This is a genomic window from Roseibium litorale (assembly GCF_014842915.1).
GTDB classification, from domain to species: Bacteria; Pseudomonadota; Alphaproteobacteria; order Rhizobiales; family Stappiaceae; genus Roseibium; species Roseibium litorale.
The window spans coordinates 113,513-170,152 of record NZ_JACYXI010000006.1; the positions used below are offsets into that span (position 1 = coordinate 113,513).

Sequence of the window (56,640 nt, forward strand, 5' to 3'; positions counted from 1 at the left end):
TCGTCCTGCGCAAGGGCAATATCGAGCAGGTAGGCACACCGCTGGAGCTCTATAACAGGCCCGCGAACCGCTTCGTCGCAGGCTTCATCGGTGCGCCGAGCATGAATTTCCTGCCCGGCAGCATCCTCGCGGTCAATCTGGTGGACACGGTGGTGACCGTGCTCGGCGAGGAAACCCTCGCTGTTCCCCGGCCGGCAGAAACCGCAGAGGCCGGCGAGAAGATCACGGTGGGCGTCAGGCCGCAGCATATCCGGCTGGCAGGTCCAGGTGAGGACTGCATCGGGGCAAAGGTAACGCTGGTCGAAGCGCTCGGTGCTGAAACCGTGGTGCATGCCCGCGTCTCCACAGGCGAACTTCTGCTTGCGGTTCTCGCAGGCCAGCATGCGTTGTCAGCCGGTGAGGACATCCGGCTGACCTTCGATGCAAAGGACCTGCATCTTTTCGGCGGTGACGGACTGCGCATCGCCGGCACATGACCGGCAATGGTTATCAAGAGGAGAAATGGCGGCCGGTCCGCTGGAATTGCCATTTCTCAAATCAGGTGACCTCGGAAAAGCCCTGTCAGCCAGTCCGGCCCAGCGCCGCACTGAGGGATGTGTCGCTGCGCGGCTTCTCGCGAAGGTCGAGGCCGGAGTGCAAGTCGATGATATGGCTCTTCTGAATGCTTTCGGCCATCGCCGCATCCCTTAGCTCGAAAGCTTTCATCAGCGCGTGATGGGAGTGGCTTTCGCAGGCCGTGTCCGCCCGTTTCCAGTAGAGCGCGATGATCAGGGACGAGCGCGAGATCAGCGAGCGGACCATGCTGGTGAAGACCCGGTGATCTGCGATTTCCGCAATGGCCGTGTGAAACCCGCCGGAATGGAACAGCGCCCGGCCCATATCTTCCTTGTGCAGAGCCACGTGCTCCGCTTCCAGATGCGCCTTGAGCCCGGCAAGCTGCTTATCAGTCATGGCCAATGCCGCCAGCCGGGCGACAGCCGGTTCAATCAGCGCCCGCGCCTGAAACACCTCATGCGCCTCCCGGATGGTCGGCTCGGACACGAAGGCCCCGCGATTTTTCTTGATCGTTACGAGGTTCGAATGTGCCAGGGCCTGAAGCGCGGCTCGAACCACCGTCCGGCTGACGCCGTAAATCTCGCCAACCTCATCCTCCGACAGCTTCACCCCAGGCGCGAGCTTGTGCTCCAGAAGAGCCGTCTGAATGTTCAGGCAGATGTCGAGCGCCCGGCCCGGCGGCAGGGCGAACACGGCATGGAGGTTATTGCTCGATTCGGGATCGGCTGTGGTCACTGGCTTTGTCGTTTTCTGGTGGCGCGCCGGACTGCGGCGGGAGAGTTTCAAGGTACGCCCGACCCTTCCGCTTTGCAATTCAAGATCGTATACAATCTTTGAGCAAAACGTATCCTTATCGATCAATTATTGTGCACTTTAGCCATCTGGAAATTTGGCAAAGCGGGCATAAATCCGAAAATACCAATGAAATCAGACCGTTTCCTTCTTGGCACAGCGCTTGCGTCATCTGCCGCAACGATGGGTATCTGAAGGAGACGACCAGCCATGGCGCGATCCCTGGAGCTGGAACTGGCGGCCACCACCAAGAAGTATGGGGACACCATCGCGGTAAACGCGATCAACCACCGCTTTGCCGCGGGGTCCTATTCCTGCCTGCTCGGTCCTTCGGGCTGCGGAAAATCCTCGACCTTGAGAATGATTGCCGGTCACGAAACCGTTTCGGCCGGCGACATCGTTCTGGGCGGCACCAACATCACCGACCTGCCCCCCGCCCGGCGCGGCACCGCGATGATGTTCCAGAGCTACGCCCTCTTCCCCCACCTCTCCGTCACCGACAATGTCGCCTTCTCCCAGAAGATGAAGGGCGTAGACAAGGCCGTCCGCCAGAAGAAGGCGCTTGAGCTGCTCGATCTGGTGGACATGAGCGCCTATGCCGCCCGCATGCCCTCGCAGCTGTCTGGCGGTCAACAGCAGCGCGTCGCCCTGGCCCGCGCCCTGATCACCGAACCTTCCGTTCTGCTGCTCGACGAGCCGCTCTCAGCGCTCGATCCGTTCCTGCGTATCAAGATGCGGCTGGAGCTGAAGCGCCTGCAGCGGGAACTCGGCATTTCCTTCATTCACGTCACCCACAGCCAGGATGAAGCCCTGGCGCTGGCCGACGACATCATCGTCATGAACAACGGCCGCATCGAGCAAGCCGGCATGCCGCGCGACATTTTCAATGCGCCGGCAACCGAGTTCGTGGCGAAGTTCATCGGCGGCCACAACGTCCTGGAACAGGCAGGCAAGCGTGTCGCGCTCAGGGCTGACCGGCTGCTCGTCAGCAAGGCGCAGGACAGCGCCAGCAGCCTTCTCGGCGCAACGGTCCGGGACGTCGAGTATCTCGGCTCGACCGTGAAGCTGGCGCTTGACGCAGGCGCAACGGGCGATCTGACGGCCTCTCTTTCCGATGAGGTCTTCTTTCAGGACCCGATCGATATCGGCACCGCCGTCTTCCTGACCTGGAAGCCGGAAGATGCCCACACGCTCGCGGCCTGAGGGCCGCCATGCAAGGCCGGATCCAGCGGCCAGATAAAACTCCAAAGGGGAACAGGAGCAGTAAATGACAGAGACAGTTGACAAGAAGGGCGTGAGCCGCCGCAGCCTCCTCAAGGGCGGAGCGGCCCTCACCGGTGCCGCTCTCGGTTCCGGCGCCATCACCGGCTTTCCGACCATCTGGGCACAGAACATCAAGAACGTGACCCTGCGCCAGTTCGGCACGGGCGTGTCCAACCTCAACGAAGTTGGCCAGAAGGTGAAGGAAGACCTCGGCTTCAACCTGGAAATGACCGCACTCGACAGTGACGCCGTCACCCAGCGCGCCGCAACCCAGCCGGACAGCTTCGACATTGCCGACATCGAGTACTGGATCTGCAAGAAGGTCTGGCCGACCGGCAACCTGCAGGCCATGGATACGTCCAAGATCAAGAATTACGACAAGATCGTCGGCATCTTCAAAAGCGGCAAGCTGACGCCAGAATCCGTCATTGCCCAGGGCACCGCTCCGCACACGGTCGGCTTTGTCGACGGTCCGGACGGCAAGGCCTTTGCCAAGGAACAGACCGGCTGGATGACCCTCATCCCGACCATCTACAATGCCGACACGCTCGGCATCCGCCCGGACCTGATCGGCCGTCCGATCGAGAGCTGGACCGAGTTGCTCAACCCGGAATTCAAGGGCAAGGCCTCGATCCTCGACATTTCCTCCATCGGCATCATGGATGCGGCCATGGTTTGCGAAGCCATGGGCGAAATCAAGTATGGCGACAAGGGCAACATGACCCGCGAAGAGATCGACAAGACCATGGCGATCTTCACGGAAGCCAAGAAGAACGGCCAGTTCCGCGCCTTCTGGAAGACCTTCGACGAGAGCGTCAACCTGATGGCCTCCGGCGAAGTCGTGATCCAGTCCATGTGGTCTCCGGCAATCACCGCCGTGAAGTCCCGCGGCATCGACTGCGTCTACCAGCCGCTGAAGGAAGGCTACCGCTCCTGGGGCGGCGGCATCGGCCTGTCAAAGAGCCTGAGCGGCCTGGAGCTGGATGCAGCCTATGAATACATCAACTGGTATCTCGACGGCTGGGTCGGTGGCTTCCTGATGCGTCAGGGCTACTACTCCGCAGTTCCGGAAACCTCCAAGCTGCACATGAGCGAAAACGAGTGGGGCTACTGGTTCGAAGGCAAGGCGGCCACCGGCGACATCACCAACCCGTTCGGCGATGTGCTGGCCAAGGCCGGCGACACCCGCGACGGCGGCTCCTTCTACGAGCGCATGGGCGCTGTTGCCTGCTGGAACTCCGTCATGGACGAGAACCAGTACATGGTCCGCAAGTGGAACGAGTTCATCGCAGCCTGAGGCTGACCTGACCAACTGCGTCCGGGGCTTCAACGCCCCGGACGATCTCCAGGACACAACCGGACCCTGACTTCATGACGGATCAGACGCCCTCCCTGCCACAAGCGGCCCCGGCCCGCCCCGCACGCACTGGACGCGGCTTCAGCCTCAGCCGTTTGCCTGACGCAGTTACCGGCTGGCTTTTGTCTTTGCCGCTGGTGCTCGTGCTGGCGTTCTTTCTGGTGCTGCCGATTGCCATGATCGTCGTGGTTAGTTTCTGGGGCGCGACGGAATTCTCGATCTATCCGGCATTCCAGTTCGACAATTACGAATTCCTGCTGACCTCACCGGTCACCTATCAGGTCTTCTTCAACACCATCAAATATGCGGTGATCACCTGGGCCATCACTCTGGTTCTCGGCTTCACCATCGCTCATTTCCTGGCCTTCCATGTCCGCACCCAGACCTGGCAGATCGTGCTGTTCCTGCTGTGCACGATCCCGTTCTGGACCTCGAACATTATCCGGATGATCTCCTGGATCCCGTTTCTGGGCCGTAACGGCATCGCCAACTCGGCGCTGATCTCCATGGGCGTCATCGACGAGCCGCTGGAATGGCTGCTGTTCTCCGATTTTTCGGTGATCCTCGCCTTCGTCCATCTCTACACGCTGTTCATGGTGGTCCCGATCTTCAACACCATGATGCGCATCGACAAATCCCTGATCGAGGCTGCCTATGACAATGGCGCCACCGGCTTCCAGACCCTGACCAACGTGATCATTCCCCTGACCAAACCCGGCATCATGATCGGCTCGATCTTCGTCGTGACGCTGGTCATGGGCGACTTCATCACCGTGCGCTTCATGTCCGGCAGCCAGAAGGCCAACGTCGGACGGCTGATCTCCAACGACGTGGCCCTGCTGCAATATCCGTCGGCCGCTGCCACTGCTGTCATCCTCCTGATCACGGTGCTGCTGGTGATTTCCATCCTCTTGCGGTTCGTCGACATCCGGAAGGAGCTTTGATCATGGACAAGCGCAGCCGGTCCTTCTACGTCCTCGCCTGTTTCTTCGCCCTGTTCCTGGTGTTTCTCTATGGACCGACGATCACCATCGCGATCCTGAGCTTCCAGGGCCCGCAAGGCGGCCTGACCTTCCCCATGCGCGGCGTCTCGCTGCACTGGTTCCAAGATCTCTTCGAACAACAGGCCGTCGGCGACATCTGGGGCAGCTTCAGCCGCTCGCTCCTTCTCGGCCTTATGGTCATGGCGACGACTGTCGTGGTCTCCGTCATGGGCGGCCTTGCCTTCCGCAAGCGCTTCCCCGGCTCCGGCGTGATCTTCTATCTGATCGTCACCTCGCTGGTGATCCCGTCGATCCTGATTTCGCTCGGCGTCGGGCTGATCTTCTCCCAGTCCGGCCTGCCGGTGCATTGGGCGACGTCCGGCTTCGGCTCCCAGCTCACCTGGACGCTGCCTTTCGGCCTGCTGATCATGTTCGCCGTCTTCAACCGCTTCGACAAATCCTACGAGGAAGCCGCCCGCGATCAGGGCGCAACCGCCTGGCAGACGATCCGGCACGTGATCCTGCCGATCATTGCGCCGATGCTGCTCGGCGTGGCGCTTTTCGGCTTCACCCTCTCCTATGACGAATTCGCGCGGACCCTGCTCACCGCAGGCAGCTACAACACACTGCCGCTCGAAATCTACGGCATGACCACCAATGTCACGACACCGGTGATCTTCGCCCTCGGCACGCTGACGACCGGGTTTTCCTTCCTGATCATAGGTCTGTTCCTCGCCGTGGTCGTGACCCTCAACCGGCGCCGTTCGCGGCTCGGTTCCGATGCCGGACAGGGGCTGGTTTGAGTCCCGGACACCCCATGCAAAACACCCATATCCTTTTCATCAATCCCAACAGCACGGCCTCCATGACCGTAAAAGTAGGGGAGGCAGCCCGTGCCGTTGCAAGCCCTGGCACAAGAATCACGGCCATCAACCCGTCGACGGGCCCCGCCGCCATTCAGGGGCCGGAGGACGGGGAAGCCGCCCTTCCGGGCCTCTTCGCGCTGTTCGATGCGTCGCTCGATGCTGATCCGAGCATCACGGCAGTGGTGATCGCCTGCTTTGATGACACCGGACTTTGGGAGCTCAGGGCCCGCAAACGCGTTCCGGTGCTGGGTATCGGCGAGGTCGCCTATCACGTCGCCTCGATTGCCGCCGAAAAATTCTCCGTGGTGACAACGCTACCCATTTCCGTGCCGGTCTTAGAGGACAATATTGCCCGCACCGGCCTATCCGGACGCTGCGCCAGGGTCCGTGCCGCCAATGTGCCTGTTCTGGACCTTGAGATCCCCGGCAGCGATGCACGGCTGCGGGTCGAGCGGGAAATTGAAGCGGCTCTTGCGGCAGATCAGATCGGCGCCATCGCCCTTGGCTGCGCCGGCATGGCGGACCTGGCCTCCGGCCTTTCGGCCAAATTCCAGATCCCGGTGATCGATGGCGTCGCCTCCTCGGTGAAACTGGCGGAAGCGGTGGCACGGCGCGCCTGATTGGCTTAGTCTGACAGGCAGAGCATGACCGCCTGCAACCGGCCGATGCCATTTCCAGGGGGAGAGATCGCATTGAAACATGTATTTTCGCCTGCCCTTTTTCTCGGCCTTGCCGCAGGGATGATTGCCGCTCCCTTGTCCGGCACAGCCGCCGCCGCTGACGCCCAATCGGGCAAGGCCTTGTCCCTGACATGGTGCTCCGCCTGCCATCTGGTCTCCAACGATCAGGCTCAGGCGAGCGATGCCCAGGCCCCCAGCTTCTACAAAATCGCTCAGGCGCCCGGCCTGACAGAGGACCAGCTGATCGCCTTTCTGGCCGATCCACATCCGAAAATGCCCGGAATGCCGCTCAGCAATACGGAAATCGGCGACATCACGCGCTACATCTCCACTCTCAAGCCATAGAGTGCGGAACCCTGAGCACCCCTCCGGTCAAAGATCGAACTCGGCGCAAACCGCCGCATGAAACGATCCGTCCGCCGCAGCCGTTCCCGATTGAATGACTTCGTCCGGAAGATCCCGGTTGAACACCTGAATGGTCCGGAAGCGCTGTCTCAGCGCCTGACTTGCAAGAATATGGTCCAGAGCCTGTCCGCGCCCATTGTGCAGCACTGTCTGGCGCTCAGCAGGCGGCAGCATGGCGTCCAGCTGGACAAGTTGCCGCCCGGCGAGAGCCGGATTGCCCGTGTCTTCCGTCTCCGCTCTCAAAAGCCGCAGAGCACTTGCGTCACCGGTGGCGTTGAAATCGCCTGAAACGGCGATCAGTACATCCGGATCCTGATCCAGCAGGGCATCCACCGCCAGTCGCAAGTCCAGCGCCTGGGCGGTCCGTTTCATCGAGGCAATGAAATAGCCTTCGGCCCAGGCCTCTGAAGTTTTCCAGCTCCCTGCACTCAATTTCGCGCCGGGCAAAGGCACGGCGATGGGCGCGCGCAAATGCACTGTGAAGACATGAAGCGGCCTCGCTCCCCCAACATCAAGGCGCACCTTGAGGATTGGCCGGTCGAACAGCACTGGCTCCGGCACGTCTCCCCCTTCAGCGCCCGCCGCCGGTTGCCAGAGCGGGGGAGAAACCCGCGCATGATGCAGGCACTGCACTTCCATGACCGGATACCGGGACAAGACCAGAAGATTGTGCCGGTCCCCCGGCGCCCTTTGCCCCGGCTTTGAGCAGAAGGCCCGGTGATACCCGCCATAGGGCGTTCCCTCCAGCAAGTGTTCCAAAGCCGCGAAGGTCCGGATAGTTTCGCGTGGCGGCTTTTGCCCGTTCACCTCCTGCAGGCAGAGCACATCCGCCCTCAGTTCGTTCAACCTCGGCCGCAGAGCCGCAAGCCGGGGCGCGAGCCGTTCCGGCTGAAACCGGTCATCTCCAAAGGACTCCAGATTAAAAGTCGCAAGACGCATGACCGGCTATCCACCTCCACAGAACCTTGCCCGAACGCCTGAAGGCAAGCATAGCCCCGGCGGCAACCCGGTGATAGGAAAAGCGGTGTTGAACCTGAACACGAAGACACCGCGAATGACCATGGATGCCGCACACGCCTCACACGCCCCCTGCCCGTGCGGATCGGGCGAGCCCATCGGAACTTGCTGCGGTCCCTATCTGTCCGGCGAGACAGTTGCACCGACAGCCGAGGCGCTGATGCGCTCACGCTACAGCGCCTATGTCTGCCAGAAGATCAGCTATCTGAAGGACACGCTCTGGCCGAAATATCAGCCGGGTTTTGACGAAGCCGCAACCGCCGCTTGGGCCTCTGAAAGCCGCTGGACCGGTTTAAAGGTGCTCAGCACGTCCGGCGGCCAGACGGCAGACCGGGATGGCACGGTGCTGTTTGAAGCCAGGTATCTCTCAGGGGCAAAACTCACCACCCACCGGGAACTGAGCCGCTTCCGCAAGAAAGCCGGACGCTGGTACTACGTCGAGGCTCTGGAAGAGAAATAACCGGTGACCGGCAACGGAAAGCCGCGCATTCACCGTGGCGCGCGCTTTCTATTGCACTGCAGCACCGCTCTGGATAGGGTGTCTAGCTCATTTTTCGGCAACGGACCTTTCCATGCTCCAGCCAGCCAGCTCCATCGCAGTGCTTCGCAATCAGTTCACCTGGCAGATCCCGTCAGTCTACAACATCGCCGCCAGCGTTTCCGACCGTTGGGCGCAGGAACGGCCGCAGTCTCTCGCGATCCGCCATGTGGAAGAAGACGGCAGCCATCAGGACTGGAGCCATCTGGAGCTCTCGCGTGCCTCCAGCAGGCTGGCCAATGCGCTGACGGGCCTCGGCCTGAAGCAAGGCGACCGGGTTGCCATCCTGCTCCCCCAGGGTCCGGCAACGGCTATTACCCATCTTGCCGCCTACAAGACTGGCGCAGTCGCCGTCCCCCTCGCTGCCCTGTTCGGCCCGGAGGCCCTGACCTACCGGCTGACCGATTCGGGTGCGAAATATCTCGTCACCGATGCCGCAGGCCTTGAAAAAGTCGATGCGCTGCGGGACAAAATCCCCTCGCTTGAAACGATCATCAGCGTTTCCGGTTCCAGCGATCTTGCCCTCGGTTTTGACGCCTTGCTGGGGAAGGCTTCGGACCGTTTCGAGACGCTTGCGACCAGCCCGGACGATCCGGCTCTGATGATCTACACCTCGGGCACCACGGGACAGCCCAAGGGCGTGCTCCACGGGCACCGCGTTCTTCCGGGCCATCTGCCGGGCATCCAGATGTCCCAGGACTTCATGCCTCAGCCCGGTGATCTGCTTTGGACGCCGTCCGACTGGGCCTGGGCGGGCGGTCTTCTGAACGCCCTGTTCCCGGCCCTGCATTTCGGCGTGCCGGTGATTTCCTTCGCCCCGCGCAAGTTCGATCCGGAGCGGGCCTTCAGGCTGATGGCCGATGAGGGCGTGCGCAATGCCTTCATTCCTCCAACCGCGCTGAAGATGCTACGGGCGGTGGACAATCCCTCCTCGCGCTTTGACCTGAAGCTGCGCAGCGTCGGGTCCGCAGGCGAAATGCTCGGACGGGAAACCTATGACTGGTTCGAGGCCGAGTTCGGCTTCCCGGTCAATGAATTCTACGGTCAGACCGAATGCAATGCCGTGCTCGGCTCCTGCCACAGCGCAGGGGTCAGCCGGTCCGGCTCCGCCGGCATGGCCGTTCCGGGCCATGACGTGGCCATCATCGACGCGGAAGGCAATGAGCTTGCGCCCGGTTCTCTCGGTCAGATCGCCATCCGCCGCCCGGATCCTGTGATGTTCCTGCACTATTGGAACAAGCCGGACGCGACGGTCGAGAAATTCATCGGCGACTGGCTGATCACCGGCGACCAGGGCACGCAGGACGAGGACGGCTATATCCATTTCGTCGGCCGGGACGATGATGTCATCACCTCGGCAAGCTATCGCATCGGTCCCGGCGAGATCGAGGACTGCCTGCTGACCCATCCGGCCGTGGCGCTCTCGGCGGCCATCGGCAAACCGGACAAGCTGCGCACGGAAATCGTCAAGGCCTATGTGGTGCTGAAGCCCGGCCAGACGGCAACCGCCGAGCTGGAAGCCTCCATCCGGGTCCATGTCCGCGAGCGTCTGTCAGCCCATGAATATCCGCGCGAAATCGAGTTCGTTCCGGATCTCCCCCTGACGACGACCGGCAAGGTGATCCGCCGGATCCTGCGGGACAAGGCTGCGGCAGAAGCCGCAGACGGCAGCGCTGTCACGCCAGCTAACGCCTGAGCAGCTTCCGGGCCACCCGGCGCAGGCCCTGCTCGGCGGCAAGGTCCAGCCTGCCAAGCCCGCACATCAGGGTGCCTGCGGGACCAACCGCGCAAAGCAGCGTGCCATAGCTCATCCGTCCGCGCCAAAGCGGCTCGATCATCTTGTGGCCGGGCACAGCCAGGGAGTCACCGCCCGTGATCGACGGGTCTGCCAGACTGCGTTCCAGGGCAAACAGCGTTGCCTGCGCTCCGGGCGAATAGCGGGCATAGGCCTCGTCATAGGCGATCTTCCAGGAAAACGCCCGCCCGCCTTCTATGAGCAGGACCAGCATCGCGATCGGCTCCCCGGCCAGGAACACCCCATCGATCCGGACACCGCCGCGTTCAGCCCGCGAGGCAATCATTGTACGGGCAAAGCGAGCCGTTTCCGGATGGCTCAGCAGTGCGGAGCCCCGCGCGCCTTTCCATCCAGAGGCTTCAAGCTGAAGAAACTGCTCGAACACAGGAAGAGCCTCCGCTCCCGAAAGGCTGCGGAATTCAAGACGTCCCTTGTCCTCAAGCCGCCGGATCAGGCGGGCGAATTCCTTCCGGCGCCGGACCGTATAGGCACCGGCGAATTGCGCCGCGCCAAGCTCGCCCCCGTCATGGGACGCGCGAACCGCTTCATGGGCGATCCGGACACCCGGTACACCTTCCATGATACGCCCGGCTGACAGGCTGTTCAAAGGCAGATAGGGAAACGCGACCAGAGGCAAACCGGTCAGGCGGGCAACGTGACCGGTAAAAAGACCGCAGGTTTCAGCTGGCGCCTCCGGGGCAATCAGGGGCACGCCAAGCGGGCCGTATTCCGTGGCCCAGAGCGAGGCAGCCTTGAGCACAAAGCCCAGTTCGCGGCGGCCAACGGGGGCCGCCATCAGCCAGCGGCCGGTCTGGCTGTCACGGATCACCGCAAGCCGAACGCCCTTGCGGCCCGTGTCCTCCAGAAACGGCATCAGGAAGTCCGGCCCGAAGAAGGGATTGGGGTCCAGAGACCTGTCCGCAAGCTCCCGCCAGTGACCGAGATCACCGCCTGGAAGGCACGGATCGCAGACCCAGGTTTCGAGGACCGCAAGAGGATCCTCAAGGTGGTTCCGTGTGCCCTGCGCCTGTTCCCCGGTCACCGGTTCCCGCTCCCGGTTGCGGGCGCGGACGTGAAAATGAAGATCGACAGGCCCAGTTTGCGCCGGGCAGCAAGGGCGAGGCTTCCTGCTTCGACGACCACAGCCAGCGCGGTGGCAAGGGCGGCCCCGGGAAGTCCGAAAAGCGGAATGAAGACACAGTTCAGCGCCACATTGCTCATGAAGGCCGCTGCATAGATGGCGGCACAGCTCTTTTGATGTCCCGTCATGGTCAAAAGAGCATCCGCAGGGCCAACAGATGCCCGGATGAGAACACCGATCGTCAGGATTGCGAGAACCGGGTAGCCGTCCGCAAAATCCTTGCCGAACAGCGACAGCAGCAGAGGGGCAGCCAGGAGCAGAAGACCTCCTGCTGCCACGGACGGCCAGAATGTCCAGCGGGTCGTCCGGCGCACATAGTCTTTCAACCCGGCCATGTCCTGCGCATGAATGAAGCTCGAAAACCGGTGGGCTGACGCCGCCCGCACCGCAAAATAGACGAAATGCACCAGCGCCAGTGTCTTGGAAGCCGCGAAATACACAGCCACATCATCAGGCGCATGCCAGAAGCTGACCATGATCACATCCGCGCTGGTCACCAGCTGCATGAAGCCTTCGACCAGAAGCATCGGCAAGGAAACCGACAGCCAAACCGGAAGGTCACCCTGACGCGGCACCTTCGGCACCGACCGGGACAAACGGGTATTCAGGCGCCACATCTGCCAGATCGCGACCAGCACGGTCGCGACGACGGCGCCTGCGGCTGCCGTTGCCGCCGAAGCAGGCTCTCCGGTCAGGATTAGCGCCACGATCAGCGCCAGCATCAAGAGTGGCCGCCAGATATAGGTCGGCAGCATGGCGAGTGACGGCCAGTCATAGCTGCGGGCAATGCCATCCTGGACGCCGCCCAGCGCAAAGACCGGCAAGGCCAGAAGCACAAGCGAGGCAGGCAGGATGTAATAGCTCTGGATATAGCCATCCAGAAGCTGGATCAGCCCAATGCCGAGAAGGGCGATCGCTGTGCCGGTTGCCAGTGCAATCAGCCGGCTGGACGTCAGAAACCCGCGCAGACGGCCAAAATCCTCCGCCTTGCGATACTCCGGAATGAACCGGTTGGGCGATGAGGAAAAGCCGGCACAGGCCGCGATCCCCAGAACGATGACCCAGGTCCAGGCCAGGGAATAGATCCCGTATTCATGGGCGCCCATCAGCCGGGCGAGGATGATCTGGGACAGATAGGCAAGCGCTGCCCCGCCAACACGGATGGCGAAGGTGGCAAGAGCCATCCGGCTGGCACCGCCCGCCGAACCACGCTTCAGCCCTGCCAGTTCGAAGAGCTGCTGCAAGGCCTGCCTGCTTTGCAGACGCTGTGTCCATGATGCCGCTGAGAGGCGCAATCCAAGATCCCCGAAATCCAAACACCGGCATTTATGACATGAGGGACTTAAGAAGTTGTGGCCAATGCGTGAAAACACGCAAGCGTGTCCGCCGGGCTGGAAACGCCGTCAAACCCCTTAGCACTGAGGAAGGTTCACCGGCACCCGCATCACCACCTGCAGGCAAATGATGGGCTCCAGAGCGATTTTTCCTTCCCTTTTTGGCCAATCTTGCTAGAAGCGCCGCACCTGCCTTCGGGCAGAAACCGGTCGCAGCCTACCCGGTTCTAGCGAAAACAAGGGTCAAAAACTTGAAAACACTCGTCATCTGCTCGGGCGGACTGGATTCCGTCACGCTTGCGCATAAGGTCGCGCAGGAAAACGAGCTCATCGGTCTGGTCTCCTTCGACTATGGCCAGCGGCACAAGAAGGAACTGGCTTATGCCAAGGCCTGTGCCGACGCACTCAACACCGAACACACGCTGATCGACATTTCCAATGTCGGCCGCCTGCTGTCCGGATCCGCGCTCACCGGAAATGTGGATGTGCCCGACGGCCATTATGCCGAAGAGAGCATGCGCATCACCGTGGTGCCGAACCGCAACGCGATCATGCTGGCCATTGCCTTTGGCGTTGCCTCCTCCAAGGGGGCCGAGGCTGTCGCCGCGGCAGTCCATGGCGGCGATCACTTCATCTATCCGGACTGCCGCCCGGGCTTTGTCGACGCCTTCGACACCATGCAACGCCACGCCTTGGAAGGCATGGGAGAGATCCGGCTCTACACGCCCTTCGTTCACAAGACCAAGGGTGACATTGCCGCCGAAGCCGTGCGCCTTGGCGTCGATGTGACCGGTACATGGTCCTGCTACAAGGGCGGCGAGCACCATTGCGGCCGCTGCGGCACCTGCGTGGAACGGCGCGAAGCCTTCCATCTGGCCGGAGCTGAAGACCCGACGGTCTATAAGGACCCGGAATTCTGGAAGACCGCCTGCCATGTTTAGGATCTTCAAGGAGTTTCACTTCTCCGCCTCGCACCAGCTTCATGGTCTGGCGGAGGATCACCCCTGCGCGCGCCTTCACGGCCACAATTATGTGGTCGAGGTGGAGCTACAGTCCGAAACGCTGGACAGCACCGGTTTTGTCCGGGACTACCGCGAGCTTGCCCCCTTCAAGGCCTATGTGGACGATCAGCTTGACCACCGGCATCTGAATGACGTGCTCGGTGACGACTGCGTCACCGCCGAGCGCATGGCCCGGCATTTCTACACCTGGTGCAAGGCGCGCTGGCCGGAGGTGTCTGCCGTCCGCGTCAAGGAAACACCGAAGACCTGCGCGGAGTACCGGCCATGACAGCGCTCGTCCTGCCCGCAATGCATCCGGTGACCCTTGATGCCTGCACAATCCGCATCAGCGAGATCTTCGGTCCGACGATCCAGGGAGAAGGCGCCCTGATCGGCAAGCCGACGGTCTTCGTGCGCACCGGCGGCTGCGACTACCGCTGCATCTGGTGCGACACCCTGCATGCGGTCGACAGTGCCTACCGGCACGACTGGACGCCGATGACCCCCGAGGCCATCATGATGCAGGTGGAAATCCTGTCCGGCGGCCAGCCGATCACGATTTCCCTGTCCGGCGGCAATCCGGCCATCCAGCCCCTTGGCGGCCTGATCGCCCTCGGACGGCAGATGGGCTACCGCTTTGCCCTGGAAACCCAGGGCAGCATCGCCAAGGACTGGTTCGCGGATCTCGATATCCTGACCCTGAGCCCCAAGCCACCCTCCAGCGGCATGGAAACGGATCTTGAGGCCCTGGACGCCTGCATTGCCGCTGCCGGCATCAACGCCCGGAGCGTGCTGAAATTCGTGGTCTTCAACGATGAAGACTATGCCTACGCCCGCTTCATCGCGGATCGTTACAGCGATCTGGAAGTCTATCTCCAGCCGGGCAATCACACCCCGCCGCCGCCAAGCGAGAACGATGCCCTGATCGATATGGACGGCATCATGACCCGCATGCGGTGGCTGATCGACAAGGTGGGCGCGGACCGCTGGTTTTCCGCGACCGTCCTGCCGCAACTTCACACCCTGATCTGGGGCAACCTGCGCGGAGTCTGACATGTCTGACAAGAGCATCTACGAAAACCTGACCCAGCTCGGCACCAGCACGGCCCTGCCGCAGACGCCGGAAGAAGCCGTCCTGGAAAAGGTGCCGAACCCTCAGGCAGGCACCGGCTATATGGTCCGCTTCGTCGCGCCGGAATTCACCTCCCTTTGCCCGATCACCGGCGCGCCGGATTTCGCCCATCTGGTGATCGACTATGTGCCGGACAGCTTTCTGGTCGAAAGCAAATCGCTGAAGCTGTTCCTCGGCTCCTTCCGCAACCATGGCGCCTTCCATGAGGACTGCACGGTCTCCATCGGCAAGCGCCTGGTCGATCTCCTGAACCCGCAGTGGCTCCGGATTGGCGGTTACTGGTATCCGCGCGGCGGCATTCCGATCGACGTCTTCTACCAGACCGGCCCAGCCCCCGAAGGCGTCTGGATCCCCGACCAGGGCGTCCCCCCCTACCGCGGCCGGGGATAATTACAAGAATATGCGGCCGGGACATGCGCCCGGCCATTGTCTCAAGTGCGTAAACGCGCGCGATCACGCCTCATTGGCGGCAGCGCCAGAAGAAGCCCGGAAGGGGCGCGAAGAGGGCACGTAGGCCATCGCCTTCTCCTTCAGATCGGTGAATTTGTCCGAGAGGCTTTCAAGACGCTCGTCCCATGCCGGGTCCAGAGCCTGACCGTCCGTGACCTTGAAGAAGGCCTGCAGCATGCAGGCAATCGCCAGAGGCTCAAGCACCGCAGCCTTGACCGCCCAGGCAAAGAGCAGCGCAAAGACAACGCCGCCTGCGCTCCAGCCGCCCGGAATGAGATAGGCCACCGCTGCGGCAGGCGCGAGCATCACCAGAAACACCAGGAAGGCGAAACCGTAGACGAAGAGGGCGACAAAAGCCGCGTTCTTCATCATCCGCCTGTGGTTCTGGCCATAGAGCACCAGCGCTTCACGCGCCGCGCCCCAGGGATTGTCAGACCTTGTGCGGATGGCATGGGCGAGGATCACCTCATCGACAAACCCGACGGCCACATTGAGAAAGGCGCGCAGGATCTTCGCGATATTGTCCAGTCCCGGAATGGGGATCAGGTCGAGCACGAATTCCATCAGGCCCGTGATCGCGTGAATGACGCCCTTGATAAGCTGATCAATGCCGAACAGGACGCCAGCCTCCACGAACCGCTCTTTCACAGCGGACGCGCCGTAAGTGATCTGGCCTTTTCCTTCCGGCAGCGGCCGGCCGTCGATCATCTCGACCATGACCGCGATGTGGCCTGCCTTGACGTTGTAGAGAATGTATTCCCGCAGGAAATAAAGCACGCCAGCCGTCAGCCCGAAGCCAATCGCGCCGCCCCAGAAGGCATAGCCGAGCTGATCGTCCGGGCCGGAAAATCCGCCGATGCCGTAGCCGATCCCAGCGCCCGTGCCGGTCACCAGCACATAGGCAACGGCGATCGCGAAATACGTCGCCGCCCTGAAGACAACATAGGGCGCGGTGCGCACCATGAGCCCGATGGCTTTCGAAAAGTCAAAATCATACATACCGGTCTCCAAGCAAATCCGCGGACGCGCCGCCATGACCGGTTGCAGATTGGCAAGCTTCACGCGGGAGAACTGTGCCGCACATCACGCCGGTGCATTTCCCGTCGGTCTCCGCTTGAGAGCCAGCCTCACCCCTCTTCCCGGAGGATTGTGCGAAGCCCCGATTCCCTTGCGTCTGCATCTCCTGCTATTGTCCGGCCAACCGATTTTCCGGAGAGAGTTCGATGCGCCGATTCCTGATTGCGTTTGCCGGTTCCCTTGCCCTGATGAGCGCCCCGGGCTGGGCTGCCAAATGCAGCAATTCCTCTGCCGGCTTTGACGCCTGGAAGCAGAGCTTCATTGCCGAGGCCCCTTCACACGGGCTAAAGCCCCAGGTGGTTGAGGCCGCGCTGCGGAACGTCAGCTACAGCCCGAAGGTGATCAAGCTGGACCGGGGCCAGCATTCCTTCAAGCTCAGCTTCGAGCAGTTTTATAAAAAACGCGTCAACGGCGCCATGATCCGCCGCGGCCAGCAGATGGGCCAGATCCATGCCCGCATCCTCGGCAAGATCGAGAAGCAATACGGCGTTCCGGCGCCAATCCTGCTGGCCATCTGGGGACTGGAGACCAATTACGGCGGCTATTCGGGCAACATGCCGGTGATCCAGTCGCTGGCCACCCTCTCCCATGACTGCCGCCGCTCGGCATTCTTCACCAACGAGCTGGTCGCCGCCCTGACCATCGTCCAGCGGCGGGACATGAAGCCGGAGGAGCTGCGCGGCGCCTGGGCAGGCGAAATCGGCCAGACCCAGTTCCTGTCCTCGTCCTATGTCAAATATGCCGTCGATTATGACCGGGACGGCCGCCGGGACCTGATCCGCTCCGTTCCCGACGTTCTGGCCTCAACCGCCAATTATCTGGCCCAGAAAGGCTGGCGCGCCGGTCAGGGCTGGGGGCCGGGCACCGCGAATTACGAGGTGCTGAAACAGTGGAACAAGGCCAGCGTCTATGTTCAGACCATCTCGGTGATGGCAGAGAAGATCGGCGGCAAATAAGAGGCGGAAAACGCCTCAAACTGCTGACAAAGCTGCCACTTCTTCACCGTCATCCTCGGCCTTGAGCCGAGGACCTGCACAAGTCAATGGCTTGCAGATGGTCGGGTCAAGCCCGACCATGACGAACAAGAAGGAGGCTCCCTTTGTCATCAACCTCAGGCGGAAAACGCCTCCTTTTCCACGACACGTCTCAGGCAGCGTCCTCAATCTGAATGACGAGGCGCTTGCCAAGGGCCTTCAAGGTTTCCTCAAGGGCGGGAAGCTTGGTCTTGTGGTTCGGGTCCAGACGGCGCCGGACCTCTTTTTGATCAATGTCCAGCCTGCGGGCAAGTTCGCTCTGGTTCATCGCGCCGTCAGCTGCGCAGGCCGCGCGGAAGGCTTCGATCAAGGCGATCTTGGCCGCAAAGCGTGCCCGCACCGAAACCGGAACCAGCTGCGCGCCTCGGGCAACGCTTACTGGCAGCTCTGCCCCATCCTCCAGACGTCCGAGCAGGGCAACCGCGAGAGCGTCTGCCGCCATGTCCAGCGCTTCCGCGCGGGTCTCCCCGCCTGTGACAGCCTCGGGCACGTCGGGAAAGGTCACGACGAACCCGCCATCGGGATCCGGGATCAATTCTGCATGAAAGGTGGTGCTCATGGTCCTTCCCATCGCCAGCTCAATCGAGACCGAGCTGTTTGCGGATGATTTTGGCCATCAACGGCGTGATCTTTTCAGGCACGGTTGTCGTCCTGCTGCCAACGGTCACTCTGTAATGGCTGCCTTTGCCCTTCCTGGTGTCCACGAGAACATCGCGCCCAAGAAGAGCAGCCTCCTTGCGGAGGTCGCGAAAAAACTGCATTCGAGTTGGCATTCATGATCCTAGACCGGTAGAACCGCGTTCTACCCTCAAGACGTCCGCCTCATGGATACCACTTGCAGCAGCAACCTCTTCAAGATGAAGGGTAGGGCAAAAATGCCCTATCCGCAATAGAAACCAAAGCACTCCTGGGGCCGCAAAGCCCTTTAGCCCAGCACCACCACCTTGGCGCCAAGTTCGACACGGCCGTAAAGGTCGATGATGTCCTGCTGCCACATGCGGATGCAGCCGCTGGAGGCGTTTGTGCCGATGCTTTCGGGGTGGTTGGTGCCGTGAATGCGGTAGAGCGTGTCCTTGCCGTTCTGCCACAGATAGAGGCCACGGGCGCCGATCGGGTTGGTCGGGCCGCCGTCCTGGCCATCCTTGTATTTGGCCAGCTTCGTGTCGCGTTCGATCATTTCCTTCGGCGGAAACCACTTCGGCCATTCGCGCTTGAAGCCGATGACCGCCTCGCCGTTCCAGGCAAAGCCGGCCCGCCCGACACCGATGCCATAGCGGATGGCGCGGCCACCCGGACGGATCAGATAGAGAAACTTGTTCTGCGGGTCGACGACAATGGTGCCCACCGGCTGGCTGGTCGGATAAAACACCGGCTGGCGCAGGAACTTCGGATCGAATTTCTGGTACTGGATCGCCGGAACCTTGAAGCCGCTGTCTTCGGTGGCGGCATAAGCGGTCGCATAATCGGGCGTGCCGTCGGACAGAACAGAGAGCCCGGCCTGGATCGGCGAGGCCATCTTGGTCTGGCAGGCCGCCAGAAGCAGGGGAAGGCCGGCGGCAAAACTGCGGCGGCTGAGTTTCAGAACCATTTTCGCGTAAACCTTGCTTCGGCCCGTCTTGAAGCCGTATCGGACTGTTCCATCAAAGGCGCAAAGCCCCCGCAACCCCACCATATTTATGGTAAATGCAAGGTTAACTTCTGCCTTAGCGGAACGTGGTCAGCTCATATACTTGGGCAAGCGGGAGGTCCATTCCCGCATCACCTGCTCTGCCGGTTCCCGTGACGATTTTGCCGGGGCTGCGTCTATTGCGCCGCAGTGTGGCCAAGCCTTCAGAGCGGACACGCGGCCCCTGACCCGGTCCGCCAGCACAAAAGGCGCCGCGAGCAAAGACTCCGGCGGTCTGGCCTCTCGTGTCTCCCTGGCGCCTGAAGCCCAACGGGAGTGGCGGGGCGCGGAAGGCATCCGCCTTGCGCGACTTGTTGTAAGTGATCTTCGGCAGAGGTCTTCCGTCCCCGCCCGGGCTGTTTCTCATGACAGCGCCCGGGTCCGCCTGCTGGACAGACGCTTGGGCATAGAAGCCCTCGCACCGCGCCCTCCGCAGCCGCACCACGCCCCCGGCTATGCGATCCACCGGGTTCACTGCCACCGGACCTGCCAAGACGGTTCCGTTACCTCCGTCTCCCAGCCCCGCCCGGCCCGCCCCTCCCCGCTGGTCGGTCCAGCAGGGGCCCGTTAGGCGGACACGGGAAGAAGCATACGGCAGGTTTTAAAGGGGGAGGATAAGGTTTCTTTGAGCGCGAAAAGGGTGTCCGGTCAAAGGGCATGGATTTCGGGGAGAGGGATAAGTTTTGACGCTGAGGGGTTTGGTGGGATGCAGGGAAAAATTGACCTTTTGCAGCAGCGTGCTTTGTGACCATCCGTTCAGGCAGACGTTGCTGGTTTATTCGTCGCGTTCGGCAGGCTCCGGTCTCCCCTCTTGCGGGGAGATGCCTCCGAATGGGGGCAGAGGGGGGCAGCCCCTGAGATGAATGACAGGCCCTCAATGCGTCTTCCCGAACGCAGCGAAGCGGAGATCCGGGACCGGTGAGCCAAGGTATTCCGACAGCCAACTGTTTGAAACCGATAATTTTTTGGCTCTCCGGCGCCGGCTCGCGCTTTGCTTGGCCGGGAGGACGATCGAGAGGCCAATCGCTTTGTCAGCGGTCTGAGTGGGAGCATCAGCCCCTCGGAGTATTGCCGCTCTTCTTGAATATGCGGAAGCCTTACCCCCCTGTCAGCTGAAGCTGACATCTCCCCCGCAAGGAAGGAGACAGGCGTATGCCGCACGTCCCAGCCTTCGAAACACCCTCTCCGTCATTGCAGCATTCGATGCTGCAATCCAAACCGTTCCGTCTCCTCAAACCGAAGTGGTTCCTTGAGGACAGGTCACGGCATGATGCCATGGTCAAGCCATGGCAGGACGGAGGAGAGATAATTTCACTCACACGAGAGCAGCTGAGTCTACTAGACGATCAGCAAAGGCATAAACCTCTCGATGGTCACTCTGGCAAGCGAGACACAACCCAGGACCGATGAACAGAAATCAGAATCCCCTCATTAAATCAAACGCCCCCGAAGATGCAAAGGTTAACAAACACATTACGTCTGACGCAATCCATCTTGAATTACGTCAAACACACTTGACGTACCGTACTGATTCAGTATTTATGGTACGCATGAGCAATGCGGCTATTAATATTCTGAAAGATGAGAAGGCTAGGCTTGTATCTGAGCTTGATGCCCATAAAGAAGCTGTGCGTGATCTAAATAGGAAGGTAAAGGAGATCGATGCAGCGATTTTTCATCTAATCGGCGACGGAGACGTTCCAGTTACGGAATCTGCGCGACAGCCACGTGGCTCAGGCCCACGCCTTGCTAATTTGGTTGCGCAAGCTCTGCCCAGAGATGGCGCCGGAACAACTGCACTTGAAATCTCCAAGCAGCTGACTGATGCCGGACGCGAAACTACAAATACGACAGTAAGTTCAATCCTATCTAGAATGCGTAAGGATGGGACTGCGGTTAAGAAAAATGGATTTTGGTATCTCGCTACCGATGAAAAAGGCCCGGATGAAACATCCGAGCCTTTTTCATCCAGTGGGGATGGTGACGGTTCACAGGGACGGGCTTCCCATCCTTCCCCTGCGGGTTCGACCCCCGTCGTCTCCACCGTACTTCACCGCGAAAGAGAGAAATTCCTCGGACAGTCTTCTCTCTCTTCCGCTCAACCAACCATCAAACTGCCCGGATTGGGCAATACGAAAGGAGGTTAGCTGTGTGGCAAGCAGCCCGGTTATTATCAGCGTTAGAGCGTAAGCTCTAACTCGATTACACAAACTAAGCTTCCCACGTGGGTCTTAACCCACGTGGGATTTTTCCCATAAATTGGCTGCCGAATCAAGTGGAATCACATTAAGCATTTGATTCCGTGTCAGCATTTTAGAAACATCTTATCTAAGAATCGGTTAGCTTAGTTTAATGGCAAGCAAGAGCTCGCTGGTTTTGCCCCTGTCGATTAACCAGCATTTGACGCACCAGGTCAAAACTGCAGTTAAACAATGCCAATCAAAAGATGAAACATCACGCTTCACATCGTTGAGCGTCTCAGCCAGAAGCCAATTGACACTGTTACGGCTCCGAACGCTTAGTCCCTGATGGATATGCATTGAGGTTGCTATCCTCTCCCGCGATACGCGAAGCCAATGGCTGCGGCTCTACCCTGCTAGTTCGTAACTAACACTTGGATTGGGTAAATCCGCAGGATAGACGTTGTCCGGACGTCCATAAAATCGCTTGTTGGTACAGATTGGCGTGACACAACACAGAAGCAGGCAATTGCATTGCGAGCTTTCATATCGTGAAATACGCCTTCAATATTGCACTTACGGATAACGTGACGCACCCACTGACGCACCCTCCCATAACACCCCCTTGGAAAATCGGCGCTATCTGGAAAAACGTAGAGAAAAACAATGAACTGTAAGCTCTGCGGACATGAGACGTCTTCTCTGCCGTCAATATGGTAGGCCCACGTGCATTCCTCGAACGAAAAATCAAAGAAGATAGGTTAACCTGGGATCTCCGCTTCGCTACGTTCTGGAAGGCGAGATGATGGGACTTGTCAGCAGTCTGCGCCCCCCGAAGCGCCCGTAAGATTAATCCAAAAGCAGGCTTCTTCTCATTCGTCATGGCCGGGCCTGTCCCGGCCATCTGCAAGCCATTGACTTGGATAGATCCTCGGCACAAGGCCGAGGATGACGGTGGAGAGGCCGCCCCCCACCTCCGTCATCCCTGCGAAGGCAGGGATCCAGTAAGCTGTTGAAGTAACTGTCTTTTCTAACAAGAAGCCCCACGGAATACTGGATCCCGGTCTTGGTGCGGAGCACACAACCGGGATGACACGCCGAAGGGGTCAGGCCTTCGCCAGCGCTCTGAACAGGCCCCGGAGGGCCCGTTCTCATGTTGCAGAAGCGCGGAGTGTTTGGCTCACCCCTTCACAAGGTTGCGCAGCACGTAGTGGAGGATGCCGCCTGCCTTGATGTATTCGAGCTCGTCCAGCGTATCGACCCGGCAGAGGCACTCGATGGTCTTCACCGTGCCGTCCTCGTAGGTCACTTCCACATCCATCATCTGGCGCGGGGTGATGTCCGCGATGCCCTTGATGGTGACGCGTTCCTTGCCGGTGATGTTGTGGGACTGCCAGCTTTCGCCCTCCTTGAAGGTGAGCGGGATGACGCCCATGCCAACCAGGTTGGACCGGTGGATGCGCTCGAAGGACTGGGCGATAACGGCGCGGACGCCAAGGAGCTTGGTGCCCTTGGCCGCCCAGTCACGGGAGGAGCCGGTGCCGTATTCCTTGCCCGCGAAGACCACCAGCGGGATGCCCGCTTCCTGATATTCCATGCAAGCGTCGTAGATCCACTTCTGCTTGCCGTCCTTCATGGTGACGCCGCCTTCGACACCCGGCACCATCTGGTTCTTGATGCGGATGTTGGCGAAGGTGCCGCGCATCATGACATTGTGGTTGCCGCGGCGCGCGCCGTAGGAGTTGAAGTCCTTCACCGCGACCTGATGCTCGGCGAGATATTCACCCGCCGGGCTGTTGGCCTTGATGTTGCCGGCCGGGGAAATGTGGTCGGTGGTGATGGAATCCAGGAACAGGCCCATGACCGCCGCGCCCTCAATATCCTCGAGCGGCTTCGGGTCCATGGTCATGCCTTCGAAGTAAGGCGGGTTGGCCACATAGGTGGAACCGGACGGCCACTTGTAGGTGAGGCCGCCCTCGACCTTGATCGCCTGCCAGTGTTTGTCGCCCTTGAAGACGTCGCCGTAGCGCTCGCGGAACATCTGCTCGGTAATCGACGAGCGGATGAGATCGGTGATCTCTTCGGTCGTCGGCCAGATATCCTTCAGATAGACCGGGTTGCCGTCCTGGTCTTCGCCCAGCGGGTCGGAGGTCAGGTTGACACTGAGATTGCCCGCGATGGCATAGGCAACGACCAGCGGCGGAGAGGCCAGATAGTTGGCGCGCACATCCGGGTTCACACGGCCTTCGAAGTTGCGGTTGCCCGACAGAACCGAGCAGGCAATCAGGTCATTGTCGTTGATGGCCTTGGAAATGGCCGGGTCCAGCGGGCCGGAATTGCCGATACACGTGGTGCAGCCATAGCCGGCAAGGGTGAAGCCCAGCGCATCCAGATCGTCCTGAACACCGGCCTTGTTCAGATAGTCGGTCACCACCTGGGAGCCGGGGGCAAGCGACGTCTTCACCCAGGGCTTGACCTTGAGGCCCTTCTTCAGGGCGTTGCGGGCAACGAGACCTGCTCCGATCAGCACGCTCGGGTTCGAGGTGTTGGTGCAGGAGGTGATGGCGGCGATGACCACATCGCCATTGCCGATGTCGAAGGACTTGCCCTCGACGGCAACGCGCTTGGACAGTTCGCCGGCCTTCTTGAACTCGTCTTCCATGGTCCTGGCAAAACCGCTGGCCGCATCGGTAAGATTGATGCGGTCCTGCGGGCGCTTGGGTCCGGAGACCGCCGGGACGACGGTGGAAATGTCGAGCTCAAGCGTGTCGGTGAAGACCGGCTCTTCGCTACCTGAGCGGAACATGCCCTGCGCCTTGGCATAGGCCTCGACCAGGGCAATGCGGTCGGCCTCACGGCCGGTGGACTTCAGATAGCCGAGCGTGTCGGAATCGATCGGGAAGAAGCCGCAGGTTGCGCCATATTCCGGCGCCATGTTGGCGATGGTGGCCGCGTCTTCGATGCTGAGATTGTCGAGACCCGGACCATAGAATTCAACGAACTTGCCGACCACGCCCTTCTTGCGCAGCATCTCGACGACGCGCAGCACAAGGTCGGTGGCGGTGATGCCTTCGTTCAGCTTGCCGGTCAGCTTGAAGCCGACGACTTCCGGGATCAGCATGGAGATCGGCTGGCCGAGCATGGCCGCTTCCGCCTCGATGCCGCCAACGCCCCAGCCAAGGACCGCAAGGCCATTGACCATGGTGGTGTGGCTGTCCGTGCCGACCAGCGTGTCCGGATAGGCGATGGTTTCGCCGTCTTCTTCCTTGGTCCAGACGGTCTGGGCGAGATATTCCAGGTTCACCTGGTGGCAAATGCCGGTGCCCGGCGGCACCGCGCGAAAATTGTCGAAGGCCGACTGGCCCCAGCGCAGGAACTCGTAACGCTCGCCGTTGCGCTCATATTCCAGCTCGACGTTCTGGCGGAACGCATCCTTGGTGCCGAAATAGTCGATCATGACCGAGTGGTCGATGACCAGATCGACAGGCACCAGGGGATTGACCTTCTCCGGATCTCCGCCGAGCTTCACCGCAGCATCGCGCATGGCGGCAAGATCGACGACAGCCGGAACGCCAGTGAAGTCCTGCATGAGGACACGGGCTGGCCGGTAGGAGATCTCGTGATCGGAGGTGCGGGTGGAGAGCCAATTGGCCACGGCGCGGATGTCATCCGCCTTGACCGTGCTGCCATCCTCGAAGCGCAGCAGGTTTTCCAGAACCACCTTCAGCGACACGGGCAGCTTGGAAATGCCTTTAAGGCCATTCTTCTCCGCATCGGGAAGCGAGAAATAGGTGTAGGTCTTGCCACCAACAGAAAGCGACTTCTTGCACTTGAAGCTATCGAGGGACTGGGTCACGGCGGGCGATCTCCTTGCGGTCCGGTTTGGCCGCCTCTTTCCATCAAGAGAAAAAGGCAGGCCCTGGGGTCTCAAAATCTCTGGTCACGGCGGGAGGGCCGCCGTCTTTGGCCTCTAGCGGGCCTTGTATCTTGCAGATCGTAGCGGGAGGGCGGTGTTTCAACCCGTCTCCCGGATTGCATCTAACGCTTGGACATTCCTATACAAAAGTTCACGTTCCTCCTCCAGCCGGAGCCGCGTTTCCTTGTCCCGGTGGTAGCGGCAAGGGACCGGCAGGCGGCGCGGCGGATAGAGACAAACCTCTCTCTGTGAGCTAGTCTGGCTGCGCTGGAAGTCAAGAAGCCGTGCGGCTTGCGCCTGAAGCCCCGCCGTAGCGGAAACGAAGGCGGGAAAGCCGTCGCGAAACATATTGCATACCATTGTATACTGAACTATGTAGTGGCCAGCAAGCTTGACCCGGCTAGCCTTCCAATCCCGCTGCCCGGCGCTCAAGCTTCCATCCATTCCAGGACGCCGGGGTTACCATGAGCTTGTATGCAGATTACCTGAAAGAGATCGAAGCGCGCAAAACCGAGGGCCTGCACCCAAAGCCCATCGATGACGGCGCCTTGCTCAGCGAGATCGTCGCCCAGATCAAGGACACCGGCAACGAACACCGGGCCGATTCCCTCAAGTACTTCATCTACAACACCCTGCCCGGCACCACGAGCGCCGCTGGCGTGAAGGCGAAGTTCCTGAAGGAAATCATCCTCGGCGAGGAAACGGTAGCGGAAATCACCCCGGCCTTCGCATTTGAACTCCTGTCCCACATGAAGGGCGGCCCGTCCATCGAGGTCCTGCTTGACCTGGCCCTGGGTGATGACGCGGACACCGCCAAGCAGGCAGCCGAAGTTCTGAAGACCCAGGTCTTCCTCTATGCGGCCGACACAGACCGTTTGCAGGAAGCCTTCAAGGCCGGCAACCCGGTCGCAAAGGACATTCTGGAGAGCTACTCCAAGGCCGAGTTCTTCACCAAGCTGCCGTATATCGAAGAAGAGATCCACGTCGTCACCTACATCGCCGCGGAAGGCGATATCTCGACCGACCTTCTGTCCCCCGGCAATCAGGCGCACTCCCGCTCCGACCGCGAGCTGCATGGCAAGTGCATGATTTCCGAAGCGGCGCAGAAGGAAATCGAGGCCCTGAAGATTCAGCACCCGGGCAAGCGCGTCATGCTGATCGCCGAAAAGGGCACCATGGGCGTCGGCTCTTCCCGTATGTCCGGCGTCAACAACGTGGCGCTGTGGACCGGCAAGCAGGCCAGCCCCTATGTTCCCTTCGTGAACATCGCCCCGGTCGTCGCAGGCACCAACGGCATCTCCCCGATCTTCCTGACCACCGTTGGCGTCACCGGCGGCATCGGCATCGACCTGAAGAACTGGGTCAAGAAGCTGGACGCGGACGGCAACCCTATCCTGAACAATGACGGCAACCCGGTTCTTGAGCAGAAATACTCGGTCGAAACCGGCACCGTGCTCAAGATCAATACCAAGACCAAGAAGCTGTGCAGCGAAGACGGCAGCGAAGAGCTTGCTGATCTGTCCTCGTCCTTCACCCCGCAGAAGGTCGAATTCATGAAGGCTGGCGGCTCCTATGCCGTGGTCTTCGGCAAGAAACTGCAGAGCCTGGCCTGCGACATCCTCGGCGTCGAATACAAGTCTGCCTTCGCACCGTCCAAGGAAGTCTCCCACGAGGGTCAGGGCCTGACCGCAGTTGAGAAGATCTTCAACGCCAACGCTGTCGGCACCACACCGGGCAAGGTTCTTCATGCCGGTTCGGATGTCCGTGTCCGGGTCAACATCGTCGGCTCCCAGGACACCACCGGCCTGATGACGGCCCAGGAACTGGAAGCCATGGCGGCGACGGTCATTTCGCCGACTGTCGACGGCGCCTACCAGTCCGGCTGCCACACCGCGTCTGTCTGGGACCTGAAGGCACAGGCCAACACGCCGAAGCTGATGGCCTTCATGCACAAGTTCGGCCTGATCACGGGCCGCGACCCCAAGGGCGTCTATCACTCCATGACAGACGTGATCCACAAGGTGCTGAATGACCTGACCGTGGACGACTGGGACATCATCATCGGCGGCGACAGCCACACCCGCATGTCCAAGGGCGTTGCCTTCGGCGCTGACTCGGGCACCGTGGCGCTGGCTCTGGCCACCGGCGAAGCCACCATGCCGATCCCGGAATCCGTCAAGGTGACCTTCAAGGGCGCCATGAAGGACTACATGGACTTCCGTGACGTGGTGCACGCCACCCAGGCCCAGATGCTGAAGCAGCATGGCGACAACGTCTTCCAGGGCCGCGTCATCGAAGTGCACATCGGCACCCTGCTGGCCGACCAGGCCTTCACCTTCACCGACTGGACAGCAGAAATGAAGGCCAAGGCCTCCATCTGCATCTCCAACGACGAGACCCTGATCGGCTCGCTCGAGCTGGCCAAGGCCCGCATCCAGGTTATGATCGACAAAGGCATGGACAATGATGCCAAGGTTCTTCAGGGCCTGATTGACAAGGCGGACAAGCGCATTGCCCAGATCCGCTCTGGCGAGAAGCCGGCCCTCACCCCGGATGAAAATGCCAAGTACTTCGCAGAAGTCGTCGTGGATCTGGATCAGATCGACGAGCCGATGATCGCCGACCCGGACGTCAACAACGCGGATGTTTCCAAGCGCTACACCCACGACACGATCCGTCCGGTTTCCTATTACGGCGGCGAGAAGAAGGTCGACCTCGGTTTCGTCGGGTCCTGCATGGTACACAAGGGCGACATCAAGATCGTGGCCCAGATGCTGAAGAACCTGGAGAAGGCAAACGGCAAGGTCGAATTCAAGGCCCCGCTCGTCGTCGCAGCTCCGACCTACAACATCATTGATGAGCTGAAGGCGGAAGGTGACTGGGAAACGCTCGAGAAATATTCGGGCTTCGAGTTCGACGACAAGGCGCCGAAGACCACGGCCCGTACCGAATACGAGAACATTCTGTATCTCGAGCGCCCGGGCTGTAACCTTTGCATGGGCAACCAGGAAAAGGCCGCCAAGGGCGACACAGTGCTTGCCACTTCGACCCGCCTGTTCCAGGGCCGCGTCGTCGCCGACAGCGCGACCAAGAAGGGGGAATCCCTGCTGGCCTCGACCCCGGTCGTGGTTCTCTCCGCAATCCTCGGCCGCACCCCGACCGTCGAGGAGTACAAGGAAGCAGTCGAAGGCATCGATCTGACGAAGTTCGCGCCGCCGCTTGAAAAGTCTGCAACGGCCCGGTCGGTTCACTTCTAAGAACCTGACCCGGCGATAGCTGCCATGAGCGGCCGCTGACCGCCTGCCTGTTCCGCCAAAACGCGGTCAGGCGGACGGTTGGCGGCCGTTTTTTTTTGCCAGGCCGCCTCATCTGGCAAGCGAAGACTGCAAGCCAACTAAATAAGAAGCACGCATAAATTGCATTTATTGCAAGAATATCCATTCTGGAGAAAATAGATAATTCTGACAATGCCGTTGATGTATAAAAAATATAGATCATCACAGCTGCGGAAGGAGGACGTTAACTCTAAGACGCTATTGAAGAGCTCAGTACATATCCCGTAGGTGAGCCGGAGCTCATAAAATGCTGAAAAACGTCACCATCGTTCACAAGATTCTCGCCGTGGTTGCGGTCATGGGGATTGCTGCCGTCGGCATCGCCGGCGTCGCGTTCACAGAGCTGAATTCGCTGAACCGGACGTTCACGGAAATCGGCCGGTCGGAAGAAGCCGCCCGTGAAGCGATGGACCTGCGCATCGATATCGTCGCCATCAGCCGCATGACCTATCAGTTCGCAACCAGCGCCGACAAGGCAGCCGACTACAAGGCCGAAGCCAAGCGCCGCGCCGATGAGATGCTGGGCCGCCTGCCGAAACTGGAAGCGGTGGCAAATGCGGAAGAAAAGAAGCAGCTGACCGACATCAAGGCCGCGCTTGAGAGCTATTTCAGCAAGATCAACCAGATGATTGACACCGCTGCCAAGGATCCTTCGGATACGGCAGCAATCGCTGAGGGCCTCGCCGTGGCCCTGGACGGTCAGAAGGCCGTCACCGATACGGTCAAGGTCTACTCCAAATATACCGCAGCCGAAATGGCCTCCGAACGCGCAGCTGCGACGGAAGAAGCCAGCACCGCTGCAACCACGCTGCTGGTGACGTCGCTGATTGCCCTCCTCATCGGAGCTGGTTTCGGCATCTTTGTTGCGCGGGTCTCCATCTCCAAGCCGATCAGCCGCGTCGTGTCTCTGCTCAAGGCTCTGGCACAGGGCAATCACGACATGGAGATCACCGGCACCGACCGCAGCGATGAAGTTGGCGACCTGGCCCGTGCGGCTTTGGTCTTCAAGGAGCAGTCTCTGGAAAACGCCCGCCTGGCGGCCGAAGCCCAAGCGCAGAATGCCCGGTCGGAAGCCCAGCAGAAGCTGTTGTTCCGCAAGCTTGCCGAACAGTTTGAGCGCTCCGTCGGCAGCATCGTCGCCTCGCTGTCCACATCCGCGGGTCAGCTGGAAGACGCAGCCCAGACGATGTCCTCCAACGCCATTCATACCTCCGAGCAGTCAGGCTCCGTGGCAGCAGCCTCCGAGCAGGCCTCGTCAAACGTTCAGACCGTTGCGGCTGCGACAGAGGAACTAACCGCCTCCGTGCGCGAAATCGCCGGTCAGGTCGAGATGTCCTCCGAGATGTCCGGGCGGGCAGTGGACGATGCGGATGCCGCCGCCAACAAGGTGCACGGCCTGTCCAACGCGGCCCAGAAGATCGGCGATATCGTCGAGCTGATCAACGGCATCGCCGCCCAGACCAACCTTCTGGCACTGAACGCCACCATCGAAGCGGCCCGCGCCGGGGAAGCCGGCAAGGGCTTCGCGGTTGTGGCCGCCGAAGTGAAGCAGCTGGCCGATCAGACCGCCAAGGCCACCACGGAAATCGCCTCCCAGATCGCGGAAATTCAGGGCTCGACCACAGAATCGGCCACCGCAATCAACGATGTCGCCGAAACGATCCGCAAGATCAGCGAGATCTCGACGGCTGTTGCCGGGGCTGTGGAAGAACAGGCTTCGGCCACGCATGAAATTTCCCGCAATGTGCAGCAGGCCTCCATCGGAACTGCGGAAGTCTCCACGGCAATCGGGTCCGTGACCTCCGCGGCCCAGCAGTCCAGCGAAGCAGCAAATCACGTCCTCAGTGCTTCCGCCGACTTGTCCCGCCAGGCAGAGACACTAAAATCCGAAGTCGACCGGTTCCTGTCGGGGATTCGCGCTGCCTAATCCGAGGGGGCGCCCCGCCAGAAGCGCCCCTGGAGGACTATGCCTACACTCATTGTCGACGACCTCACCGTGGACCGGGGAGGTCGTCGTGTCTTTGCCGGACTATCCTTTCAACTGCAGGCAGGCCATGCGCTGGTGATCACCGGCGCGAATGGCGCTGGCAAATCCTCTCTCTTGCGCACCCTCGCCGGGCTCATTTCACCGGCCGGAGGCAGCATGTCTCTCAATGGCGGCGACAGCGAGCGCAGCCTTGCCGAACACGCGCATTACTTCGGCCATGAGAGCGCCGTGAAGCGGGCCCTGCCGGTGCGCGGGAATCTCGAGTTCTGGCGGGATTTCACCAGCCCGGTGCAAACGGAAAAGTTCACGCCAACCACAATGCAGCCGATGGAGATCCTGGAGCTGCTCGGGATTGGCCATACGGCGGACCTGCCCGCCGCCTATCTGTCTGCCGGGCAAACCCGGCGCCTGGCGCTGGCCCGGTTGTTTGTCTCGCCCCGCCCCCTCTGGCTGATGGACGAACCGACCTCAGCCCTGGACACGGCCTCGGAAGCGCAGTTAATCGGCCTGATGAACACGCACCTCAAGAATGGCGGCATGATCGTGACAGCCACCCATACGGAACTGGCACTTTCCCCCGTCGAGCCGCTCCATCTGTCGGCTTCCATTGCCGGGGACGAGGACGCCTATGAGTTCGGCGGAACACTTGAGGATTACGCGTAATGGCCAGCTGGTCCTCTTCCCTATTCCGCCGCGAATTGCAGCTGGCGACCCGCGTGGGCGGCAGCGCGCTGGTGGGCGTGCTGTTCTTTCTTGCCGTCGTGACGGTCATTCCCTTCGGTGTTGGCCCGGATCTCAATCTGCTTGCCCGCATCGGCCCGGCGATCCTGTGGATCGGCGCCCTGCTGGCAACGCTGCTCGGTCTTGACCGCCTGTTTCAGGCCGACCGGGACGATGGCTCGCTGGATCTTCTGCTGATGGCCGGGCGGCCTCTGGAACTGGTGGTGCTGATCAAGTGCCTGGCTCACTGGGTCGCAACCGGACTGCCGCTCGTGGCAGCCGCGCCAGTTCTCGCCATCTTTCTCAATCTGGAGCCCACGGCCATCGGCGCGGTCACGCTGACGCTTTTAGCTGGCACACCGGCCCTCACCTTCATTGGCGCCATCGGGGCCTCCCTCACCGTGACGCTGCGCCGGGGCGGACTGCTGCTGGCGGTCCTGGTCGTGCCACTAGCCATTCCGGTGCTGATTTTCGGGGTGAGCGCGGCGGATGCGGCGGTGTCCGATCCGGTGCCGTTCCTGACGCCTTTCCTGATCCTGTGCGCCCTGACGCTGATTGCAGGCGTGATCGGCCCGATCGCGTCTGCGGCCGCCCTGAGGTTTTCAGCAGATTGACATTTGAGATTAATAAATTATTTAACGATAAACGACTCATATGATCATGGTCATATGGCGGGTGTCGTGCTATGATTTAAGCACGGACATTAGAAACTTAGGCGGGAGATTTGGCGATGCCCAGCTACGATGCTAGGGCAATTGCGAACGAGTTTATTCGTCGCAACGGTCCGCATATCAACCAGATGAAGCTCCAGAAGCTCGTTTACATTGCGCACGGGTGGAACCTTGCTATCAACAAGGCTCCACTGATAGCAGAAAAAATTGAAGCTTGGGACGGCGGCCCCGTTGTAAGAAAAATTTGGAACCATCTTCGAGATTACGGGCGTAACGCCTCGGATGGATTACTTGCGGATCCGTTTGATTCCAGCACTCCATATAAAGCTAAGCTAAGTGATGATGAAGTCGCCATAATTGAACACGTATGGAAAAAATACGGCGACTATTCTGGCATTGAGCTATCTGAAATGACGCACGAGCCGGGCACTCCTTGGAGTAATGCTTATTTTGGAGGAGGAAGGAACACTTCTCTGTCCCAAGATGATATTCAGCAACATTTTATAGAGCTTGCCCTTGCCGGACGCGACAAAGCAGCCTGAGATCTCACTCAAAGACCTCGATAAAGCTCCGGTTACGACAAAACCAAGCGAGACAGATGTTTCTGTCTCGCCCGAAGATTACAGAAATGCGTTTACGAGAGTCTCAGAAGAGAACTCGGAGCTAAAAATAGAAATAGAGACCCTTAAAAAGACAATCAGGACAACTGAAATTTTAGATGGGCTAATTGAGCCATTTGCTAAAAATACATTCAGATTTATGTGTGCATATTGCGGGTTTGTTGGCGTCGTTATTGCCATGAACGCGTTTGGTTGCTTTAAAAATTCAATCTCAGATTCCGTCTTCCAAATATTGGTAGGTAGTACGGCAGCAACCGTGATCGGCCTAGTTGGAATGGTTCTCACCGGTATCTTCGTCGGCGCTCGAAAGAACATCAAGTAAGGATTCCCTTTACATTTTGAGGAAAGAGGCGGGACAATTTGACCGGCCTCAATGCGCCGCGCTGTGCGACAAGAGATTGAAGACGCGTCACTGACAGATTAGAACGGTTCCATGGGTATTTTGGACTTGGCCAATCCGACACGTTTCCTCCGCTTTGTGCAGATCGTTCTGCCCTGGCTGGCGGGCCTATGCGTGATCGTCTTCGCCACTGGGCTCTACATGAGCTTTTTCACCGCGCCGGAAGACTATCAGCAGGGCGCGACCGTGCGGATCATGTTCATTCATGTGCCAGCCGCGTGGCTGTCCATGATGTGCTATTCGATCATGGCCGTATCGTCTCTGGGCACGCTGGTGTGGAAGCATCCGCTGGCGGATGTCTCTGCCAAAGCGGCCGCCCCGATCGGCGCCACCTTCACCTTCATCGCTCTGGTGACCGGATCGCTCTGGGGCAAGCCCATGTGGGGCACCTATTGGGTCTGGGATGCGCGCCTGACCTCCGTTCTGGTGCTGTTCATCATGTATCTCGGGCTCATGGCCTTGTGGCGCACGATGGAAGACCCGATCAAGGCAGGCAAGGCCGCCGCCATTCTGACGCTGGTCGGCGCCGTCAACCTGCCGGTGATCAAGTTCTCGGTGAACTGGTGGAACACCCTGCACCAGCCCGCCAGCGTGATGCGGATGGATGGCCCGACCATTCACCCGTCGATCCTGATCCCGCTGCTGGTGATGGCCGCTGCCTTCACGCTGCTGTTCTTCGTTCTTCATCTGATGGCCATGCGCAATGAAATCCTGCGCAGACGCCTCAGAGCCATGCGGCTGAAAGCCGCCGCGCAAACGCGGCCTGCCAGCACGGCGCTTTCACCCCAGGCCGCGGAGTAATCTCATGGATCTCGGCCCCCATTCCGGCTTTATCATTGCGTCTTACGCGCTGACCGCCGCAGCTGTGCTTGGCCTGCTGCTCTGGGTCATTTTCGACCGGCGCAAGCTGGAAGCCGACCTTGCCCGCCTCGCAGAACAAGGGATCTCCCGTGCACGCCGGCACCAGCCGTCCAAAGGCACTGAAGCGGACCGCACATGACCGCGCAAACGGATCCATCGCCCAAACGCCGCATTCCCCTGCTGGTGCTGCTGCCCCTTATCGTGTTCACAGCCCTGGCTGGCCTGTTTCTGATTCAGCTGACCATCGGCCACGACCCGAGCCAGATCCCGTCCGCGCTGATCGGCAAGCCGGTACCCGATACGGAGCTGCTGCCCGTCCCAGAATTGACCCGCGACGGTGTGCCGGTTCCCGGCATCACCAAGGCAGATCTTCTGGGCAAGGTCTCGGTGGTCAATGTCTTTGCGTCATGGTGCGTGCCCTGCCGGCAGGAGCATCCGTTCCTGGAAGAACTGAGCAAGCGCGACGGTTTCCAGATGCTCGGCATCAACTACAAGGACAAGCCGGAAAATGCCCGCCGCTTCCTGGGCAGCCTCGGCAATCCCTATGACCGGGTTGGCGCGGATGAAAAAGGCCGCACCGCCATCGACTGGGGTGTCTACGGGGTGCCTGAAACCTTCATCGTCGATGCCAAGGGCACCATCCGCTACAAATTCATTGGACCGCTTTCGCAGGAAAGCTACGGGAAGGTCTTCCTGCCCCAGCTGGAGAAAGTCCTTGCCTCGCCAGAGGGCAGCTGAGGGCGGCGGAAAATGCCGGACAACGTCACCCGCTCGTGACTGGCTCTTGAAGCTTCAAAAGCTTAGTGTCTTTGGCAGAGTTCAAATTCCAAGGCCAGCCATCTCAAGTCCCATGACGAAACGCTTCCAGCACATTCTCCGTTCGGCGCCAGCAGCCAAGACCGCCATGGCGGCTGTTTTCGCCCTTGGCTTCGTCTTCGACCAGGGCGCGGCTCTGGCCGCCTCAACCGCCCCCAAAGCGGTGGCCGAGCTCTTCACCAGCCAGGGCTGTTCTTCGTGTCCGCCCGCCGACAAGCTTCTGGAAGAGCTGGTGCACAAGCATCCGGACATTCTAAGCCTGTCGCTTCCCGTGGACTATTGGGACTATCTTGGCTGGCGGGACACACTTGCCCGGCCGGAGAATTCCGAACGCCAGCGGGCCTATGCCGCCCAGCGCGGTGACCGGTCGGTCTATACGCCGCAGCTCGTCGTCGACGGCATGGAACACGTGATTGGCGGCGACAGGCAAGCCGTTCTGGCCGCCCTTGGCCGCGCCGCGCCCTTTACGGCCTCTGTCGAGCTGTCGGTCCGGGACATGGCCGTCGAGGCCAAGGTCGATGGCAGCCTTCCTGCCGGACAGCGCATGGCCACGATCTTCATTCTGCGGCTGGATGCGGAGCAATCCGTTCCCATCGCCCGGGGCGAGAACAGCGGCGCCAACATCACCTATGTGAATGTCGTCCGCGATCTCAGGGCCATCGGCATGTGGTCCGGCGGGCCGGAAGTCTTCCGCATTCCCAAATCCGAGTTCATGAAGGACAAGGACAGCCGTTGCGCGGTTCTCATCCAGATCGAGGATGACAGCGGCCCGGGCCGTATCATCGGCGCGGCCGTTATGGACCCCAAGGCTCCCTGACCGATCACATAAACGCCTTCTGCCACCCTGTGTGATGCGGGGAGATTGGCAGATCGGGCGAAACGGGAGTTGCGTCCCAGCAGAAAACTGGTACCCCTTCGCCGAGCGGCCACCCCGGTCTTGGCGGCACAAAGAGGGAATCCGGACCATGAGCGGCAGACTCCGTATCGCTATCGGCAGCGTTTTTGTCGGCCTCGGCGTGATGAGCCTCAAATACCTGGCCTATGAGCTGACGGGTTCGATCGCCCTTTACTCTGATGCTCTGGAAACCATCGTCAATGTGGCCTCGTCCATAGCAGCCGTCATTGCCATCTGGTTCGCGTCACGGCCGGCGGATTCAAATCATCCCTACGGCCACGACAAGGCCGAGTATTTCGCCGCCGTTCTGGTTGGCGTCATGATCGTGCTGGCCGCCGGCACGATCTTCCATTCCGCCTGGATCGGCTACAACACGCCGCAGGACGTCGACTATTCTCCTCTGGGCCTTGGCATCAACGCACTGGCTGCCGTGATCAACGCCATCTGGGCGCTGGTGCTGATCCGCTATGGCAAGCGCAGCCGGTCCCCCGCCCTGGAGGCCGACGGACGCCACCTGATGACGGATGTCGTGACCTCGCTGGGCGTTCTCGCCGGTGTTGTTCTGGTGGTCTTCACCGGCTGGCAGAAGCTGGATCCGATCCTTGCCGGTCTTGTGGGCCTCAACGTTCTGTGGACCGGCTGGGATGTGATGAAGGGGTCTATTTCGGGCCTGATGGACGAAGCAGCCTCGCCGGACACCCTGGACAAGATCCGGCAAGTGATTGCTGCGGAAGGCGAAGGCGCGCTGGAAGCCCACGACTTGAGAACCCGTCTTGCGGGCAAGCTCACCTTCATCGACTTCCATCTCGTCGTCGATGGAAGCATGTCGGTCGAATCGGCACATGACATCTGCGACCGGATCGAGCAGGCGGTTGGGAAGGCCGTTCCCGGCGCCCGCCTGACCATTCATGTGGAACCGGAGCACAAGGCGAAGCATTCGGGCATCATTGTGCTCTGATCCCCCCGGTTTCGGCGATTGCCACCGATCGGCGGCTGGCTCTATGATGCGGAAACGCCCCGCCTTTTCGTCTCCGCAAGCCCAAGGGCCCTCCCCCCAATGCGCCCCAAGTCCGTTTTCGATCATGCCATTCTGATTGCAGGCGCTTTGCTGATGTGCGGTCCGATGTTCGCCCTGTTCCTGTCAACGACCCATAGCGGAGCTGCACTACAGGACCAGGGATTGAGCCTCAGCTTTGGCCCGGAGCTGATTGCCAATTACACCCGGCTGTTCAACGCTGAAGGCGGCTTTCTCGGCGGTATCACCGTCTATTCGCTGCTCTGGAACTCCTTCGTGCTGGGCGCAGGTCTTGCCGGAGTGACCGTGGCGCTTTCGCTGATGGCGGCCTATGCGCTGGTGTATTTCCGGCCCAGGGGCGCGGGCCTGATCTTCTGGCTGCTTCTGCTGACCCTGATGCTGCCGCTGGAAGCCCGCTTCCTGCCAACTTACACTGTCGCCGCAGACCTGGGGCTGGTGAACACTCATGCGGGCCTCATCCTGCCCCTGGCAGCCTCTGGCATCGGAACCTTCTTCTTCCGGCAGTTCCTGCAGAATGTGCCGGACGCCTTGCTGGAATCCGCCCGTCTTGACGGCGCAGGCCCGATCAAGTTCTTCAAGGACATTCTCGTCCCCCTGTCCTGGCCCATGGCCAGCGCCCTGTTCCTGGTCACCTTCGTAAACGGCTGGAACCAGTATCTTTGGCCTGTCATGGTGACCTCGGACGAAAGCGCCTACACGGTGGTGCGGGGCTTGCAGTTCTTCGGGCGGACAAGCCTCAACGGCATCATGCTCGCCTGCGTCGCCGTGCTGCCGCCCGCTGTCCTGCTGGTCATCTTTCAAAGAAAGTTCGTCAAAGGGCTGTTTGATGGGGTGCACTGACCCTTGCCGATTCGAATGGATCTGACGACATGAGCCAAACTGCCATCCTCTTTGACTGCGACGGGGTGCTCGTCGATTCCGAAACCATCTATGTCGAGGTGGAGCGCGAGCATCTGAGCCGGATCGGGCTGGAGTATGATCTTCACGAGTACCAGCAGCGCTTCAACGGCCTGATGGCCAGGGATTTCTTCAAGCTGGTTCAAGATGAGCACGCAAAACTGGAAACCGGCAGCTTTCCGGTGAGCTTCTTCACCGACCTGGAAACAGCGACGACCGCGCGCATCAACCGGGACCTTGAGGCCATCGACGGCATTGGGAGCGTGCTCGCTTCCTTGACCATGCCGCGCGCCGTCGCCTCTTCAAGCCGGCTGGAACGGTTGCATATCAAGCTGCGCCAGACGGGCCTTCACGGCTATTTCGATCCGCATATCTATTCCGGGGAACAGGTGGCAAACGGCAAGCCCGCGCCGGATCTCTTCCTCTACGCCGCTACGCAGATCGGTGCCGAACCACGCGATTGCATCGTGATTGAAGACAGCGTCAACGGCGTTCTTGCGGGCAAGGCGGCAGGCATGGAAGTCTGGGGCTTCATTGGCGGAGGCCATGCCAGCGAAAGGCTCGGCGAACGGCTGACAGAAGCCGGCGCTTCCAAGATTCTGAGAAGCCATGAGGAGCTTGGCGCTGAGCTCGGCTGAGCCGTCCATTTCAAGCTTCCTTAAAAGATGCGCGGCCAGTCATGGCCACGCATTTCTCATTTTCAGAAGATAGCAATCGTCAGCGCAGCAGGTCGCTTTCCGGATTGGCGCTGATCTTGTGGATCGCCAGATCCGCGCCCATGTGCTCCTCTTCAGGAGACAACCGGAGACCGGCGAAGGATTTGATCGCGCCATAGACGGCAAACCCGGCCAGAGCAGCGTAGGACGCCCCGGCAATCGTTCCGATGATCTGGGAGATCAGCGATACGCCGCCAAGACCACCCAGCGCCTCGGAGCCGAAGATACCGGCGGCGATGCCGCCCCAGGCGCCGCACAGGCCATGCAGCGGCCAGACGCCCAGCACATCATCGATCTTCAGCTTGTTCTGGCAGATTTCGAAGCCCTTCACGAAAAGAGCCCCGGCAAGGCCGCCTACAATCAGCGCACCGATGGGGTGCATGATGTCCGACCCGGCACAGACCGCGACCAGACCGGCCAGCGCACCGTTGTGAACGAAACCGGGGTCATTGCGGCCAACGATGAGCGCCGTGAGAATGCCGCCGACCATGGCCATCAGCGAGTTAATCGCCACGAGTCCGGAAGCCGCCTCAAGAGATCCAGCGGTCATGACGTTGAAGCCAAACCAGCCTACACACAGCATCCAGGATCCAAGGGCGAGCCAGGGCAGAGACGACGGCGGAATGCCGATCGGGCGGCCCTTGTTGTCATAGCGTCCACGGCGTGCACCGAGCAGCAGCACGGCTGCAAGGGCGATCCAGCCGCCGACGGCATGAACCACGACCGAACCGGCAAAATCGCGGAACGGGGCGCCGAAGCTGGCTTCAAGCCAGGCCTGAATGCCGAAATTGCCGTTCCAGACGATGCCTTCAAAGAGGGGATAGGCAACGCCAACCAGGGCCACGGTCGCCATGCACTGGGGCGCAAACCTCATCCGCTCGGCGATTCCGCCGGAAATGATCGCCGGAATGGCCGCCGCGAAGGTGGTCAGGAAGAAGAACTTGACCAGGGACAGGCCCTGGGGCGCGAAGCCTTCGGCCCCGCCCGACAGGGCGGCGGCGCTGACGAAGAAGGTGGTGCCATAGGCGATGGCATAGCCGAAGAAAAAATAGACCACTGTGGAAATGGCAAAATCCACCAGGATCTTCACCAGCGCGTTGACCTGGTTCTTCTGGCGGACGGTTCCAACTTCAAGAAAGGCAAATCCGCCATGCATGGCGAAGACAAGGATAGCTCCGAGCAGGACGAAAAAGACGTCTCCACCCACCGAATTCTGGCTCATTCACTGGCTCCCGATTATGCATCTGCCCACCTGCGGGGCAGTGTTTTGGCGGGAAAGCAATCAAACTGCATGCCAACCGGGCACAGGCGCAGAAATTAGCCAAAACATCCGGCCATTCCGGCACATTAATTGCGCAATTGCCCAAGATTAGAGCCAATACTTTAGGCATATGCTTATTTATTGACCTAAACAGACGAGGCGCCCTGCAGTGACAACACAGCGCGCCGGACAAAAAAAGACCCGGGGCAAGAGCCCCGGGCCGAGAGCGCAGTCTGAGCCAATAGACTACGCCGGGAGGATTTTGATCAGACCCGCTGGGAGCCAGAACCGAACTCCGGATAGGCTTCGACGCCGATTTCCACCTTGTCGAGACCGAGGGCCTCTTCTTCTTCGGAAACCCGGATACCGATGACGGCCTTCAGGATCAGCCAGACCACGCCGCTGACGATGAAGGTGAAGGCACCGATGGCAACCACACCGATGAGCTGGGTGCTGTAGGAGGTGTCAGCGTTGGACAGCGGAACGATCAGCGTGCCCCAGATGCCGCAGAGCAGGTGAACCGGGATCGCGCCGACAACGTCGTCGATCTTCAGCTTGTCGAGCAGCGGTACGGTGAAGACCACGATCGCGGCACCAACGCCACCGATGATGATCGCCTGCAGAACGGACGGCTGCAGCGGCTCGGCGGTGATGGCAACGAGACCAGCCAGGGCGCCGTTCAGAGCCATGGTCACGTCGACCTTCTTGTACATGATCTGGGTCAGGATAACCGCGACCATGACACCAGCGGCAGCGGCCATGTTGGTGTTGGCGAAGATGCGGGAGATGTCGGAGACGTCACCGATGGTGCCCATGGCAAGCTGGGAGGCACCGTTGAAGCCGAACCAGCCCAGCCACAGGATGAACGTGCCGAGGGTTGCGAGCGGCATGGAGGAACCCGGCATCGGGAAGACCTGGCCGTTTGCACCATACTTGCCCTTACGAGCGCCGAGGATCAGAGCACCGGAGATAGCCGCCCAGCCACCAACAGAGTGAACCAGCGTGGAACCTGCGAAGTCGGAGAAGCCCATTTCCTTGAGCCAGCCGCCACCCCAAACCCAGGAGCCGGTGATCGGGTAAATGAAGCCGGTCAGGACGACGGTGAAGAGCAGGAACGGCCACAGCTTGATGCGCTCGGCCAGGGTGCCGGACACGATCGAAGCAGCGGTGGCACAGAACACCATCTGGAAGAACCAGTCGGAGGCCGTGGAGTAGCCGGTGTCGAGCGCATTGCCGCCAACAGCGTCGAAGGAATACGGGCCGAAGGAGCCCATGAAGCCGCCATCAACGCCGACATACATCAGCTTGTAACCGGTGACCCAGAACATCAGGCCGCCGATGGAGTAGAGTGCAATGTTCTTGAGGCACTGCATGGAAACGTTCTTGGTGCGGACAAGGCCAGCTTCCAGCATGGCAAAGCCGGCCGCCATCCACATCACCAGGAAGCCGCCGATGAGGAACAGCAGGGTGTTGAGAATATAGGCAACTTCCGGAGAGACCGGAGCCGGAGCGGCTGCGGCGGCGGTATCCTGAGCCAGAGCCGGGAGAGCCATCAGGCTCAGGGCGCCCAGCGCAGCCGCAGATCTTGCGACAAACTTGGTCATGTTTCTTACCCTCAAGACAATCAAAGTGCTTCGGCGTCGGTTTCGCCGGTACGAATGCGAACGACCTGGTCGATCGAATAAACGAAGATCTTTCCGTCACCGATCTGGCCGGTCTTTGCGGCGGCGGTGATGACTTCAACGGCCTTCTCGACCGCGTCGCCTGCGACGGCGACTTCAATCTTCAGCTTCGGCAGGAAGCTCACGGCATATTCGGTGCCGCGGTAGATCTCGGTGTGCCCCTTCTGCCGGCCATAGCCCTTGACCTCAGTAACAGTCAGGCCCTGGATTCCAATGCCCGTGAGCGCGTCGCGCACTTCATCGAGCTTGAACGGCTTGATAATGGCCATCACAATTTTCATTGCTCGTTCCCATTCCTTTCCTGTCGCCTCTTCCCGGCGAAGAGACTGTCCGACCTTCCCGCCCGGTACCCCCCAAGGGTTTGCCCCACCCAGAACACTGACAAACAGGCCTGGCCCGGAACACACGAAATCGGGTCGGTGTCGGGCCTAACTAATCAAGGACCGTGCCAACTTTGAAAAACGGGAGAAACTCAGGAGAAAAGCAGAGGCTTTCCGGGAAAAATGGCGAGAATGCGCCCGCCCCGGACAGCCAGAGAGCCTAAAAATGAGTCATATAAAAGTGATCAAAAATTATGCAAATAATGCAAGATGCACAATAAATGACCGATAAATAAACGGCATAAAGGCTCGAGATGAATTTTCAGGCAGCCTGTTTGAGACAACATTCGGCAAACAGCCGGGAAAACGCTGAAACCCGCCACTCCGGAGACAGCTTGCGCATCCAAAGTAGCGGGTGGCCGGATGTTTCAGGACAGAAAATCAGGCGGCGAAGCCGCACCAGACTGCTGACAAAGCCCAGGTCTCCAGGATTTTTCTCCGCGCCGTCCCGGCCTTGAGCCGGGGCCTGTCTAAAAACCCTATTTCTTTCAATAGTAGAAATTGACAATAGATCCCGGATCTTCACTTCGCTGCGTCCGGGAAAGCGCGGCGGTGGGGTTTGTCAGCAGTCTGAAAGGTTTTACCTTTGTCAGCGCCTATCTACCGTCATCCTCAGCCATGTGCCGGGACCTATAATACACAATGGCTTGCAGATGGCCGGGACAAGCCCGGCCATGACGGAAGAGAAGTAAGCCCGCTTGAGATCAAACTCAGGCGGAAAAGCCGCCGTTCTCCAGGAAGGCTTGCTCCTCAGCAGTTGTCTCGCGGCCCAGCACCTTGTTCCGGTGCGGGAACCGGCCAAAGCGGCGGATCACATCCAGATGGATGAGCGCGTAGAGATAGAATTGCTCGTTGTTCAGCGCCCGGCACAGATCCACGCTGCGCTCCTGCGCAGCCATGTCTTCCGCATGCTCGAATGGCAGGTAGAAGAACACCCGCACACTGGGCGGAAAGGCGCGGTCGTAGCCCGCATCAACGGCACGCGTGGCAATGCCCAGCGCCTTGGGATCGGATTCAAATGCCCGCTTGTCGTCCCGGAAGAGATTGCGGGTGAACTGGTCCAAGAGGATCAAAAGCGCCAAAGCCCCGTGCGGTGACGCTTCCCAGTCATCCAGCTCCCCCGCCTTGGCAGCTTCCACCGAAGCGAGAAACCGCTCACGGATCTCAGCATCAAAGGCGTCACTGCGGGCGAACCACTTTTCCGGACCGGCCTGCCACCAGAAATCCAGAATATCGATTGGTGAAACGGGCGTATCAGTCATGATTTTCTCTCCGGATCAGGATCTCTTGCGTTAAATCGTATAGTCAGAGCGTTCCGCCAACTCAAATCCAGCGGGAATGGAAATGACAGACGTGAATGAGCCGCATGTCCTGGATCTGATGGGACTGAAATGCCCCATGCCAGTGCTGAAAACCCGCAAGACACTCGCCGGTCTGTCGGCCGGCAGCCGCCTGGAAGTGCTGACCACGGATCCGATGGCCTTTCTGGATATCCCCCACATGTGCAACGAGGATGGCCATACGGTCGAAAAGGTGGAGAAGGACGGAACCCGGGGCCGGTTTTTCATCCTGAAGACCAACGGCTAACTCGCCAGAGCGCCTGCCTCCGAAGCGATCCGGCTCATGGCGCGGGCAAGCTTCACATCCCGCTCTGTCAGACCGCCCGCATCATGGGTCGTGAGCGTGACGGTGACATCCCTGTAGACATTCCGCCAATCCGGGTGATGATCCATCTTTTCCGCCACCAGGGCGCAGCGGGTCATGAAGCCGAAGGCGGCATTGAAGTCCGTAAAGACAAAGTGCCGCGTGATCGCACCTGCGGTTTCGCTGCTCATGGACCATCCCTCCAGCATCTTCAGCGCCTGAGAAATTTCGCCTGGACTGAGCTTTTCCAGCATGCCGAACCTCCTGTTCACGGGTGATTGCATTCGCCTGCTCCCCTGATAGATAGGATCCCATGCAGGTTTGACAGCCCCTCCCTTTCAAACCAGAGGAGCCCGACGTGACAGCCCTTCTCTTCGTTTGCCTTGGCAATATCTGCCGTTCTCCCCTTGCCGAAGGTATCTTCCGCCAAACGCTTGAGGAGGCAGGACTGGCCGGGCAGTTCACGCTGGATTCGGCAGGCACGGGCGCCTGGCATGCGGGCAATCCGCCAGACCCCCGCTCCATCGCCGTGGCCGCCCGCAACGGGATCGACATTTCCGCTCAGCGCGCGCGTCAGGTGACGGATGCGGACTTCAGCCGCTTCGACTGGATTCTGGCCATGGACCGGGACAATCTGGCAGCCCTGCGCCGCAAAAACAGTGGCCGGGGCCCGGCGGAACTGCGCCTGTTTCTGGACAATCCGGCCAGGGACGTGCCTGATCCCTACTATGGCGGACCGGATGGGTTCGATCAGGTCTTCCATATGCTTCAGGAAGGCAGTCGGCGTTTTCTAAAGCAGCTGCAAGGCGGCTAGACAGCAATTGATCTGCTCTGGCCGTCATCAATCTGTGGCCCGCAGCAGATAAAGGATCGGCTCCTAATATCAGGGCTGATCCGCATGAAACTGGTCTGGTGGGCCTTGGCCCTTGTTCTCATCCTGCTGGGCCTTGCGACCATCGCGTTGCCCATTCCGACGGGCGTTCCGCTTCTGGCAACCGGTGCGGTCATTCTGATCGCCACCAGCCGGACACTCGCACGCGCCCTGCGCAGCCGCAGAAGGCGCTTGCCGCAGCTGAACAGGACATTTCACTGGCTGGAGACCAAAAGCCCAAGGCATCTTGCGAGGATCCTGAAACGGACCCGGCCGCGCCAGCCGCAATCCAGCTCTTGAGGGTCAATTGCGGAACATTGCAAGGAACCGGCAAACCAGCCTGCAAACGCTGCAGGCAAGGCGGTTGACGCCGCGATGCAACCTACGGCCCCAGCGTGTCAGGCGCTCATCCAGCGCCGCATCCGTTGCCCAGGCAGGTGTCCAGCGGAAGAGAGCCCGGTGAACCAGCAGGACGACGAGCAGTGTCAATCCCCAGGACAACAGCGTGTCAGAGGTAAAGTGGCCACCGAACGCCACCCGGTTGAGCGACAGCTGAAAACCGATCGGGGCCCAAACCAGCACAATGCCCCAGCGCCAGGCTTTCGGAGCAACCAGGATCAGCCCGGCCAGCAGCCACATGGCCGCGGAGCCCTCACCGGACACGAAAGAACAGTTCGTGCTGCACCAGTTGCTGGGCACCCAGACCAGCTGGTAGGGCATGTCGCCACCAAACAGATCCACCATGACCGGACGCGGGCGGCCCCAATTGTTCTTCAGGATCAGATTGACCAGAACGCCGGGGCCGAGGATCAGCGACATAAGCAGGAACAAGGGTTTCCTGAGCGGTACCAGCGGGCTCCGGGCGGGCAAAAGCAGCTTTAAGAGCAGAACCGCCACACAAGCGATGGCTATGATGCGGACAAGATAGGGCCCGAGTTCGCGGAAATGGCGCAGGAAGGCAATGTCCTGCGCCCAGAATCCCTGTTCAGGCGTGAAGAACAGGCGGCTAGCCGCAAGATCCACACCCGGAAAGATGAGAAAGAACAGCGACACCGCGATCACATATCCCCCCAGGGACAGGAACGGGTGCTGCGCGATCCAATGGAGCGGGCGGCGAACTGGGGTGGCGGGCGGAGGAGAAGCTGGTCCGTCGGTCATGGGGGCTGTTTATCCGATATCGCCCCGCCGACCAAGCGGTCTGCAAGACAGCTGATCAGTCAGACCGAGGCCCCTTCAGGCTCCTGCCGCTTCTGATGAAACTGCTTGGCATGTTCCAGGACGGTAAAGAGTTTTGCCGGGGACAACGGCTTGGCGATCATGTCCGCAAAACCAGCCGCCCGCATCCGTTTCTCGTCCGCCGTTTCGGCTGCTGCGGTCACTGCAATAAGCGGCACGTCCTGTCCGGCGGCTCCGGAGCGAATGGCCTCGGCAGTCTCCATGCCATCGAGCCCGGGCATGTGCAGATCAAGCAATACGGCATCAAACCTGCCTTCCGCGACCATACGGACGGCCTCTTCACCGCTTTCGGCCTGATCACTTGTGATAGAAAAGGACTCCAGAAGAGCGGCCAGAAGACGCCTGTTGGTGTCGTTGTCGTCAACGATCAGAACATGGAGTCCGGCGGCAGGCTCAGCATTGGCAGCGGCATCGGAACCAGCCACACCCGTTGCCGCAGCCGGCGTCAAGGGCAAGGTCAGCTCGAATTGGCAGCCTGTCCCGGTCTCCGCTTCCGTCTCCGGCATAAGGCGCAGACTTGCCCCAGCTTCGCTGGAAAGCTGCACAGCGCCCCAAAGACCCAGACCCGAACCACCGGTCTTCGCGCGCCCCGTCTTTCCCCTGACGAAGGGTCTGAACAGCTGCTCCCGCTCTGCCGGATCGATACCGGGTCCTGTGTCCGTGATGATCACCCGCGCCTCAGATCCTTCGCGGGATGCGGGAAGCTCCAGCCGGATCGCGACACGACCCGCATCGGTATACTTGATGGCGTTGTCGAGTAGAGCGCCGATAATCCGGCGCAAGGGAGCGGCCTTGGCTGCGTCGACAGGCACGGCGGCATCCGGAACAGTTACGGAAAAACCAAGCCCCTTTGCAGCCGCCGCCGCCTGCAGCAGCCCGCCGGTCTCGGACACGATGACACCGAAATCCGAGGCTCCGGCGCTGATCCCCGCCGACAGTGCCGGGTCCCGCACCAGTTCCCCCGCCATGTCATCCAGCGCGTCGATGCTGCGGACAAGTATCTCCAGCCGCTCAGCCTGCAGCTCCGTCAGACCATCCCGTGCGATCAGCTCCGCGGTCAGTTTCATGGCCGCAAGCGGTGTCCGCAGGTCATGCGCCAGCAGCGCGAGGCGCTCAGTCATGCCAGCGGGCATCTTCCGTTCCGTCATGAAATTTGGGCCCCTTCCGGTACCGTCCTGGACAGATCAGGTCTTGTCAGCCCCGTCTTCGCCCGTCATCTTCAGAGCCGGGCTCTTATCTGGACCAGCCCGGAACGTCTCCATCCGCACCAGACCGGCCCGCCAGCATCATTCCCGGGATCCTGCCAGCCGACAGGTTAGCAAATCAGAAATCCACAACTTCCGAGACCACAATGTCCCAGGAAATTCTTGTTATCGTCCTTCCTGTCTTTGCTCTTATCGGACTTGGATATGCGTTTGCGAGAACAGGAATCCTGAAGGAAAGCAGCGGCGATGCGCTGGGCCAGTTCGTTTATATTGTCGGCATTCCCGCACTGCTGTTCAAGACACTCGCGGTGGTTCAGCTGGGGGACCAGAGCCCCTGGCGCCTCTGGCTCGCCTACTTCAGCGGCGTCGCGATCGCCTGGTTCATTTCCGGCCTGATGATCCGAAAGGTCTTTGGCCGGGATGCGCGCGCTGGCGTGATCGGCGGAATTTCCTCCGTGTTTTCCAACTCCGCCATGGTCGGTTTGCCGCTCATCTCTTCTGTCTATGGAGAAGCGGGACAGGTTCCGCTGCTCATCATCCTGTCCGTGCACCTTCCGGCAATGACCATAGCCATGGCCCTGTTGATGGAGCGCGCTGCCGCTAAGGACGGTATGGCCGAAAAGCCGGAAATTCCAGCCCTCCTCATAAGCGTTTGCAAGAATCTTGCGACGAACCCGATTATCCTTGCCATCGGATCAGCAGTTGTCTGGCGGACCTTCTCCCTGCCGGTATCCGGGGTCTTCGCGGATGTCCTGGGACGGCTCGCCTCAGCGGCTCTGCCGGTCGCCTTGCTGTCTCTGGGAACAAGCATGGTCCGCTATGGCATCCGCGGCAATGTTCTGCCCGGCGTGTTGCTCAGCTTCGTGAAGATCGCGGTGATGCCGGCTCTGGTCTTCAGCCTTTCCGCCTATGTGTTCCAGCTGCCGCCGCTGTGGACGGCGGTTGCGACATTGACGGCAGCATGCCCCACGGGCATCAACGTCTATATTTTTGCCAACCGTTACGGAACCGGGCACGCGATGTCCGCAAATTCGATTACACTCACGACCATAGCAGCAGTTGTCAGCACCGGGATCTGGGTCTATCTGCTCGACCTTTGGCAGATGGGCTGAGGGCTGTTCCCTAGGCGGAAACCAGCTCAGGAGCCACGGCAGTGCCGGAACCTTCTTTGGCCTGACCGCGGACAATCCTGGCGAATTCGGCAAAGGGGACGGGTGTGCTCCAGAGATATCCCTGGCCGTAGGATGCTCCCCATTCTTTTAAGGCGGCAAGCTGGCTCTCGGTTTCGATCCCCTCGGCAACCGTTTTCATGCGCAGCTGCTTCGCCATCGTCAGGATCAGCTGGACAATGACCCGGCGGTCCTCGCTCTCGGCCATGGACATGACAAAGGACCGGTCGATTTTCAGGGTATCAAACGGCATGGTCGCCAGATTGCTGAGACTTGAATAACCGGTACCGAAGTCGTCGATCGCAAAACGGACACCTTCCTCGCGGATCGGAGCAATCTGTTTCTCAACATACCCGGGGCTTTCCATGACCCCGGACTCGGTGATTTCAAGCTCCAGGCGTTCGAGCGGATAACCGCTTTCCCCCAAAATACCGAGCGTACGGTCCGTGAAATAGGGGGACCGCAACTGCACGGGGGCGACATTGACCGCAACCGTCAGGTCAAATCCTTCGTCGATCAGCTCCTTCATCTGAGCAAGGCTGCGCCGCAGGACAAACTCGCCAATCGGTCCCATCATGCCGCATTCCTCGGCAATCGGAATGAACTTGACGGGAGACACACGCCCAAGTTCCGGATGGGTCCAGCGCAGCAGGGCCTCGGCTCCGACCCACTTTCCGCTGATCATGTCGATCTTGGGCTGATAATGGACCTCCAGCTCGGCATTTTCCTCGGCATCCCGCAGGCATTGCTCAATCCGGTTGCGCTCGCGTGCCTCATCCCGGATGCGCTGATCAAACATCATGACCTGATCACGGCCATTCTGCTTTGCCCGGAACATCGCCATATCGGCGCACCGCAGCAGTTCGCTCTCCGACCTTGCATCCTCCGGATAGACAGCGATGCCTATGCTGGCACGGGTCCGCAGACTGAGATGGTCAATCTTGAAAGGGCGGCTGATCCGGGCCAGCAGCAGCTCCGCGAGGCCGGCAAGTTGCTCCCGGTCATCGGTCCCAGGGAGCAGGATGGTGAATTCGTCGCCGGAAAACCGTGCAATGAACGGCTTTGCCCCCGGGCGCCCGTCCATGAATTCATTGAGTGTGGCGGTGATGCGCTCGCCGACCAGCTTGAGAAGCTGGTCGCCAATGGCGTGCCCGAAAGTGTCGTTCACCGCCTTGAACCGGTCGAGATCAAGAAGCAGCAAGCCGCCTCTGGCCTTCGGATTGAACTCGATCAGCTGGGTTGCCGTGTTTTCAAACTTCAGCCGGTTCGGCAATCCGGTGACCGAATCCATGTTCGCCAGATATTCGACGGACTGAATGGTCTTGCTCCAGCTCGTCACCATTGTCCGGACGGCTGTCTGCAGCTCCCCAACCTCGCCCGGCGTATCGGTGGGAATATTCGCATCGAGGTAGCCCTGCGCTGCCTCATTGGCCGTTCGTGTCAGCTGACTGATGCCATGAGTCGACCGGTACATGAGATAGGCCACCAGAGGCAGAAACAGCACGCACATGGCCACAATCAGCAAACTGAACTGGATGATAATTGCTGTCCGGAGACCGAGCAGCTCTTCCTTTGACAACAAGACGGTGACGGCACCAGCAACGGTGCCATCCAGGACCGCAGGCTGAATCAGTTCAACATGGCCGCTGTTCTCGCGGAAGTACGAAGCATTGTTAAAAATCGCCCGCAGCACATCCACATCGATCATTCTTGCCGGAAGTCTGCGCCGGGACCCATCATCGGAGGCAACCAGATGGCCCTCGGGTCCATAGACGCGCGCCGAAACGACGTGCTTTTCCGAAGCCAGCGAGGTCATCATCTGGTCCAGACCCCGGTAGTTGCGCTGAACCAGCTCCCGCGCCGCAACCGGGGCGACGATGACAGTCAGCTGGGAAGCGTGCTCGCGCGCTTCCTCCTCAATCTTTCCGGCTTGGATATAGAATGTGGTCGTGGCGATCAGCAGAGCGAAGACCGTCAGCAGAAGCGCCATGTAGACGGTTGACCGGACGAAGACCCTTTGCAGCAATTTCTGCCATGGAAAGCGGGAAACTGCCGTCAATGCCATCACTCGCCGTCAGAATGCCGGAAGGACTTCTGGACACCAAGCTTCACGGGAACAGGCTTGCGCGTCTCACGCGACTGAAGCCAAGCCATGTAGCCCCGGAGAGCTGTGAGAAACAGAACCGACAAGAAGGCAAAAATGTAGGACATGGTGTCCTCCTCACCCCTGGAGCATCATGCGCTTGGGAGATCGCGCGAAGATGCGGCAACGCCTTGGAATTCATCAACTTTTCTAAGATCTCCCATGTCCGGAGGAAGTTTCACCGGACCAGAGACCTCATGACGAATATAGAATCAAACAAGTATATAATTCTATAATCTCTCAAAATGCAAAACACAGAACATTCAGAAGAGAGTTTAATTCCAAATTAATCATAGATCTGACACTGAGGAACAGAAATAAGAACCGGCCTGCCCGCCATCTCAAGACAATCCAATGGCCGTGAGTAGAGACGGAACGGTCCAGCCCCTTTCCCTCAGCTCCCGCAGGCTGGTGTCCTTTCCCGATTTGGAAAGCTTACGGCCATCCTCACCCAGTATCAGCCGGTGATGCCGGTATTTCGGTTCCGGCAACTCCAGCAGGCGTTGCAGCAGCCGGTGAACGGATGTCGCCGCATAAAGATCCCGCCCGCGCAACACGTCTGTGATGCCCTGACGCTCATCGTCGATGACCACGGAGAGGTGATAACTCGTTGGCGTGTCTTTCCGGGCCAGAACCACATCGCCCCAGGCCGCAGGGTCGGCAGAGATGATCTCCGGCTCATCCCAGTTGGCTGTAAGGCCCCCATCCGCAGCCAGCTCCGAAGGATACTCCCGCCAGATCAGGTCCTTTCCCGCCACCGCCAGCGCCTTGGCCATATCCAGCCGCACCGCATAGGGAGCCTGAGAGGCCGCCCTGTCCACCAGTTCTTCCGGGGGCAACACATCACGGTCGCGGGGATAGAGGGGGGCGCCATCAGGATCTCGCGGCCAGCTGCGCCCGGCCTGCTCTTCAGCTGCGACATGGCGCTTGATTTCCGCGCGGGTCAGATAGCCCCGGTAGACCAGTCCCCGCGCCTCAAGGCTGGCAAGGGCATCTGCATAGTCGGCAAAATGCTCTGATTGCCGGAACACAGGCCGCTCATAGGGCAGCCCCAGCCAATCCAGATCCTCCAACATTTCCGCTTCCAGCTGCGGCGTGCAGCGGGTCTGGTCGATATCTTCGATCCGCACCAGAAACCGTCCGCCCGTTGCCCTGGCTGCCCGCGCGTTGAGCAAGGCAGAGAGGGCATGACCCAAATGCAGATGGCCGTTGGGCGAGGGTGCGAACCGGAAAACGGGAGGGGTCATCAGATCGGAAACCGGGTTGCCAAGGCGGAACGAAGAAAGCGAATTGCTCTTCCGTTTCTAACAGGCGCAGAACATGCGACAAGCCTGTTTGACACAGGACCCTGAGCAGGCTGCACCGTGACCGTGATTGAAACCGAAGACGATCTGGAAAGAGGCCTTGCCGAGCTGGTGGCACTCGACCAGCGACTTGCGCCTCTGGCCAAAAGCCTTGCCCCGTTGCCCCTCCGGCGCCGTCCTGCGGATTTTGCGGGGCTGGCCCATATCGTCACCGGTCAGCTTCTCTCCATTGCCAGCGCTTCGGCGATCTTCGCCAGGCTGGAACAGAAGGTCGTGCCGCTGGACCCGGCGGGGCTTGCCGGGGTAAGCGATGAAGAACTTCTGGCGCTCGGCATGTCCCGGGCCAAGACGGCAACGCTCCGGGCCATGGCCAGCGCCTGCGTGAATGGGCTGGACCCGGCAGATCTCGCCAGCCGTCCCGCAGATGAAGCCCATGCTGAGCTGTGCCGGATCAAGGGGATCGGCCGCTGGACCGCCGACATCTTCCTGCTCTTCTGCGCCGGTCACCCGGATGTCTTTCCAAGCGGCGACCTGGCGCTGCAAGTGGCTGCGGCGGATATCTTCGGTTTGGAGGGACGCCCATCGGTCAAAGAGATGGACAGGATTGCCGAAGCCTGGACGCCCTGGCGAGCCGTCGCCGCCCGGCTTCTGTGGGCACATTACCGCCAGATGAAGCAGGGCAAGGAGGTGCTGCCACTCTGACCGGCATCAGCTCCGGGAGGTTTCTTCCAGAAGGGCGGTAACTGCCCGCTCGATCCGCTCCAGATCCTCTGGCCGCGACAGGCGGTGATCGCCATCCGGGATCAGCGTGAAGGTGACGTCGTCAGAAGGCAGAGCCTCTGCCAGACGCACCGCATGCTGCCAGGGCACATCCGGGTCCTGCGCCCCTTGCAGGATCGTCACCGGGCAACCGGTCTCAAGGCTGCGTCCCAGGATCAGGTGGTTGCGGCCATCCTCGATCAGCTTCCGGGTGATCACATAGGGATCGTCAGAATAGGCTGACGGCTGCTGCCAGCGGCCCTCGCGCAGGATCGTCTCGCGGATCTCGTCGGTAAATCGCTGTTTCCACATCAGCTCCTCGGTGAAATCGGCGGCAGGGGCAATCAGAACAATGCCCTTGATCAAGCCTGTCTCCTTTAGGGCGAGCGCCAGCAGCATGGCGATCCAGCCGCCCATGGAAGAGCCGACCAGCACCGTTGGCCCCTTGCAAAATTGCTCGAAAACAGCTCTGGCATCTTCCAGCCAGTCAGAGACGCAAGCATCTTCGAACGCACCGCCGGACTGGCCGTGGCCGGTGTAGTCGAACCTTGTGCAGGAGCAGCCGCGCCGGGCGGCGAAGGCGGCCAGAGCCTGAGCCTTGCTGCCGCTCATGTCCGACTTGAACCCGGACAGCCAGAACAGCCCAGGACCTTCCCCCTCCTGATGCAGCACTGCGATCTGGCGCTCCGCACCGGGTTTTCCGGCGGTGATGAATTGCGGATCTTGTTCCTGCATATTATGGCTCTGCCGTACTGTCCGTCTGCTCCGGGGTTTCTGGCACAGGCGGAGCGTCCTTGAAAGGGCGAAGCTGATATCCAGACCGGAGCCGCCCCGTGCAGACCAAGTCCAACGCCCCCGTTATCCTGCAGGTCATACCGGATCTGGAAACCGGCGGCGCGGAGCGCACCACAGTAGATGTGGCCGCCGCCATCATCGCTGCGGGCTGGACCGCAATCGTGGTCAGCCAGGGCGGGCGGCTGGTTCAAGAGCTGGAAACCCTTGGCGCCGTCCACATCACCCTGCCGGTGAAATCCAAGAATCCGCTGACGCTCTGGAGCAACGCAGGACGGCTGCAAGAGGTCATCCGGAAGTACAAAGTCAGCCTGGTCCATGCCCGCAGCCGCGCGCCTGCCTGGTCGGCGCTGTGGGCCGCCCGGCGCGAAAAGCTGCCTTTTGTGACCACCTATCACGGCATCTACAATCAATCGAACGCCCTCAAGGGCTTCTATAATTCGGTCATGGCCCGCGGTGACCGGGTGATTGCAAACTCCCACTACACCGCAGGCCTGATCATCGACCGGCATCCGTTTGCCCGTGACAGGACCGTCGTCATTCACCGAGGCTCAGACCTGAAGAGCCTCGCACCTGCTTCCATCAGCGCGGAGCGGAAAGCGGCACTCGCCAACGCCTGGGGGCTGGATAGCGCCCGACCCATGTTGCTCAATCTGGCCCGCCTGACCGCCTGGAAGGGCCAGGGCGTGATCGTTGAAGCCATGGCGAAGCTGAAGCAGGCGGGCGACACCCGCACCGTTGCCGTGCTGGCCGGAGATGCTCAGGGGCGTGAGAGCTATCTTGCCGGTCTGAAAGGCCAGATCGCAACGTTGGGGCTGGAGGATCAGGTGCTGCTGCCCGGCCACTGCGCAGATGTTCCGGCGGCCCTGGCGCTTGCGGATGTCTCGGTGGTCGCCTCCATCGAGCCGGAAGCCTTCGGACGAGCCGCCGTGGAAGCGCAGGCAGCCGAAGTGCCGGTCATCGTCAGCGATCTTGGCGCGGTGCCGGAAACCGTTCTGGCACCGCCGGAGGTCTCCGAAGAAAACCGCACCGGCTGGCGGGTTGCTCCCGGCGATGCGGACGCGCTGGCCAAGGCCCTCCGCCACGCTCTGGATCTGCCGCCGGATCAGCGCAGCGCTTTGACAGCTCGCGCCCTTGACCATGTTAGCAAGAGCTTCTCCGTGGAGGCCATGTGCGCGGCGACGCTGGATGTCTACCGGGCGCTCTTGGGGTGAGCGGAACACTCACGAGATTGAGGACAAACCAGTCTAGTTAGCAGGTCATCCCGGTTTGGTGCCTCAGCACCAAGACCGGGATCCAGTATTCCGTGGAAGCACTTCTTGGAAAAGATTGTTACTTCAAAAGGTTACTGGATCCCTGCCTTCGCAGGGATGACACCCAACTCTTCGCGATCTGACGCCTTCAAGCGCAACTGGGTCGTGGTCAGCGGTTTCGTGAGCGGGCCGTTCAATCTTCCAACACCGGACAGGCTCCAAACGGAAGAACGAAACAGGCTCTCCCGCTCACTCCCTCAATAGGCCACAAAGGCCTCTCGCTCTTCCTCCAGGGGATAGGCTTCTTCCACCAGGTAAGGGCCGCCGCCGACGCTTTCGCGGGCGGAGAAGAGCACAAACCGGGCTGCGATGAAGGGAGCTGCCTGGAAGCCACCCCGTTCCATCAGCCAGCGCGCCACGTCCTCGTTGGTTGAAGTCCGGCAGCGCGCCAGGGTCACATGGGGCGTGAACTTGCGTTTGTCGCCGGGAAGATGGAGCCGCTGACACAAGCGTTCCTGCTCGGCCTGCAATTCGATCAAGGCCGGTGTGGGAGCGACACGGGCGAAGACCGCGTGCGGCTTGCCGTTGCCGAAGGAGCCAAGACCGTCGAGCCGGACCTCCACAGGCTTGCGCCGCACACGGTCGAGCCCGGCAGCCAGCTCATCGGCTGCCCGGTCATCGATGTCTCCTATGAAGCGCAAGGTGATGTGATAGTTTTCCGGATCGATCCATCGGGAGCCCCGGAGGCCTCCCCGGAGCAAAGAAAGCATGAGACCCGTCTGGGCCGGAATCTCAAGACCTGTAAACAGTCGCGGCATTGATCTGCCCTCCGCTGTTCCCGATCAGTCCATGAGGAATCAACTCGGGACTCAGCGCAAGGCAAATCTGCAAGCCATTGTTTTTGCTAACAGACAAAAATGCTGCAGTGCGTCATGAGCCCAAAACCGCTCAAAATGCGCGAAAGTGATTCTCTTTTTTGAATGAGGCTCGTCCGAAGGTTTGAACGTCTCCGGACGAGCCAATTACGATCCTTACGGGCAGGGGTTGCCGCGCAGCTGATGGATCTCGTCGATGCGCTTCAGAACGTCCTCGGACAGGGTCAGGTCGGCGGCATCCAGATCGACTTCCAGCTGCTCGCGCTTGGTCGCGCCGAGAATGACGGAGGTCACGAAGCTGCGGGACTGGGCGAAGGCAAGCGCCATCATGGCCGGGTCGAGACCTGCGTCCTTTGCCAGATCGACATAGTCATTGATCGCTTCGGATGCGCCCGGCGCTTCATAGCGCTGCATCATGTTGAAAAGCGTCTTGCGCGCGCCCTGCGGCAAGGCGCCATCCCGGTATTTGCCGGTGAGATAGCCCTGAGCCAGCGCCGAATAGGCCAGAAGGCCCACATCTTCCCGGATCGCGACTTCCGCCAGCGCGGTTTCAAAGGTGCGGTTGACCAGCGAATAGGCGTTCTGGATCGAGGCAACGCGGGGCAGGCCGCGCATGTCAGACGCCTTCAGATACTGCATGGTGCCCCAGGCGGACTCGTTGGAAATGCCCACATGGCGGACCTTGCCGGCCTTCACCAGATCATTCAGCACTTCCAGCGTGCTTTCGATGGAGTTCTCGTCCTCTGCAGGCTCCGGATCATTCCAGCGGGTCGGGTTCGCACCGAAGCCGGTGGTGTTCCGGTCCGGCCAATGCACCTGATAGAGATCGACATAGTCGGTCTGGAGATTGCGCAGGCTCTGGTCGATGGCCTCTTCGATCTGAGCACGGGTCAGACGGCTTTGGGAACCATCCTTGCGGAACCAGGTCGCGTCCGAACGGCCAACCACCTTGGTTGCCAGCACGATCTTGTCGCGGGTGCCGCGCTCTTTCATCCAGGTGCCGATGATCCGCTCGGTCCTTCCTTGCGTCTCCGGATTACGCGGGATCGGGTAAAGCTCTGCCGTGTCGAAGAAATTGACACCGCGGTCCAGCGCCAGATCCATCTGCGCATGGCCTTCGGCTTCCGTGTTCTGCTCGCCCCAGGTCATGGTGCCAAGGCACAGGGAGCTGACATTCAGACCGGTACGGCCAAGGGGACGGTAATCCATGGACGGATCCTCTCTTGTTCGGGGCCCCGGCACCAGGGCCAAGAGCACATGATTTTGGCAGGACAGGCCGCGCCGTCAGGAGGCAGAGGCCTGTTTCAGGAGGGTTTCAACGATGGGTAGCATATTGCGCACCATGACGGAAACACCCTCCGCATTCGGATGCATTCCATCCGCAAGATTGAGCGATGGGTCGAGCGCTATCCCTTCAAGGAAAAAGGGGTAAAGCAGCGCGTCATGCGCCTTGGCGACCTCCGGGAAGATCCGGTCGAAGGCCTCCGCATAGTCGTCGCCGAGATTGCGCTGCGCCATCATGCCGGCAATCAGCACTGCTACGCCACGCTCCTTCAGGCGGCTGACGATGGTGCCGATGTTCTCGCGGGTCTTCTCCGGCGGAATGGCCCGGAGCATGTCGTTGGCGCCCAGCTCAACGATCACCGCATCGGCATCCGGTCCAACGGACCAGTCGAGACGGGACAGCCCGCCGCTGGAGGTGTCGCCGGACACGCCCGCATTCACGACCTCAACGTCGTAGCCCTTTTCCTTCAAGGCCTGCTGCAATTGCTCGGGAAAGCCTTCGCCAGCCCCCAGCAGATATCCCGCGGACAGGCTATCCCCCAGGACGACGAGCTTGAGCGGATCGGCCACGGCAGGCAGGGAGAGGAGGAGGAAGGACGCCAGAGCGGCGACAAGCTGATACAATTTGAGGCGCATGACGGTCTGG

Annotated in this window: 57 protein-coding genes (1 of these 57 running past the window's edge); 34 read left to right on the plus strand and 23 right to left on the minus strand. The window is 60.5% G+C overall.

The window, feature by feature from the left end:
• Positions 1-476 carry the 3' end of an ABC transporter ATP-binding protein gene (locus IG616_RS10975; protein WP_192148201.1) on the plus strand. Its footprint begins 613 nt before the window's first position, so the window shows 476 of its 1,089 coding nt (coding positions 614-1,089); its start codon lies beyond the left edge, outside the window; its stop codon occupies positions 474-476.
• 85 nt (positions 477-561) lie between these two features.
• Here IG616_RS10975 and IG616_RS10980 read toward each other — a convergent pair whose 3' ends face one another.
• A complete protein-coding gene (locus IG616_RS10980) occupies positions 562-1,290 on the minus strand; it encodes an FCD domain-containing protein (RefSeq protein WP_192148202.1) in 729 nt (242 codons plus the stop codon).
• Between the two features lie 267 nt (positions 1,291-1,557).
• Between IG616_RS10980 and IG616_RS10985 the strand changes: the two genes are divergently transcribed.
• The 6 genes from IG616_RS10985 (at position 1,558) to IG616_RS11010 (ending at position 6,841) form a co-directional block, all read left to right on the plus strand.
• Complete coding sequence (locus IG616_RS10985; RefSeq protein ID WP_192148203.1) at positions 1,558-2,550, plus strand: ABC transporter ATP-binding protein; 993 nt, start codon at positions 1,558-1,560, stop codon at positions 2,548-2,550.
• 64 nt (positions 2,551-2,614) lie between these two features.
• Positions 2,615-3,907 carry an ABC transporter substrate-binding protein gene (locus IG616_RS10990; RefSeq protein WP_192148204.1) on the plus strand — a complete coding sequence of 431 codons (1,293 nt, stop codon included), beginning with the start codon at positions 2,615-2,617 and terminating at the stop codon, positions 3,905-3,907.
• A 74-nt stretch (positions 3,908-3,981) separates the two neighbouring features.
• Positions 3,982-4,911: an ABC transporter permease gene (locus IG616_RS10995; RefSeq protein WP_209007448.1), complete on the plus strand. Its 930-nt coding sequence runs from the start codon at positions 3,982-3,984 to the stop codon at positions 4,909-4,911.
• A gap of 2 nt (positions 4,912-4,913) precedes the next feature.
• Positions 4,914-5,753 carry an ABC transporter permease gene (locus tag IG616_RS11000; RefSeq protein ID WP_192148205.1) on the plus strand — a complete coding sequence of 280 codons (840 nt, stop codon included), beginning with the start codon at positions 4,914-4,916 and terminating at the stop codon, positions 5,751-5,753.
• Positions 5,754-5,767: 14 nt separating this feature from the next.
• Complete coding sequence (locus IG616_RS11005; RefSeq protein ID WP_192148206.1) at positions 5,768-6,436, plus strand: aspartate/glutamate racemase family protein; 669 nt, start codon at positions 5,768-5,770, stop codon at positions 6,434-6,436.
• 72 nt (positions 6,437-6,508) lie between these two features.
• Positions 6,509-6,841 carry a c-type cytochrome gene (locus IG616_RS11010; protein ID WP_246476200.1) on the plus strand — a complete coding sequence of 111 codons (333 nt, stop codon included), beginning with the start codon at positions 6,509-6,511 and terminating at the stop codon, positions 6,839-6,841.
• Between the two features lie 27 nt (positions 6,842-6,868).
• On the opposite strand, the gene IG616_RS11015 is transcribed toward IG616_RS11010, so the two are convergent.
• Positions 6,869-7,840, minus strand: coding sequence for an endonuclease/exonuclease/phosphatase family protein (locus tag IG616_RS11015; protein WP_192148207.1), 972 nt, complete (start codon positions 7,838-7,840; stop codon positions 6,869-6,871).
• Positions 7,841-7,928: 88 nt separating this feature from the next.
• Between IG616_RS11015 and IG616_RS11020 the strand changes: the two genes are divergently transcribed.
• Both IG616_RS11020 and IG616_RS11025 read left to right on the plus strand, forming a co-directional pair.
• Positions 7,929-8,378, plus strand: coding sequence for a YchJ family protein (locus tag IG616_RS11020; RefSeq protein WP_209007450.1), 450 nt, complete (start codon positions 7,929-7,931; stop codon positions 8,376-8,378).
• 112 nt (positions 8,379-8,490) lie between these two features.
• Complete coding sequence (locus tag IG616_RS11025) at positions 8,491-10,152, plus strand: AMP-binding protein (protein ID WP_192148208.1); 1,662 nt, start codon at positions 8,491-8,493, stop codon at positions 10,150-10,152.
• Here the strand turns inward: IG616_RS11025 and IG616_RS23350 are convergent.
• Both IG616_RS23350 and IG616_RS11035 read right to left on the minus strand, forming a co-directional pair.
• Positions 10,142-11,293 (minus strand): GNAT family N-acetyltransferase, encoded by a 1,152-nt coding sequence (locus IG616_RS23350; protein ID WP_192148209.1) that lies wholly within the window; start codon positions 11,291-11,293, stop codon positions 10,142-10,144. The two genes, IG616_RS11025 and IG616_RS23350, sit on opposite strands and share 11 nt — an antisense overlap.
• Positions 11,290-12,636 carry a lipopolysaccharide biosynthesis protein gene (locus tag IG616_RS11035; protein ID WP_209007451.1) on the minus strand — a complete coding sequence of 449 codons (1,347 nt, stop codon included), beginning with the start codon at positions 12,634-12,636 and terminating at the stop codon, positions 11,290-11,292. The genes IG616_RS23350 and IG616_RS11035 overlap by 4 nt, the downstream gene beginning before the upstream one ends.
• Positions 12,637-12,977: 341 nt before the next feature.
• On the opposite strand from IG616_RS11035, the gene queC reads away from it, so the two are divergent.
• Genes queC through queF form a run of 4 tightly spaced genes read left to right on the plus strand, consistent with a single transcriptional unit; the run spans position 12,978 to position 15,249 of the window.
• Positions 12,978-13,667, plus strand: a complete 690-nt coding sequence (gene queC / locus IG616_RS11040) for a 7-cyano-7-deazaguanine synthase QueC (RefSeq protein ID WP_192148210.1) — start codon at positions 12,978-12,980, stop codon at positions 13,665-13,667.
• A complete protein-coding gene (gene queD, locus IG616_RS11045; RefSeq protein WP_192148211.1) occupies positions 13,660-14,016 on the plus strand; it encodes a 6-carboxytetrahydropterin synthase QueD in 357 nt (118 codons plus the stop codon). Before queC ends, queD begins: the two co-directional genes overlap by 8 nt.
• Positions 14,013-14,780, plus strand: coding sequence for a 7-carboxy-7-deazaguanine synthase QueE (queE, locus tag IG616_RS11050; protein WP_192148212.1), 768 nt, complete (start codon positions 14,013-14,015; stop codon positions 14,778-14,780). The genes queD and queE overlap by 4 nt, the downstream gene beginning before the upstream one ends.
• A 1-nt stretch (position 14,781) precedes the next feature.
• Positions 14,782-15,249: a preQ(1) synthase gene (queF, locus tag IG616_RS11055; protein ID WP_192148213.1), complete on the plus strand. Its 468-nt coding sequence runs from the start codon at positions 14,782-14,784 to the stop codon at positions 15,247-15,249.
• Positions 15,250-15,312: 63 nt separating this feature from the next.
• Here queF and IG616_RS11060 read toward each other — a convergent pair whose 3' ends face one another.
• Positions 15,313-16,308 carry a hypothetical protein gene (locus tag IG616_RS11060; RefSeq protein WP_192148214.1) on the minus strand — a complete coding sequence of 332 codons (996 nt, stop codon included), beginning with the start codon at positions 16,306-16,308 and terminating at the stop codon, positions 15,313-15,315.
• Between the two features lie 224 nt (positions 16,309-16,532).
• Here IG616_RS11060 and IG616_RS11065 point away from each other — a divergent pair, with 224 nt between their 5' ends.
• Positions 16,533-17,342 carry a lytic murein transglycosylase gene (locus IG616_RS11065; RefSeq protein ID WP_192148215.1) on the plus strand — a complete coding sequence of 270 codons (810 nt, stop codon included), beginning with the start codon at positions 16,533-16,535 and terminating at the stop codon, positions 17,340-17,342.
• 190 nt (positions 17,343-17,532) lie between these two features.
• On the opposite strand, the gene IG616_RS11070 is transcribed toward IG616_RS11065, so the two are convergent.
• The 3 genes from IG616_RS11070 to IG616_RS11080 form a co-directional block, all read right to left on the minus strand.
• Complete coding sequence (locus IG616_RS11070) at positions 17,533-17,979, minus strand: type II toxin-antitoxin system HicB family antitoxin (protein WP_192148216.1); 447 nt, start codon at positions 17,977-17,979, stop codon at positions 17,533-17,535.
• 19 nt (positions 17,980-17,998) lie between these two features.
• Positions 17,999-18,193, minus strand: a complete 195-nt coding sequence (locus IG616_RS11075; RefSeq protein WP_192148217.1) for a hypothetical protein — start codon at positions 18,191-18,193, stop codon at positions 17,999-18,001.
• A gap of 152 nt (positions 18,194-18,345) precedes the next feature.
• Positions 18,346-19,008, minus strand: coding sequence for a L,D-transpeptidase (locus IG616_RS11080; RefSeq protein ID WP_192148218.1), 663 nt, complete (start codon positions 19,006-19,008; stop codon positions 18,346-18,348).
• Positions 19,009-20,492: 1,484 nt separating this feature from the next.
• On the opposite strand from IG616_RS11080, the gene IG616_RS11085 reads away from it, so the two are divergent.
• Positions 20,493-21,233, plus strand: coding sequence for a hypothetical protein (locus tag IG616_RS11085; RefSeq protein ID WP_192148219.1), 741 nt, complete (start codon positions 20,493-20,495; stop codon positions 21,231-21,233).
• Between the two features lie 1,213 nt (positions 21,234-22,446).
• Here IG616_RS11085 and acnA read toward each other — a convergent pair.
• Entirely contained in the window at positions 22,447-25,122 is a 2,676-nt protein-coding gene (gene acnA, locus IG616_RS11090; protein ID WP_192148220.1) for an aconitate hydratase AcnA, read from the minus strand.
• A gap of 524 nt (positions 25,123-25,646) precedes the next feature.
• Here acnA and IG616_RS11095 point away from each other — a divergent pair.
• From IG616_RS11095 to IG616_RS11155, 13 genes are all read left to right on the plus strand, one after another.
• Entirely contained in the window at positions 25,647-28,439 is a 2,793-nt protein-coding gene (locus IG616_RS11095; RefSeq protein ID WP_192148221.1) for a bifunctional aconitate hydratase 2/2-methylisocitrate dehydratase, read from the plus strand.
• A 325-nt stretch (positions 28,440-28,764) separates the two neighbouring features.
• Positions 28,765-30,444: a methyl-accepting chemotaxis protein gene (locus IG616_RS11100; RefSeq protein WP_192148222.1), complete on the plus strand. Its 1,680-nt coding sequence runs from the start codon at positions 28,765-28,767 to the stop codon at positions 30,442-30,444.
• A gap of 39 nt (positions 30,445-30,483) precedes the next feature.
• Positions 30,484-31,167, plus strand: a complete 684-nt coding sequence (gene ccmA, locus IG616_RS11105; protein ID WP_192148223.1) for a heme ABC exporter ATP-binding protein CcmA — start codon at positions 30,484-30,486, stop codon at positions 31,165-31,167.
• The gene (ccmB, locus tag IG616_RS11110) at positions 31,167-31,838 is read left to right on the plus strand and encodes a heme exporter protein CcmB (protein ID WP_192148224.1); all 672 of its coding nucleotides are present in this window, start codon (positions 31,167-31,169) and stop codon (positions 31,836-31,838) included. Before ccmA ends, ccmB begins: the two co-directional genes overlap by 1 nt.
• 116 nt (positions 31,839-31,954) lie before the next feature.
• The gene (locus IG616_RS11115; protein ID WP_192148225.1) at positions 31,955-32,437 is read left to right on the plus strand and encodes a Panacea domain-containing protein; all 483 of its coding nucleotides are present in this window, start codon (positions 31,955-31,957) and stop codon (positions 32,435-32,437) included.
• Complete coding sequence (locus IG616_RS11120) at positions 32,412-32,837, plus strand: hypothetical protein (protein ID WP_192148226.1); 426 nt, start codon at positions 32,412-32,414, stop codon at positions 32,835-32,837. The genes IG616_RS11115 and IG616_RS11120 overlap by 26 nt, the downstream gene beginning before the upstream one ends.
• 111 nt (positions 32,838-32,948) lie before the next feature.
• The gene (locus IG616_RS11125) at positions 32,949-33,716 is read left to right on the plus strand and encodes a heme ABC transporter permease (protein WP_192148227.1); all 768 of its coding nucleotides are present in this window, start codon (positions 32,949-32,951) and stop codon (positions 33,714-33,716) included.
• A 4-nt stretch (positions 33,717-33,720) separates the two neighbouring features.
• Positions 33,721-33,915: a heme exporter protein CcmD gene (gene ccmD, locus IG616_RS11130; RefSeq protein WP_192148228.1), complete on the plus strand. Its 195-nt coding sequence runs from the start codon at positions 33,721-33,723 to the stop codon at positions 33,913-33,915.
• Positions 33,912-34,514, plus strand: a complete 603-nt coding sequence (locus IG616_RS11135; RefSeq protein ID WP_192148229.1) for a DsbE family thiol:disulfide interchange protein — start codon at positions 33,912-33,914, stop codon at positions 34,512-34,514. Before ccmD ends, IG616_RS11135 begins: the two co-directional genes overlap by 4 nt.
• 112 nt (positions 34,515-34,626) lie before the next feature.
• A complete protein-coding gene (locus IG616_RS11140; RefSeq protein WP_192148230.1) occupies positions 34,627-35,409 on the plus strand; it encodes a DUF1223 domain-containing protein in 783 nt (260 codons plus the stop codon).
• Positions 35,410-35,557: 148 nt separating this feature from the next.
• Positions 35,558-36,445 carry a cation diffusion facilitator family transporter gene (locus tag IG616_RS11145; RefSeq protein ID WP_192148231.1) on the plus strand — a complete coding sequence of 296 codons (888 nt, stop codon included), beginning with the start codon at positions 35,558-35,560 and terminating at the stop codon, positions 36,443-36,445.
• Between the two features lie 18 nt (positions 36,446-36,463).
• Positions 36,464-37,363 carry a carbohydrate ABC transporter permease gene (locus IG616_RS11150; protein ID WP_343072365.1) on the plus strand — a complete coding sequence of 300 codons (900 nt, stop codon included), beginning with the start codon at positions 36,464-36,466 and terminating at the stop codon, positions 37,361-37,363.
• 29 nt (positions 37,364-37,392) lie between these two features.
• Positions 37,393-38,058, plus strand: a complete 666-nt coding sequence (locus tag IG616_RS11155; protein ID WP_192148232.1) for an HAD family hydrolase — start codon at positions 37,393-37,395, stop codon at positions 38,056-38,058.
• 79 nt (positions 38,059-38,137) lie between these two features.
• On the opposite strand, the gene IG616_RS11160 is transcribed toward IG616_RS11155, so the two are convergent.
• The 4 genes from IG616_RS11160 to IG616_RS11175 all read right to left on the minus strand — a co-directional run bounded on the left by IG616_RS11160 (position 38,138) and on the right by IG616_RS11175 (position 42,721).
• The gene (locus tag IG616_RS11160; RefSeq protein ID WP_192148233.1) at positions 38,138-39,358 is read right to left on the minus strand and encodes an ammonium transporter; all 1,221 of its coding nucleotides are present in this window, start codon (positions 39,356-39,358) and stop codon (positions 38,138-38,140) included.
• A 305-nt stretch (positions 39,359-39,663) separates the two neighbouring features.
• Positions 39,664-41,001 (minus strand): ammonium transporter, encoded by a 1,338-nt coding sequence (locus IG616_RS11165; protein WP_192148234.1) that lies wholly within the window; start codon positions 40,999-41,001, stop codon positions 39,664-39,666.
• Positions 41,002-41,021: 20 nt separating this feature from the next.
• A complete protein-coding gene (locus tag IG616_RS11170; RefSeq protein WP_192148235.1) occupies positions 41,022-41,360 on the minus strand; it encodes a P-II family nitrogen regulator in 339 nt (112 codons plus the stop codon).
• Positions 41,361-42,169: 809 nt separating this feature from the next.
• Entirely contained in the window at positions 42,170-42,721 is a 552-nt protein-coding gene (locus IG616_RS11175; protein ID WP_192148236.1) for a DUF924 family protein, read from the minus strand.
• A gap of 82 nt (positions 42,722-42,803) precedes the next feature.
• Here IG616_RS11175 and IG616_RS11180 point away from each other — a divergent pair, with 82 nt between their 5' ends.
• Complete coding sequence (locus IG616_RS11180) at positions 42,804-43,046, plus strand: sulfurtransferase TusA family protein (protein WP_192148237.1); 243 nt, start codon at positions 42,804-42,806, stop codon at positions 43,044-43,046.
• Here IG616_RS11180 and IG616_RS11185 read toward each other — a convergent pair.
• Complete coding sequence (locus IG616_RS11185) at positions 43,043-43,354, minus strand: 4a-hydroxytetrahydrobiopterin dehydratase (protein WP_425504180.1); 312 nt, start codon at positions 43,352-43,354, stop codon at positions 43,043-43,045. The genes IG616_RS11180 and IG616_RS11185 overlap by 4 nt on opposite strands.
• Positions 43,355-43,461: 107 nt before the next feature.
• Between IG616_RS11185 and IG616_RS11190 the strand changes: the two genes are divergently transcribed.
• Both IG616_RS11190 and IG616_RS11195 read left to right on the plus strand, forming a co-directional pair.
• Positions 43,462-43,917, plus strand: a complete 456-nt coding sequence (locus IG616_RS11190) for an arsenate reductase/protein-tyrosine-phosphatase family protein (protein ID WP_192148239.1) — start codon at positions 43,462-43,464, stop codon at positions 43,915-43,917.
• Between the two features lie 84 nt (positions 43,918-44,001).
• On the plus strand, positions 44,002-44,274 hold the full coding sequence (locus IG616_RS11195; RefSeq protein WP_192148240.1) for a hypothetical protein: 273 nt from the start codon (positions 44,002-44,004) through the stop codon (positions 44,272-44,274).
• A gap of 3 nt (positions 44,275-44,277) precedes the next feature.
• Here the strand turns inward: IG616_RS11195 and IG616_RS11200 are convergent, their stop codons facing one another.
• Positions 44,278-45,132 (minus strand): phosphatase PAP2 family protein, encoded by an 855-nt coding sequence (locus IG616_RS11200; RefSeq protein WP_192148241.1) that lies wholly within the window; start codon positions 45,130-45,132, stop codon positions 44,278-44,280.
• A 59-nt stretch (positions 45,133-45,191) separates the two neighbouring features.
• A complete protein-coding gene (locus IG616_RS11205) occupies positions 45,192-46,358 on the minus strand; it encodes a hybrid sensor histidine kinase/response regulator (protein ID WP_209007453.1) in 1,167 nt (388 codons plus the stop codon).
• 203 nt (positions 46,359-46,561) lie between these two features.
• Between IG616_RS11205 and IG616_RS11210 the strand changes: the two genes are divergently transcribed.
• Positions 46,562-47,527 (plus strand): AEC family transporter, encoded by a 966-nt coding sequence (locus IG616_RS11210; protein WP_192148242.1) that lies wholly within the window; start codon positions 46,562-46,564, stop codon positions 47,525-47,527.
• A gap of 10 nt (positions 47,528-47,537) precedes the next feature.
• Here the strand turns inward: IG616_RS11210 and IG616_RS11215 are convergent, their stop codons facing one another.
• From IG616_RS11215 to gluQRS, 3 genes are all read right to left on the minus strand, one after another.
• Positions 47,538-49,649 carry a putative bifunctional diguanylate cyclase/phosphodiesterase gene (locus IG616_RS11215; protein ID WP_192148243.1) on the minus strand — a complete coding sequence of 704 codons (2,112 nt, stop codon included), beginning with the start codon at positions 49,647-49,649 and terminating at the stop codon, positions 47,538-47,540.
• The gene (locus tag IG616_RS11220) at positions 49,649-49,795 is read right to left on the minus strand and encodes a hypothetical protein (protein WP_192148244.1); all 147 of its coding nucleotides are present in this window, start codon (positions 49,793-49,795) and stop codon (positions 49,649-49,651) included. The genes IG616_RS11215 and IG616_RS11220 overlap by 1 nt, the downstream gene beginning before the upstream one ends.
• A 273-nt stretch (positions 49,796-50,068) precedes the next feature.
• A complete protein-coding gene (gluQRS, locus tag IG616_RS11225) occupies positions 50,069-50,974 on the minus strand; it encodes a tRNA glutamyl-Q(34) synthetase GluQRS (protein ID WP_192148245.1) in 906 nt (301 codons plus the stop codon).
• Between the two features lie 117 nt (positions 50,975-51,091).
• On the opposite strand from gluQRS, the gene IG616_RS11230 reads away from it, so the two are divergent.
• Positions 51,092-51,733 (plus strand): DNA-3-methyladenine glycosylase 2 family protein, encoded by a 642-nt coding sequence (locus IG616_RS11230; RefSeq protein WP_192148246.1) that lies wholly within the window; start codon positions 51,092-51,094, stop codon positions 51,731-51,733.
• 6 nt (positions 51,734-51,739) lie between these two features.
• On the opposite strand, the gene IG616_RS11235 is transcribed toward IG616_RS11230, so the two are convergent.
• Positions 51,740-52,525 carry an alpha/beta hydrolase gene (locus IG616_RS11235; RefSeq protein WP_192148247.1) on the minus strand — a complete coding sequence of 262 codons (786 nt, stop codon included), beginning with the start codon at positions 52,523-52,525 and terminating at the stop codon, positions 51,740-51,742.
• A 98-nt stretch (positions 52,526-52,623) separates the two neighbouring features.
• On the opposite strand from IG616_RS11235, the gene IG616_RS11240 reads away from it, so the two are divergent.
• Positions 52,624-53,796 carry a glycosyltransferase gene (locus tag IG616_RS11240; protein WP_192148248.1) on the plus strand — a complete coding sequence of 391 codons (1,173 nt, stop codon included), beginning with the start codon at positions 52,624-52,626 and terminating at the stop codon, positions 53,794-53,796.
• Positions 53,797-54,092: 296 nt separating this feature from the next.
• On the opposite strand, the gene thpR is transcribed toward IG616_RS11240, so the two are convergent.
• The 3 genes from thpR to IG616_RS11255 all read right to left on the minus strand — a co-directional run bounded on the left by thpR (position 54,093) and on the right by IG616_RS11255 (position 56,630).
• Complete coding sequence (thpR, locus tag IG616_RS11245; protein WP_192148249.1) at positions 54,093-54,653, minus strand: RNA 2',3'-cyclic phosphodiesterase; 561 nt, start codon at positions 54,651-54,653, stop codon at positions 54,093-54,095.
• Between the two features lie 213 nt (positions 54,654-54,866).
• The gene (locus IG616_RS11250; protein WP_192148250.1) at positions 54,867-55,919 is read right to left on the minus strand and encodes an aldo/keto reductase; all 1,053 of its coding nucleotides are present in this window, start codon (positions 55,917-55,919) and stop codon (positions 54,867-54,869) included.
• Positions 55,920-55,994: 75 nt separating this feature from the next.
• Positions 55,995-56,630 (minus strand): arylesterase, encoded by a 636-nt coding sequence (locus IG616_RS11255; RefSeq protein WP_192148251.1) that lies wholly within the window; start codon positions 56,628-56,630, stop codon positions 55,995-55,997.
• Positions 56,631-56,640 lie beyond the last annotated feature (10 nt).

Coding starts and splice junctions, on each gene's coding strand:
- IG616_RS10985 (WP_192148203.1), top strand. CDS start 1,558: ATGGCGCGATCCCTGGAGCTGGAACTGGCGGCCACCACCAAGAAGTAT.
- IG616_RS10990 (WP_192148204.1), top strand. CDS start 2,615: ATGACAGAGACAGTTGACAAGAAGGGCGTGAGCCGCCGCAGCCTCCTC.
- IG616_RS10995 (WP_209007448.1), top strand. CDS start 3,982: ATGACGGATCAGACGCCCTCCCTGCCACAAGCGGCCCCGGCCCGCCCC.
- IG616_RS11000 (WP_192148205.1), top strand. CDS start 4,914: ATGGACAAGCGCAGCCGGTCCTTCTACGTCCTCGCCTGTTTCTTCGCC.
- IG616_RS11005 (WP_192148206.1), top strand. CDS start 5,768: ATGCAAAACACCCATATCCTTTTCATCAATCCCAACAGCACGGCCTCC.
- IG616_RS11015 (WP_192148207.1), bottom strand. CDS start 7,840: ATGCGTCTTGCGACTTTTAATCTGGAGTCCTTTGGAGATGACCGGTTT.
- IG616_RS11025 (WP_192148208.1), top strand. CDS start 8,491: ATGCTCCAGCCAGCCAGCTCCATCGCAGTGCTTCGCAATCAGTTCACC.
- queD (WP_192148211.1), top strand. CDS start 13,660: ATGTTTAGGATCTTCAAGGAGTTTCACTTCTCCGCCTCGCACCAGCTT.
- queE (WP_192148212.1), top strand. CDS start 14,013: ATGACAGCGCTCGTCCTGCCCGCAATGCATCCGGTGACCCTTGATGCC.
- queF (WP_192148213.1), top strand. CDS start 14,782: ATGTCTGACAAGAGCATCTACGAAAACCTGACCCAGCTCGGCACCAGC.
- IG616_RS11060 (WP_192148214.1), bottom strand. CDS start 16,308: ATGTATGATTTTGACTTTTCGAAAGCCATCGGGCTCATGGTGCGCACC.
- IG616_RS11065 (WP_192148215.1), top strand. CDS start 16,533: ATGCGCCGATTCCTGATTGCGTTTGCCGGTTCCCTTGCCCTGATGAGC.
- IG616_RS11070 (WP_192148216.1), bottom strand. CDS start 17,979: ATGAGCACCACCTTTCATGCAGAATTGATCCCGGATCCCGATGGCGGG.
- IG616_RS11075 (WP_192148217.1), bottom strand. CDS start 18,193: ATGCCAACTCGAATGCAGTTTTTTCGCGACCTCCGCAAGGAGGCTGCT.
- IG616_RS11080 (WP_192148218.1), bottom strand. CDS start 19,008: ATGGTTCTGAAACTCAGCCGCCGCAGTTTTGCCGCCGGCCTTCCCCTG.
- IG616_RS11085 (WP_192148219.1), top strand. CDS start 20,493: ATGAACAGAAATCAGAATCCCCTCATTAAATCAAACGCCCCCGAAGAT.
- IG616_RS11095 (WP_192148221.1), top strand. CDS start 25,647: ATGAGCTTGTATGCAGATTACCTGAAAGAGATCGAAGCGCGCAAAACC.
- IG616_RS11100 (WP_192148222.1), top strand. CDS start 28,765: ATGCTGAAAAACGTCACCATCGTTCACAAGATTCTCGCCGTGGTTGCG.
- ccmA (WP_192148223.1), top strand. CDS start 30,484: ATGCCTACACTCATTGTCGACGACCTCACCGTGGACCGGGGAGGTCGT.
- ccmB (WP_192148224.1), top strand. CDS start 31,167: ATGGCCAGCTGGTCCTCTTCCCTATTCCGCCGCGAATTGCAGCTGGCG.
- IG616_RS11115 (WP_192148225.1), top strand. CDS start 31,955: ATGCCCAGCTACGATGCTAGGGCAATTGCGAACGAGTTTATTCGTCGC.
- IG616_RS11125 (WP_192148227.1), top strand. CDS start 32,949: ATGGGTATTTTGGACTTGGCCAATCCGACACGTTTCCTCCGCTTTGTG.
- ccmD (WP_192148228.1), top strand. CDS start 33,721: ATGGATCTCGGCCCCCATTCCGGCTTTATCATTGCGTCTTACGCGCTG.
- IG616_RS11135 (WP_192148229.1), top strand. CDS start 33,912: ATGACCGCGCAAACGGATCCATCGCCCAAACGCCGCATTCCCCTGCTG.
- IG616_RS11140 (WP_192148230.1), top strand. CDS start 34,627: ATGACGAAACGCTTCCAGCACATTCTCCGTTCGGCGCCAGCAGCCAAG.
- IG616_RS11145 (WP_192148231.1), top strand. CDS start 35,558: ATGAGCGGCAGACTCCGTATCGCTATCGGCAGCGTTTTTGTCGGCCTC.
- IG616_RS11155 (WP_192148232.1), top strand. CDS start 37,393: ATGAGCCAAACTGCCATCCTCTTTGACTGCGACGGGGTGCTCGTCGAT.
- IG616_RS11160 (WP_192148233.1), bottom strand. CDS start 39,358: ATGAGCCAGAATTCGGTGGGTGGAGACGTCTTTTTCGTCCTGCTCGGA.
- IG616_RS11165 (WP_192148234.1), bottom strand. CDS start 41,001: ATGACCAAGTTTGTCGCAAGATCTGCGGCTGCGCTGGGCGCCCTGAGC.
- IG616_RS11170 (WP_192148235.1), bottom strand. CDS start 41,360: ATGAAAATTGTGATGGCCATTATCAAGCCGTTCAAGCTCGATGAAGTG.
- IG616_RS11175 (WP_192148236.1), bottom strand. CDS start 42,721: ATGACTGATACGCCCGTTTCACCAATCGATATTCTGGATTTCTGGTGG.
- IG616_RS11180 (WP_192148237.1), top strand. CDS start 42,804: ATGACAGACGTGAATGAGCCGCATGTCCTGGATCTGATGGGACTGAAA.
- IG616_RS11195 (WP_192148240.1), top strand. CDS start 44,002: ATGAAACTGGTCTGGTGGGCCTTGGCCCTTGTTCTCATCCTGCTGGGC.
- IG616_RS11200 (WP_192148241.1), bottom strand. CDS start 45,132: ATGACCGACGGACCAGCTTCTCCTCCGCCCGCCACCCCAGTTCGCCGC.
- IG616_RS11205 (WP_209007453.1), bottom strand. CDS start 46,358: ATGACGGAACGGAAGATGCCCGCTGGCATGACTGAGCGCCTCGCGCTG.
- IG616_RS11210 (WP_192148242.1), top strand. CDS start 46,562: ATGTCCCAGGAAATTCTTGTTATCGTCCTTCCTGTCTTTGCTCTTATC.
- IG616_RS11215 (WP_192148243.1), bottom strand. CDS start 49,649: ATGGCATTGACGGCAGTTTCCCGCTTTCCATGGCAGAAATTGCTGCAA.
- IG616_RS11220 (WP_192148244.1), bottom strand. CDS start 49,795: ATGTCCTACATTTTTGCCTTCTTGTCGGTTCTGTTTCTCACAGCTCTC.
- gluQRS (WP_192148245.1), bottom strand. CDS start 50,974: ATGACCCCTCCCGTTTTCCGGTTCGCACCCTCGCCCAACGGCCATCTG.
- IG616_RS11235 (WP_192148247.1), bottom strand. CDS start 52,525: ATGCAGGAACAAGATCCGCAATTCATCACCGCCGGAAAACCCGGTGCG.
- thpR (WP_192148249.1), bottom strand. CDS start 54,653: ATGCCGCGACTGTTTACAGGTCTTGAGATTCCGGCCCAGACGGGTCTC.
- IG616_RS11250 (WP_192148250.1), bottom strand. CDS start 55,919: ATGGATTACCGTCCCCTTGGCCGTACCGGTCTGAATGTCAGCTCCCTG.
- IG616_RS11255 (WP_192148251.1), bottom strand. CDS start 56,630: ATGCGCCTCAAATTGTATCAGCTTGTCGCCGCTCTGGCGTCCTTCCTC.